Origin of the sequence: Thomasclavelia saccharogumia DSM 17460, assembly GCF_000686665.1 — a bacterium.
Lineage (GTDB): Bacteria > Bacillota_I > Bacilli_A > Erysipelotrichales > Coprobacillaceae > Thomasclavelia > Thomasclavelia saccharogumia.
This window is the reverse complement of record NZ_JMLH01000017.1, coordinates 1-51,426: the sequence shown is the minus strand read 5'-3', so window position 1 is coordinate 51,426 and position 51,426 is coordinate 1. Positions and strand designations below refer to the sequence as shown.

General features: G+C 31.0%; 55 protein-coding genes, 1 rRNA gene, 1 other RNA gene and 1 pseudogene. 10 read left to right on the top strand and 48 right to left on the bottom strand.

Translation table 11 applies throughout. The features are described from left to right. Nucleotides 1–83: ribosomal RNA gene (locus tag BR82_RS0105575) — 16S ribosomal RNA — on the bottom strand; the annotation flags it as partial. Nucleotides 84–373: 290 nt separating this feature from the next. Further along, nucleotides 374–823 carry a D-aminoacyl-tRNA deacylase gene (gene dtd / locus BR82_RS0105570; protein ID WP_027089391.1) on the bottom strand — a complete coding sequence of 150 codons (450 nt, stop codon included), beginning with the start codon at nt 821–823 and terminating at the stop codon, nt 374–376. 75 nt (nt 824–898) lie between these two features. On the opposite strand from dtd, the gene BR82_RS0105565 reads away from it, so the two are divergent. Beyond that, the gene (locus tag BR82_RS0105565; protein ID WP_027089390.1) at nt 899–2,167 is read left to right on the top strand and encodes a replication-associated recombination protein A; all 1,269 of its coding nucleotides are present in this window, start codon (nt 899–901) and stop codon (nt 2,165–2,167) included. Between the two features lie 183 nt (nt 2,168–2,350). On the opposite strand, the gene miaA is transcribed toward BR82_RS0105565, so the two are convergent. The 10 genes from miaA to rny all read right to left on the bottom strand — a co-directional run bounded on the left by miaA (nt 2,351) and on the right by rny (nt 14,482). Then, complete coding sequence (gene miaA, locus BR82_RS0105560) at nt 2,351–3,265, bottom strand: tRNA (adenosine(37)-N6)-dimethylallyltransferase MiaA (RefSeq protein WP_027089389.1); 915 nt, start codon at nt 3,263–3,265, stop codon at nt 2,351–2,353. Continuing rightward, nucleotides 3,265–5,091, bottom strand: coding sequence for a DNA mismatch repair endonuclease MutL (gene mutL, locus BR82_RS0105555; protein ID WP_027089388.1), 1,827 nt, complete (start codon nt 5,089–5,091; stop codon nt 3,265–3,267). The genes miaA and mutL overlap by 1 nt, the downstream gene beginning before the upstream one ends. 5 nt (nt 5,092–5,096) lie before the next feature. Next, entirely contained in the window at nt 5,097–7,610 is a 2,514-nt protein-coding gene (mutS, locus tag BR82_RS0105550) for a DNA mismatch repair protein MutS (protein ID WP_027089387.1), read from the bottom strand. 75 nt (nt 7,611–7,685) lie between these two features. Beyond that, a complete protein-coding gene (gene cotE / locus BR82_RS0105545; protein WP_027089386.1) occupies nt 7,686–8,180 on the bottom strand; it encodes an outer spore coat protein CotE in 495 nt (164 codons plus the stop codon). Nucleotides 8,181–8,264: 84 nt separating this feature from the next. Then, a complete protein-coding gene (locus BR82_RS0105540; protein WP_027089385.1) occupies nt 8,265–9,779 on the bottom strand; it encodes an IMP dehydrogenase in 1,515 nt (504 codons plus the stop codon). Between the two features lie 75 nt (nt 9,780–9,854). Next, a complete protein-coding gene (locus tag BR82_RS0105535; protein ID WP_027089384.1) occupies nt 9,855–10,190 on the bottom strand; it encodes a YlbF/YmcA family competence regulator in 336 nt (111 codons plus the stop codon). Next, entirely contained in the window at nt 10,174–11,616 is a 1,443-nt protein-coding gene (miaB, locus tag BR82_RS0105530) for a tRNA (N6-isopentenyl adenosine(37)-C2)-methylthiotransferase MiaB (RefSeq protein ID WP_027089383.1), read from the bottom strand. The genes BR82_RS0105535 and miaB overlap by 17 nt, the downstream gene beginning before the upstream one ends. A gap of 178 nt (nt 11,617–11,794) precedes the next feature. Then, nucleotides 11,795–12,055 carry a stage V sporulation protein S gene (locus BR82_RS0105525; protein WP_024721439.1) on the bottom strand — a complete coding sequence of 87 codons (261 nt, stop codon included), beginning with the start codon at nt 12,053–12,055 and terminating at the stop codon, nt 11,795–11,797. A gap of 46 nt (nt 12,056–12,101) precedes the next feature. After that, the gene (locus BR82_RS0105520; RefSeq protein ID WP_027089382.1) at nt 12,102–12,881 is read right to left on the bottom strand and encodes a TIGR00282 family metallophosphoesterase; all 780 of its coding nucleotides are present in this window, start codon (nt 12,879–12,881) and stop codon (nt 12,102–12,104) included. Between the two features lie 44 nt (nt 12,882–12,925). Next, nucleotides 12,926–14,482, bottom strand: coding sequence for a ribonuclease Y (gene rny / locus BR82_RS0105515; RefSeq protein WP_027089381.1), 1,557 nt, complete (start codon nt 14,480–14,482; stop codon nt 12,926–12,928). A 297-nt stretch (nt 14,483–14,779) separates the two neighbouring features. On the opposite strand from rny, the gene BR82_RS0105510 reads away from it, so the two are divergent. Continuing rightward, a complete protein-coding gene (locus BR82_RS0105510) occupies nt 14,780–16,960 on the top strand; it encodes a DNA topoisomerase III (RefSeq protein WP_027089380.1) in 2,181 nt (726 codons plus the stop codon). A gap of 82 nt (nt 16,961–17,042) precedes the next feature. Here BR82_RS0105510 and recA read toward each other — a convergent pair whose 3' ends face one another. The 5 genes from recA to fucO all read right to left on the bottom strand — a co-directional run bounded on the left by recA (nt 17,043) and on the right by fucO (nt 21,550). After that, nucleotides 17,043–18,062: a recombinase RecA gene (recA, locus tag BR82_RS0105505; RefSeq protein WP_027089379.1), complete on the bottom strand. Its 1,020-nt coding sequence runs from the start codon at nt 18,060–18,062 to the stop codon at nt 17,043–17,045. 37 nt (nt 18,063–18,099) lie between these two features. Continuing rightward, nucleotides 18,100–18,558, bottom strand: coding sequence for a CinA family protein (locus BR82_RS0105500; RefSeq protein WP_027089378.1), 459 nt, complete (start codon nt 18,556–18,558; stop codon nt 18,100–18,102). Continuing rightward, a complete protein-coding gene (gene pgsA, locus BR82_RS0105495; RefSeq protein ID WP_027089377.1) occupies nt 18,558–19,151 on the bottom strand; it encodes a CDP-diacylglycerol--glycerol-3-phosphate 3-phosphatidyltransferase in 594 nt (197 codons plus the stop codon). The genes BR82_RS0105500 and pgsA overlap by 1 nt, the downstream gene beginning before the upstream one ends. Continuing rightward, a complete protein-coding gene (locus BR82_RS0105490) occupies nt 19,151–20,155 on the bottom strand; it encodes a helix-turn-helix domain-containing protein (protein WP_027089376.1) in 1,005 nt (334 codons plus the stop codon). The genes pgsA and BR82_RS0105490 overlap by 1 nt, the downstream gene beginning before the upstream one ends. A gap of 249 nt (nt 20,156–20,404) precedes the next feature. Further along, the gene (fucO, locus tag BR82_RS0105485) at nt 20,405–21,550 is read right to left on the bottom strand and encodes a lactaldehyde reductase (protein WP_027089375.1); all 1,146 of its coding nucleotides are present in this window, start codon (nt 21,548–21,550) and stop codon (nt 20,405–20,407) included. Between the two features lie 434 nt (nt 21,551–21,984). On the opposite strand from fucO, the gene BR82_RS0105480 reads away from it, so the two are divergent. From BR82_RS0105480 to BR82_RS0105470, 3 genes are all read left to right on the top strand, one after another. Beyond that, nucleotides 21,985–22,620, top strand: a complete 636-nt coding sequence (locus BR82_RS0105480; RefSeq protein WP_034864211.1) for a TetR/AcrR family transcriptional regulator — start codon at nt 21,985–21,987, stop codon at nt 22,618–22,620. 75 nt (nt 22,621–22,695) lie between these two features. Further along, nucleotides 22,696–24,456, top strand: a complete 1,761-nt coding sequence (locus BR82_RS0105475) for an ABC transporter ATP-binding protein (RefSeq protein WP_034864208.1) — start codon at nt 22,696–22,698, stop codon at nt 24,454–24,456. Next, complete coding sequence (locus tag BR82_RS0105470; protein ID WP_027089372.1) at nt 24,449–26,182, top strand: ABC transporter ATP-binding protein; 1,734 nt, start codon at nt 24,449–24,451, stop codon at nt 26,180–26,182. Before BR82_RS0105475 ends, BR82_RS0105470 begins: the two co-directional genes overlap by 8 nt. A gap of 725 nt (nt 26,183–26,907) precedes the next feature. Here the strand turns inward: BR82_RS0105470 and BR82_RS0105465 are convergent. The 17 genes from BR82_RS0105465 to BR82_RS0105390 all read right to left on the bottom strand — a co-directional run bounded on the left by BR82_RS0105465 (nt 26,908) and on the right by BR82_RS0105390 (nt 37,398). Then, nucleotides 26,908–27,525 (bottom strand): flavodoxin family protein, encoded by a 618-nt coding sequence (locus tag BR82_RS0105465; RefSeq protein WP_027089371.1) that lies wholly within the window; start codon nt 27,523–27,525, stop codon nt 26,908–26,910. Continuing rightward, nucleotides 27,525–28,196 (bottom strand): DUF4405 domain-containing protein, encoded by a 672-nt coding sequence (locus BR82_RS0105460; RefSeq protein ID WP_027089370.1) that lies wholly within the window; start codon nt 28,194–28,196, stop codon nt 27,525–27,527. The genes BR82_RS0105465 and BR82_RS0105460 overlap by 1 nt, the downstream gene beginning before the upstream one ends. 56 nt (nt 28,197–28,252) lie before the next feature. Then, on the bottom strand, nt 28,253–28,936 hold the full coding sequence (locus tag BR82_RS0105455) for a flavodoxin (protein ID WP_034864221.1): 684 nt from the start codon (nt 28,934–28,936) through the stop codon (nt 28,253–28,255). Between the two features lie 274 nt (nt 28,937–29,210). Next, nucleotides 29,211–29,786: a flavodoxin gene (locus BR82_RS15200; protein WP_051592752.1), complete on the bottom strand. Its 576-nt coding sequence runs from the start codon at nt 29,784–29,786 to the stop codon at nt 29,211–29,213. Between the two features lie 299 nt (nt 29,787–30,085). Continuing rightward, a complete protein-coding gene (locus tag BR82_RS17000) occupies nt 30,086–30,262 on the bottom strand; it encodes a hypothetical protein (RefSeq protein WP_154659606.1) in 177 nt (58 codons plus the stop codon). After that, nucleotides 30,255–30,395 (bottom strand): hypothetical protein, encoded by a 141-nt coding sequence (locus BR82_RS16995; protein WP_154659605.1) that lies wholly within the window; start codon nt 30,393–30,395, stop codon nt 30,255–30,257. Before BR82_RS16995 ends, BR82_RS17000 begins: the two co-directional genes overlap by 8 nt. A 30-nt stretch (nt 30,396–30,425) precedes the next feature. After that, the gene (locus BR82_RS0105435; protein WP_027089367.1) at nt 30,426–30,644 is read right to left on the bottom strand and encodes a hypothetical protein; all 219 of its coding nucleotides are present in this window, start codon (nt 30,642–30,644) and stop codon (nt 30,426–30,428) included. Beyond that, nucleotides 30,619–31,779 carry an iron-containing alcohol dehydrogenase gene (locus BR82_RS0105430; protein WP_027089366.1) on the bottom strand — a complete coding sequence of 387 codons (1,161 nt, stop codon included), beginning with the start codon at nt 31,777–31,779 and terminating at the stop codon, nt 30,619–30,621. The genes BR82_RS0105435 and BR82_RS0105430 overlap by 26 nt, the downstream gene beginning before the upstream one ends. 4 nt (nt 31,780–31,783) lie before the next feature. After that, on the bottom strand, nt 31,784–32,443 hold the full coding sequence (locus BR82_RS0105425) for a flavodoxin (RefSeq protein ID WP_051592751.1): 660 nt from the start codon (nt 32,441–32,443) through the stop codon (nt 31,784–31,786). Between the two features lie 37 nt (nt 32,444–32,480). Continuing rightward, nucleotides 32,481–33,209, bottom strand: coding sequence for a carboxymuconolactone decarboxylase family protein (locus BR82_RS0105420; protein WP_240474512.1), 729 nt, complete (start codon nt 33,207–33,209; stop codon nt 32,481–32,483). A 309-nt stretch (nt 33,210–33,518) separates the two neighbouring features. Beyond that, the gene (locus tag BR82_RS0105415; protein WP_027089363.1) at nt 33,519–34,112 is read right to left on the bottom strand and encodes a flavodoxin family protein; all 594 of its coding nucleotides are present in this window, start codon (nt 34,110–34,112) and stop codon (nt 33,519–33,521) included. A 34-nt stretch (nt 34,113–34,146) separates the two neighbouring features. Continuing rightward, entirely contained in the window at nt 34,147–34,830 is a 684-nt protein-coding gene (locus BR82_RS0105410) for a flavodoxin (RefSeq protein ID WP_027089362.1), read from the bottom strand. 11 nt (nt 34,831–34,841) lie between these two features. Next, the gene (locus tag BR82_RS17415; RefSeq protein WP_205618729.1) at nt 34,842–35,117 is read right to left on the bottom strand and encodes a cyclophilin-like fold protein; all 276 of its coding nucleotides are present in this window, start codon (nt 35,115–35,117) and stop codon (nt 34,842–34,844) included. 12 nt (nt 35,118–35,129) lie between these two features. Continuing rightward, nucleotides 35,130–35,516: a flavodoxin gene (locus BR82_RS17410; protein WP_205618730.1), complete on the bottom strand. Its 387-nt coding sequence runs from the start codon at nt 35,514–35,516 to the stop codon at nt 35,130–35,132. A gap of 24 nt (nt 35,517–35,540) precedes the next feature. Beyond that, entirely contained in the window at nt 35,541–35,876 is a 336-nt protein-coding gene (locus tag BR82_RS16290) for an NADPH-dependent FMN reductase family protein (RefSeq protein ID WP_051592750.1), read from the bottom strand. Next, a complete protein-coding gene (locus tag BR82_RS0105395; protein WP_027089361.1) occupies nt 35,873–36,214 on the bottom strand; it encodes a hypothetical protein in 342 nt (113 codons plus the stop codon). The genes BR82_RS16290 and BR82_RS0105395 overlap by 4 nt, the downstream gene beginning before the upstream one ends. Before the next feature lie 206 nt (nt 36,215–36,420). Then, nucleotides 36,421–37,398 (bottom strand): FAD:protein FMN transferase, encoded by a 978-nt coding sequence (locus tag BR82_RS0105390; protein WP_027089360.1) that lies wholly within the window; start codon nt 37,396–37,398, stop codon nt 36,421–36,423. Nucleotides 37,399–37,438: 40 nt separating this feature from the next. On the opposite strand from BR82_RS0105390, the gene BR82_RS0105385 reads away from it, so the two are divergent. Beyond that, entirely contained in the window at nt 37,439–37,798 is a 360-nt protein-coding gene (locus BR82_RS0105385) for a NusG domain II-containing protein (RefSeq protein ID WP_027089359.1), read from the top strand. Beyond that, nucleotides 37,782–38,297 carry a Gx transporter family protein gene (locus tag BR82_RS0105380; RefSeq protein WP_051592749.1) on the top strand — a complete coding sequence of 172 codons (516 nt, stop codon included), beginning with the start codon at nt 37,782–37,784 and terminating at the stop codon, nt 38,295–38,297. Before BR82_RS0105385 ends, BR82_RS0105380 begins: the two co-directional genes overlap by 17 nt. Before the next feature lie 43 nt (nt 38,298–38,340). Here the strand turns inward: BR82_RS0105380 and BR82_RS0105375 are convergent, their stop codons facing one another. The 8 genes from BR82_RS0105375 to BR82_RS0105340 form a co-directional block, all read right to left on the bottom strand. Further along, nucleotides 38,341–39,228 (bottom strand): LysR family transcriptional regulator, encoded by an 888-nt coding sequence (locus BR82_RS0105375; protein ID WP_027089357.1) that lies wholly within the window; start codon nt 39,226–39,228, stop codon nt 38,341–38,343. 101 nt (nt 39,229–39,329) lie between these two features. Next, a complete protein-coding gene (locus BR82_RS16980) occupies nt 39,330–39,497 on the bottom strand; it encodes an iron-containing alcohol dehydrogenase (protein ID WP_147590216.1) in 168 nt (55 codons plus the stop codon). A gap of 14 nt (nt 39,498–39,511) precedes the next feature. Then, nucleotides 39,512–39,988, bottom strand: a complete 477-nt coding sequence (locus tag BR82_RS0105365) for a flavodoxin (RefSeq protein WP_205618728.1) — start codon at nt 39,986–39,988, stop codon at nt 39,512–39,514. A gap of 478 nt (nt 39,989–40,466) precedes the next feature. After that, nucleotides 40,467–40,646 carry a hypothetical protein gene (locus BR82_RS0105360; RefSeq protein WP_027089355.1) on the bottom strand — a complete coding sequence of 60 codons (180 nt, stop codon included), beginning with the start codon at nt 40,644–40,646 and terminating at the stop codon, nt 40,467–40,469. 224 nt (nt 40,647–40,870) lie between these two features. Then, the gene (locus BR82_RS0105350; protein WP_027089354.1) at nt 40,871–41,053 is read right to left on the bottom strand and encodes a hypothetical protein; all 183 of its coding nucleotides are present in this window, start codon (nt 41,051–41,053) and stop codon (nt 40,871–40,873) included. Between the two features lie 173 nt (nt 41,054–41,226). After that, the gene (locus BR82_RS0105345) at nt 41,227–41,775 is read right to left on the bottom strand and encodes a TetR/AcrR family transcriptional regulator C-terminal domain-containing protein (RefSeq protein WP_027089353.1); all 549 of its coding nucleotides are present in this window, start codon (nt 41,773–41,775) and stop codon (nt 41,227–41,229) included. 86 nt (nt 41,776–41,861) lie between these two features. Next, an RNA gene (gene rnpB, locus BR82_RS16660) (RNase P RNA component class B) lies at nt 41,862–42,181 on the bottom strand. Nucleotides 42,182–42,236: 55 nt separating this feature from the next. Continuing rightward, entirely contained in the window at nt 42,237–42,557 is a 321-nt protein-coding gene (locus BR82_RS0105340; protein WP_027089352.1) for a DivIVA domain-containing protein, read from the bottom strand. A gap of 195 nt (nt 42,558–42,752) precedes the next feature. Here BR82_RS0105340 and recU point away from each other — a divergent pair, with 195 nt between their 5' ends. From recU to BR82_RS17915, 3 genes are all read left to right on the top strand, one after another. Further along, on the top strand, nt 42,753–43,352 hold the full coding sequence (recU, locus tag BR82_RS0105335; protein WP_027089351.1) for a Holliday junction resolvase RecU: 600 nt from the start codon (nt 42,753–42,755) through the stop codon (nt 43,350–43,352). Beyond that, nucleotides 43,342–46,032, top strand: coding sequence for a transglycosylase domain-containing protein (locus BR82_RS0105330; RefSeq protein WP_027089350.1), 2,691 nt, complete (start codon nt 43,342–43,344; stop codon nt 46,030–46,032). The genes recU and BR82_RS0105330 overlap by 11 nt, the downstream gene beginning before the upstream one ends. A 267-nt stretch (nt 46,033–46,299) precedes the next feature. Further along, a complete protein-coding gene (locus tag BR82_RS17915; RefSeq protein ID WP_084300704.1) occupies nt 46,300–46,650 on the top strand; it encodes a transposase zinc-binding domain-containing protein in 351 nt (116 codons plus the stop codon). 26 nt (nt 46,651–46,676) lie between these two features. Here the strand turns inward: BR82_RS17915 and BR82_RS17405 are convergent, their stop codons facing one another. The 6 genes and pseudogenes from BR82_RS17405 to BR82_RS0105295 all read right to left on the bottom strand — a co-directional run bounded on the left by BR82_RS17405 (nt 46,677) and on the right by BR82_RS0105295 (nt 50,634). After that, nucleotides 46,677–46,916 (bottom strand): hypothetical protein, encoded by a 240-nt coding sequence (locus tag BR82_RS17405; protein ID WP_205618727.1) that lies wholly within the window; start codon nt 46,914–46,916, stop codon nt 46,677–46,679. Between the two features lie 225 nt (nt 46,917–47,141). Continuing rightward, nucleotides 47,142–47,771 carry a hypothetical protein gene (locus BR82_RS0105310; RefSeq protein WP_027089347.1) on the bottom strand — a complete coding sequence of 210 codons (630 nt, stop codon included), beginning with the start codon at nt 47,769–47,771 and terminating at the stop codon, nt 47,142–47,144. Nucleotides 47,772–47,804: 33 nt separating this feature from the next. After that, nucleotides 47,805–48,212, bottom strand: a complete 408-nt coding sequence (locus tag BR82_RS16285) for a hypothetical protein (protein WP_027089346.1) — start codon at nt 48,210–48,212, stop codon at nt 47,805–47,807. A 12-nt stretch (nt 48,213–48,224) separates the two neighbouring features. Next, nucleotides 48,225–48,449: pseudogene (locus tag BR82_RS17910) on the bottom strand (DUF4062 domain-containing protein); the annotation flags it as partial. A 431-nt stretch (nt 48,450–48,880) separates the two neighbouring features. Next, on the bottom strand, nt 48,881–50,080 hold the full coding sequence (locus tag BR82_RS0105300) for an ATP-binding protein (protein ID WP_027089345.1): 1,200 nt from the start codon (nt 50,078–50,080) through the stop codon (nt 48,881–48,883). A gap of 170 nt (nt 50,081–50,250) precedes the next feature. Next, nucleotides 50,251–50,634 (bottom strand): antirestriction protein ArdA, encoded by a 384-nt coding sequence (locus tag BR82_RS0105295; RefSeq protein ID WP_027089344.1) that lies wholly within the window; start codon nt 50,632–50,634, stop codon nt 50,251–50,253. Nucleotides 50,635–51,426: the final 792 nt, after the last annotated feature.

The following is a 51,426-nucleotide window of genomic DNA, read 5'->3' as shown; positions in this document are numbered from 1 at the left end:
GGACATTACTGCCCGCGTTCGACTTGCATGTATTAGGCACGCCGCCAGCGTTCATCCTGAGCCAGGATCAAACTCTCCATTGTCTCTTTATCTTTACAATCTTTCGTTTGTTTAGCTCTTCTTTTTCTCTTCTTTGACGTGTGTTTCTTAATTCTGTTTAGTTTTCAATGATCTCTCCGGCTCCTTTCGCCGACTTACTCATCTTACACTCTTTTCTCTTTTTAGTCAATCTTTTTTTTGACTTTTTTTCTCCTCTTTCGGGCTTCTCTCACCCTTCTCTTGAGTGCTTCCTTAATTTACCATATCTCTCCCTCTTTGTAAATACCTTTTTCGCCTTTTTTTTACTTTTTTTAACGATGAACTAGGTTCATCATTAAAAAATCTCTTTACTATCTAAAATAATCGTGACCGGACCATCATTTATTAGCGATACTTCCATCATTGCTCCAAAAACTCCTCGTTCTACATTAACTCCTTTTTTTTCTAGCACTTCATTAAAATAATCATATAAAGGACTTGATACATTTGGCTTAGCTGCATCTATAAAACTTGGTCTTCGTCCTTTTTTACAATTTGCATATAAAGTAAATTGTGAAATCGACAAAATGCTGCCATTTACATCTAATAATGATAAATTCAATTTATCGTTTTCATCTTCAAAAATTCTTAAATTCACCAATTTATCAACCATTTTTTCAACTAGCATCTTATCATCACCATTTGTAATTCCTACTAAAACCATGTAGCCTTTTCCAATTTTTCCAACTATCTTACCATCGATTTTAACACTACTTTGACTAACTTTTTGAATAACTAATCTCATTTAAATCACCTATCTTTCAATATCTAAAAATGTTATAATTATTATAACTGATTTTAAAAACGAAAGGAAGTTAATATGTTATCTACACTTGCAAATAAAATGCGACCTAAGAAATTATCTGATATCATTGGTCAACAACACTTAATTGGTCCCAAAGCTATTTTAACTAAATTTGTAACTAAAAATCATCCTTTTTCAATTATTTTATATGGTAATCCCGGCTGTGGTAAGACAACTATTGCTATGGCTTTAGCTAATGATCTTAACATACCATATCGAATCTTTAATGCTTCAACGGGAAATAAAAAGGAAATGGATGCCATTATTGAAGAAGCTAAGTTAAGTAATGGCCTTTTTGTTATTATTGATGAGGTTCATCGTTTAAACAAAGCTCGCCAAGATGACCTTCTTTCTCATATGGAAAGTGGTTTATTAATAATAGCTGGATGTACGACCGCTAACCCTTTTCACTCAATTAATCCAGCAATTCGCTCACGTTGTCATATTCTTGAAGTCAAACCATTGACAACTGCAGAAATTATCGATGGTTTAAATAAAGCTATGACATCACCTGATGGATTAAATAACGAATATACAATTGAAGATGAAGCTTTATATAGTATCGCTAAATTGAGCAGCGGGGATATTAGATATGGTTATAACTGTTTAGAAATTTGTACTATTGTCTGTGAGAATCATCATATCACCTTAGGTGATTTAAAAACTGCTGTTATTAAAACTAATGTCATCTATGATAAAGACGAAGATAATTATTATGATACTTTAAGCGGTCTACAAAAATCAATTCGTGGCAGTGATCCCAATGGAGCAATGTATTATTTTGCAAAACTAATCGAATCTAATGACATTGAATCATTAGAAAGGCGTTTGATTACAACTGCCTATGAAGATATTGGTTTAGCTAATCCTAATGCCTGTATGCGAACTGTTATTGCGTTACAAGCTGCTAAAACGATTGGCTTTCCTGAAGCAAGAATTCCAATTGCCAGTGCAATTATTGATCTTTGTTTATCACCTAAATCTAAATCAAGTGAAAATGCCATCGATAGAGCTATGGCATCTTTAAATGAACACTCATTTAAAACACCTGATTACTTACGCTTAACTCCTGTCGGTTTAGCAGATGATGAAAAATATGATTATGATCGTCCTGAGTTATGGGAATATATTCAATATCTTCCTCAAGAACTAGGTAATATGCAATTTTATATTCCCTGGATGACAAGTAATTATGAAAAAGCATTAGCAGAAAATTATCGACGAATCTTAAAACATGGACGCACTAGTAATATAAAAAAATTAAACCAGAAAAAAAATAAATAATTTTTTATTAATTCTTAATAAAATCATCAACATAAACAAACTCATATCATATCAGTTTTCAATCCTTCTATTATCTTTTAAAAACATAGAAAACGCTAGAATTATATTTAAATAAATAGATTATTAAATAAAAAACATCAAAGATACAAATTAGATTTCTCTTGATGTTTTTTCTATTTATTATTAACTAGTTTTCAAATCATCAATTACCATATTAATTGTTTCATCAAAATCATTTAAATTAACATTAAACCATTTTACAGGTAATTGATTATTAAACCATGTATATTGTCTTTTAGCATAATTTCGAGAATTCTTTTTAATCAACTCTAGAGTTTCTTCAAGACTTTGATTTCCTTGAAAATATGCAAACCATTCTTTATAACCAATCGCTTTCATACTCTGAAGAGAAGAAGAATAATTTTTTTTCATCAATTTTTCAATTTCTTGATATAAACCTTGTTCCATCATCAAATCCACCCTTTGATTGATTCGCTCATATAATACATCTCGTTCTAAAGTAAGACCAATAAATCTAGCATCATAAATCAATTCATGATTTTGTTTAGCTAAAGTCTCGCTTTTTTTCACTCCGGTACTTTCATATATTGCAATTGCCCGAAGTACCCGCTGGCGATTATTAGGATGTAATTCTTTAGCACTAACTTCATCAATTTTAAGTAATAAATCATATAATTGCTCATTAGTATGATCCTGATATTTATTTATATACTCTTGATGATCCATTTGGCTTTCACCAAATTCATAATCATAAAGAGCTGCTTTTATATACAGTCCTGTTCCTCCAACAATAATCGGCAATTTGCCACGACTGCTGATTTCTTTGATCTTTAGCCTAACTTCATCTTGAAAATCCTTAACGCTATAACTTTCCGTAGGCTCTTTAATATCAATCAAATGATGTTTAATGCCTTCCATTTCATCAACGGTTACTTTTGCCGTTCCAATATCCATCGTTTTATAAATCTGCATTGAATCACCACTAATCACTTCACCATTAAAATATTTAGCAAGCGCTACCCCCATTTTTGTTTTACCAACCCCTGTTGGTCCAACTATTACGATTACTTTTTCCATTATCCTACCCGCTTAAATAATTTTTCAATTTCATATGTAGAATAGTAAATGATCGTTGGTCTGCCATGGGGACAAACATAGGGATTATCACAACGCATTAAATTATCAATTATATTTTGCATTCCTTCGTTTGATAAATGGGTATTGGCTTTTAATGATGCTTTACAACTTAATGTTGCAATTGCATGATCTTGTAATTTAACTACGTCAACTTTATTATCATTTAATAATTGCGTTACCATATCTTCGATAAATACATGCTCATCAATATTTTGCATCCATAACGGTAACTGTTTGATCACATAACTGCCACTACCAAAAACCTCTAAATTAATTCCTAACTGTGCTAACATTTCTTTTCTTTCTTCAATAATCAAAAATTCACTTAAAGGATATTCTAAAGTAATCGGTACTAACAAATCACGCATCGATAAATCAAGATTTTGATATTTTTCTAAATAATATTCATAATTGATCCGTTCTTGAGCTGCATGTTGATCAACAATATACATTCCCGTTTCATCTTCACAAATAATATAAGTTCCATGAATCTGACCTTTGACAAACAATTTCTTTTTCATCAGTTTCTCTCTTGGTTCGACTTTGGTTTCAATTATTTGTTGATCAGGGATAATATAGTCATCTTTATTTTCGGCAACTATTTTTAAATCTTCTTTACTGTCGTTAAAAACTTGTTCTTGATAAACTGTTTTTTTTGAACTTTCAACATTAGTTCTTTCAGTATTTATAGATGGATCATTTTCATAGCTTAGATCAAGTTCTACCTGTGTTAAATCAGGAACAAATTTTGGTTTGTTTAACACTGGAGCTTCATATGTCAAATTTATTTTAGCTAGCGCATCACTAATTCCCTGGTATACTAACTCTTTAAGTTTCATCTCTTTAGAAAAACGGACTTCCAATTTAGATGGGTGAACATTGACATCGACTAAAAAAGGATCAATTTCAATATTAACGATTGCAATAGGAAAACGTTTATCAGCAAGATAGCGTCGATAAGCATTATTAATACTGTCTACTGTGATTTTATTTTTAACGATTCGGGAATTGACCATTGTCACGATATGATTTTTACTGGCACGATTAATATCTATCTTTGATATATAACCGGTAACATGAAATTCATCATCTTCAAAATCAACTGCAATCATATTTTTCGCCACATTTAGTCCATATACATTAGAAATAACTTCTAATAAATTACCATTACCATTAGTTTTATAAATCATTCTTCCATTATGCACTAATGAAAAGGCAATTTGGGGATGCGAAAGTGATAAGCGCTCTAAATATGTTTGAATATTAGCAAATTCAGCATTGATCGACTTAACATACTTTAACCGAGCGGGAACATTTTGAAATAATTTTTTTACTTTAATATTAGTTCCTTTTTTACAATCACTATCCTCACATTTAATATATTTACCATATTGATAATTTACTGTCGTTCCTTTTTCACCAATACTAGTTTTTAATTCAAAGTTACTAATTGACGCAATTGAAGGAATTGCTTCACCACGAAAGCCTAAAGTTTGAATACAAAACAAATCCTGATCATCTTTGATTTTACTTGTCGCATGACGACTAAAACATAATAAAGCATCTTCTTTGATCATTCCCTCACCATTATCAATGACCTGAATCAAATTCAGACCGCCTTCTTCAATAATAACATCTATTTTACTACTATTTGCATCAATGCTATTTTCAACTAATTCTTTTACAACATTGGCAGGTCGTTCAATTACCTCACCCGCTGCAATCTTATTGGCTAAAACATCATCAAGCTGTCTAATTTTTTGCAAACATATCACCTGCTTTCATTTAATTTCTTTAATTCTATCAATGTTGATAAAGCATCCAAAGGCGACAATGTCATTGGATCAATACCATCAAGATATTTTTCTACAACACTTGTTGAAACCACTGGTACTTCTTTTAAGGTTTCATCACTTAAATGATGTTCAATATTATTTTCTTCCAATGCTTCTAATAAAACATTGGCACGATTTAAGATAACATCTGGTAATTTTGCTAGTTTTGCAACATTGATTCCATATGATTTATTTGAGCGTCCTGGCTTGATGCGATATAAAAATACTAAATCATCATTTTTTATCGAAGCACTTGCATGAACATTTTTGATTCCGAGATCTTTTTCTTCTAAAAATGTTAATTCATGATAATGAGTCGAAAATAAAGTAATACATTTGATTGAACTAGCAATATATTCAATCATTGCCTGGGCAATAGCCATACCATCAAAAGTTGCTGTCCCACGTCCAATTTCATCGAAAATAATCAATGAATTTTCCGTTGCATAGCGTAAAGCATTATTAGCTTCGAGCATTTCTACCATAAATGTCGACTGACCCGAAATCAAATCATCACTAGCTCCGATACGCGTAAAAATTTGATCAAAAATCGGGATATTAGCCTCGCTGCATGGTACAAAACAACCAATCTGTGCCATTAAAGCAATTAATGCAATTTGGCGCATATAAGTTGATTTACCACCCATATTAGGACCTGTAATCAATAAAACCGGATGATCATGATCGATTTCAACATCATTAGATACATAAGTTCCTTGAGCCATTACTCTTTCAATAACGCCATGACGCCCATCAACGACTTTGAAAATCTTCTCTTGATTAAATATTGGCCGAACATAGCTATTTTCACTTGAAATCACAGCCATTGATTGGTAAACATCGACTTTAGCAACGACTTTTGCCACATCTTGAAGTATATGAACATCTTTTTTGATGTAATCTCTGATTTGTGTAAACAAGACATATTCAAGCTTGACCATTTTATCTTGGGCGCTTAATAGTTTTGATTCCATTTCTTTTAATTCAGGGGTCACAAATCGCTCTGCATTGGCTAAACTTTGTTTACGAGTATAGTTAAACTCATCTTTTATTAATGATAAATAACTTTTTGTTACTTCAATATAGTAGCCAAAAACCCGGTTATACCCAATTTTTAATCCCTTGATTCCCGTTTTATCACGCTCTTTTTGTTCAAAGTTTGCTAGCCACTGCTTCCCATGATCACGAATATATCTTAATTCATCTAATTCTTCATTAAAACCATCTTTAATGATCCCACCTTCTTTTACTGTTAAAGGTGGATTGTCAACGATAGCATTATCAATTAGTTCTGTTATATGCTTTAAATCAACTAGTTTGTTAGCTAATTCATCAAGTAATGGTTCATCTAAAGAAACTAATTGGGCTTTTAATTCCGGTAAAACCTTTAAAGAACTGCTGATCCATTTTAAATCTCGAGCATTTATATTGCCAAAAGCAATTCGTGAAGACAGCCTTTCAAGATCATAAATATCTTTCAAAATTTCTTTAACACTTTCTCTTTGAATAAAGTATTTAGTAAAAATTTCGACTATATCTAAACGTTCTTCGATTTGTGCTTGATTAATTAGGGGTCGTTCGATCCACTGTTTCAACAATCTTGAACCCATTGCTGTTTTTGTCTGATCTAACAGCCAATATAAACTTCCATATTTATCATTATTTTTAGTATTGATCGTTAACTCTAAAGCTTTTTTGGTATACATATCCATTGTTAAAAAATCATCATTATTGATTTCTTCAATTACCTGAAGATGCTCTAATTCCCTTTTTTGGGTATCTAATAAATAATTTAATAATAAAGATGCTGTTTTTATCTGTTTTAAATCTTTGATCTTACTAAATATCTTATCGTATTTTTCGTTATACTTATCATTATCAAATGGCGATAATAAAATATCATCAAATTCATAACTTTGATTAGACAAACAAACTATCTCTTTAACCGCCATTGACTGCAGTTGATTTAATAAAAGTTTTTCTTTTTTATCAATATTAACAACACTAAATTCGCCGGTAGAGATATCACAAAAAGCTAATGTATAATTAAAATCAAATTCTTCTAATGCTGCAATATAATTATTTCTATTATTTGTCAATGATTCATCAAATATTGTCCCTGGTGTAATAATTTGAACTACACCACGTTCAACGATTCCTTTTTTACCTGGTTCCGTTAATTGTTCAACGATTGCAACTCGGTGACCATTATCAACTAACTTTTGAATATAACTGGCAGCTGAATGATATGGTACGCCACACATTGGCACTCTTTCCGCCACACCGGCATTCTTGCCCGTCAATGCTATTTCCAGCTCTTTAGAAACAAGAATAGCATCATCAAAAAACATTTCATAAAAATCGCCTAGTCTAAACATTACGATTGAATCTTGATTTTCTTCTTTTATCGATAAATACTGCATCATCATTGGACTATATTTAGGTTTCATATACTAACTCCACTTCTAAAAAATTACTATCACATTATAACACAACTCTTTACAAAAGAAAAAAGGCTTACGCCTTCATTTAATAAAATTTTCATCAACAGTAATATTATCAATTTCATCCCATGACTCTTTTTCATTCTTTGTTTCTACTTTCATTGTTGTTTTACCAATCACACTTAAAGAAATTTCTTTTTCAATTTCAATCAAAACCGATTCATCAGTTTTATTTACACTGATACATTTTGGTTCGCGATTGCAAACAACCATTAATTCATCATTCTCATTAAAGTCTCGACTCTCTTTTTTAACTAGATCCAATTCATTCATATAACTTACTGTCTGTTTTAAAACGTTGCTGTCATCATTATAACTATACCATAAATGGACATCGAAAGTTCCTAAAACGATCGGCTGTCCTTTTTTAAAGGTAGCATTATAGCGATGATTTGCAATCCAGCACCCAAGAATTTTGTCATAATTTTCAATTACAAATGGATATTTATTAAGAGTTCTTTTTTTCCCTTTAGCAATAACTGCCTGGGTAATAATTTCACGAATATTATTTGCCATGTTCTCACCTATTTTAATATATGCAAGAATCTAAAAAAATGTCCAAAAAACTCAATAATAAAAGAAGATACTTGACTGTATCTTCTAATTTTGATGTCCATTTCCTGATGATGAGTCTTTCAAAACAACATCATGTGCACCACCTTCAACAATACTAGTTGAAGATACAAGTGTAATTTTAGCCTTTTTCTGTAACTCAGAAATAGTTAAAGCCCCACAATTACACATTGTTGATTTGATTTTACTTAAGGTTAATCCCACATTATCTTTTAAGCTACCAGCATATGGTACATATGAATCAACACCTTCTTCAAATGAAAGTTTTGCATCACCACCCATATCATAACGCTGCCAGTTACGAGCTCGAGCCGAACCTTCACCCCAGTATTCTTTCATATACTGACCATTGATACTTACCTTATTAGTTGGTGATTCATCGAATCTTGAAAAATATCTACCTAACATAATAAAATCTGATCCCATTGCTAATGCTAGTGTCATATGATAATCGTGAACGATTCCACCATCAGAACAAATTGGCACATAAACTCCAGTTTCTTCAAAATATTCATCACGAGCTTTAGCTACTTCAATCGTTGCTGTTGCCTGACCACGTCCAATTCCTTTTTGTTCACGAGTGATACAGATAGATCCACCACCAATACCAACTTTAACAAAATCAGCCCCAGCTTCAGCTAAGAATCTAAATCCTTCAGCATCAACGACATTTCCAGCACCGACTTTAACATTATCACCATAATGTTCTCTGATCCAGTCAATTGTAATTTTTTGCCATTCTGTAAATCCCTCAGATGAATCAATACATAATACGTCTACACCCGCTTCTATTAAAGCAGGTACTCGTTCAGCATAGTCACGAGTATTGATTCCCGCTCCAACAACATAGCGTTTTGAATCATCTAATAACTCATTTGGATTAGATTTTCTTGTTTCATAGTCTTTTCTAAAAACAAAATATGCTAATTTTTGATCGTCATCAATAATTGGTAAAGCATTAAGCTTGTTATCCCAAATAAGATCATTTGCTTCTTTTAAAGTAATTCCCGTATGACCACAGATCAATTTATCAAACGGTGTCATAAATTCAGTAACTTTTGTATTTAATCCAGTTCTTGAAACACGGTAATCTCTACCCGTTACGATTCCTAATAATTTACCATTAGCACTACCATCTTCTGTTACCGCCATCGTTGAATGCCCAGTTTTTTCTTTTAAAGCAATAACATCAGCCAATGTATCACTAATACTTAGATTAGAATCACTTGGTACAAAACCTGCTTTATAAGTTTTTGCGCGCTTAACCATAGCTGCTTGATCTTCGATCGTTTGTGATCCATAAATAAATGATACCCCACCTTCTCTTGCAAGGGCTACTGCCATTTTATCATCAGATACTGCCTGCATTACTGCTGAAACTAAAGGAATATTTAATGATAATGCTGGTTCTTCACCTTTTTTAAATTTAACTAAAGGGGTTTTTAAACTAACGTTTTTAGTTTGACACTCTGTAGATGAATATCCTGGTACTAAAAGATATTCGTTAAATGTATGCGATGGTTCATCAAAAAAATATGCCATTTTGCGTCTCCTTTTCTTCATTTTTTCTGTTTGATTTTCATAAATTATAAATAGGATCAACAGTTAAGTCAACCCTTATTTTAATAATTGTCCATTTATGTAACTATTTATAAATTGTAAAATCTCATTTACTTCTTCTTTTAAATAAAGATAATTAACAACTATCGGATTATTTTCAAACTCAGCCTTTAACTTTTGATATTCATCAATCGTTTTTACAACTGTTTCATCCTGATCAGCTTTTTGATTAACGATTTTTTTTTGATAAGCTTTTATTTTTAATTCTAATTCTTTGATTTCATTATCTTGATCGATCAACCGTTCATATTTTTGATATTCTTTGATCACTTCAAGATTTAGTAAATAATCATTTAACTCTTTAGCATAGTCAAAACTATTCAATTGCTTCACCCTTTAATGCCCATGTTTTAGCTTCAGTAATCCTTACTTTAATGATCTTTCCAATATCTTTTGAATTACCCTTAAAATTAACCAGCTTTTGATGTCTTGTATACCCAGTCAACATTGAATCATCCTTTTTTGAAGTCCCTTCAACTAACACTTCAACAACTTCATTTAAAAACCGCTGATTTTGTTTATACGCTTTTTCATTGACGATCTCATTTAATTTATACAAACGCTGATCTTTTTCTTCACTCGATACATTATCAACCATTTTAGCTGCTGGTGTTCCAGCTCGCGGAGAATAAACAAACGTATAAGCTAAATCATATTCACATTCTTGATATAGTGATAAAGTATCTAAATATTGTTCATGAGTTTCATTTGGAAATCCCACAATAATATCCGTTGTAACTGTGCAATCTGGAATGTATTCTTTAATTTTGTGAAATAACTCAAGATATTGCTCACGACTATAACGACGTCCCATTAATTTTAGCACCTCATTGTTACCTGATTGTACCGGTAAATGAATTGCTGGCATAATATTATCATATTTAGCAATGATTTTGATCATCTCTTCACTAAAATCCCAAGGATGACTTGTCGTAAAACGAATTCTCGGAATTCCTGTTTTAGCTACATCTTCAAGTAAATTTGAAAAGCTATAATCATCACCTAGATCTTTACCATAGCTATTAACATTTTGTCCTAAAAGAGTAATTTCCTGATAACCATCAGCAACTAACCCTTCTACCTCTTTGATAATATCTTTCGCCAAACGTGAACGCTCTTTACCCCGAGTATAAGGGACAATACAGTATGTACAAAACTTATTGCAGCCATACATAATATTTACCCATGCTTTGTATTTTTTTTCACGACGAACTGGAGCATTTTCAATTACATCGCCTTCTTTAGACCAGACTTCAACAACCATTTCCTTACTATAAAGCGCCTCTTTTAGTAATTCTGGTAAACGATGGATATTATGTGTTCCAAAAATCAAATCTACATGAGGATGTTTTTCTAAGATTCGATTGACAACAACTTCTTCTTGCGCCATACAGCCGCACATTGCAAAAATTAAATCCGGATTAGTTTTTTTCAAATTCTTCACATATCCAACTTTACCAAACACTTTTTCTTCAGCATTTTCTCTAATTGCACATGTATTTAAAATAATTACATCAGCCTCTTTGATTTCTGTTGTTGGCTGATATGACATACTTTCTAAAATACCCGATAATGTTTCACTATCTCTTTCATTGGCTTGACAACCATATGTTTGAATATAATATTTTTTTCCAATACCAGCTTTAACCATATCTAAAGGAACATGATAAGCATCATCATATCGCCTTACTTGATCACGACTTCTTCTCTTTGCTTCATTTAATGAAGGTTTTTTAAAATAATTACTATAATCTTTCATTTGTTCACCACTTTTCTAACATATTATATACATAAATCATCAATATTTCCACAAAAAAATAAGGACTGAATGTCCTTATATCTAAAAATCCATTCAGCTAAACTTAAAACCATCTTATAAATATAAAATTTAGGCCTTAATTTAAGCATTATCTCTTATTTTTATCACAGCTAATAAATCACTTTAATTCCAATAACAATCTAATCGCTGTAATTTCCTTATCCTCAACGATCAAATCATGAAATGAAGGAATACAAACAATTTCATTTCCCGTAGGAATAATATATCCCCTAGCAATAGCTACCGCTTTTATCGCTTGATTCAAAGCTGCCGCACCAATAACTTGAATCTGTAATTTAGATTCATTTCTAATCATACTAGCAATAGCCCCAGCAACACTATTAGGGCTAGACGATGATGATACTTTGATTGTTTCCATATTTTTGCCTCCTAATCAACTATATGAAAACACAAAGAAATTATACCTAAATATAAGGATGATCTTGATTAATTAATATTCTTTCGATTTTTACTGGCACATTTCCCTCAAAAGTTAAAATTACCCCTGATAATTGTCCCGTACTTTTCGCTACCACAAAAGGTGATCCAAAACCTCTTAATCTTGTTACAATAGCATCTAAGTCACAGCCAATCGCACTCATATATGGCCCTGTCATCCCTACATCACTAATAAAAGCTAATTTCCCATCAATTATTTTTTCATCAGCTGTCTGCACATGGGTATGAGTACCTAGAACAGCACCATTAACTCGATCTTTAACATAATGAGCAAAAGCTATCTTCTCGCTTGTTGTTTCTCCATGAAAATCAATAATATGAATATCTTGAGATAACCCTAAATAATCATCAATAACTTCAAAAGGATTACCATTCCGATTATCCATAAAAGCTGATCCTAAAACATTGGTCACTCGTACCTTTTTATTTAAAACATTAAATACTCGTGATTTAACTCCCGGTAACACTTTAGGCTGATTGACTGGAACAATCAATTTATCTGCTTCATCAATATAATCATATAATTCTTTTTTATCAAAAGTATGATTTCCCATCGTCATTGCCTGAATTCCTAGAAATTGTAACTCATCATAATGCCTTTTTAACAAGCCTTTTCCATGACTGGTATTTTCAACATTAGCAATAACAAAATCAATCTGATGATCTTTAACTAGCCGATGCAAATAATCAGCTGCCATCTCGCGACCGATTTCACCAAATATATCTCCAATAAATAATATTTTCATTTTCATTCCCTTTCATATAAAAGGATAGGCTTAGCCTATCCTATTTATTTAGCTATTTCACTAGCCCGCACTTCACGAATCACTGTAACTTTGATATGCCCTGGATATGTAAGTTCTTCTTCAATCTTCGTTTTAATATCTCGAGCAATTTTATGTGACATTAAATCATCAACTTTATCCGGTTTGACGACAATTCGAATTTCACGTCCAGCTTGAATTGCAAACACACGATCAACACCATCAAAACTTTTTGCCATCTCTTCAAGTTTTTCTAAACGTTGAATATAATTTTCAATCGTTTCACTGCGACTTCCTGGGCGAGCCGCACTTAAAGTATCAGCAGCAGCTACCAAAATTGAAATAACGCTAGTTGCTGGAACATCACCATGATGTGACTCGATTGCATTTACGACCACTGGATGTTCACCATGTTTTTTAGCATATTTAGCACCTAATTCAACATGGCTTCCCTGCATTTCATGATCAATTGCTTTTCCTAAATCATGCAATAATCCGGCCCGTCGTGCTAATTGCTGGTTCAACCCTAATTCAGCTGCCATGATTCCAGCCAAATGCGCTACTTCTAAAGAATGCTGTAAGGCGTTTTGACCGTAACTAGTACGATATTTAAGTTTTCCTAACATCATCACGATATCTTTATCAATTCTAGAAATACCTAATTCAAATATTGCATCCTCACCAGTTTTTCTAATTACTTCATTTAATTCATTTTTTGTTTTTTGAACAACTTCTTCAATTCTTCCTGGCTGAATTCGTCCATCACGAATCAACGTTTCTAATGATAATCTTGCAATTTCACGACGAACAGGGTCAAAACATGAAATTGTAATCGCTTCCGGAGTATCATCAATAATTAAATCTACTCCCGTAGTTTGTTCGATTGCTTTAATATTCCGGCCTTCGCGTCCAATGATTCTTCCCTTCATCTCTTCACTTGGTAAAGCAACTACCGAAACTGTTCTTTCTACTGTTTCTTCTTGAGCATAACGATTAATTGCATTTGCAATTATATCACGAGAAAGCATACTGGCTTTTGATTTTGCTTCCTCTTCCTGTTCTTTAATATAAGCCGTCATTTCTGTAGCAGTTTGTTGTTCAACTTGTTTGAACAATTCTTGCTTAGCTTCATTTGCTGACATAGCAGCAATTTTCTCTAATTCGCCAACTTTGGCATCAATTTTTTCTTTTAATTCAGCTTCTAGTTTCCCTATTCTGGCTTCTCTTTCGTCTAATTGTACTACTTTTTGCGCTAAAACATATTCTCTTCCCTGAACAGCAATATCTCTTCGATCAATTGTCTGTTCCCTTTGTAAAAGTTTATTTTCAAGTTCATTAATCTCTTGTCTTTGCTGTTTTGCTTCCTTTTCAGCAAGTAGTTTTAACTCATAAGCTTCTGTTTTAGCATCTAAAATTGCTTCTTTAACAAGATTATCTGCTTTAACAGTTGCTTCATCTATAATTTTTGCAGCACTTACGTTTGCTTTAGATATTTTTAGTTTATTAATGAAATAGTCAATAAAAAAACCTAAAGCTACAGCTAGAACATAGGTTAAAATAGAAACGGCATTAATTCCTGACATTATTTGCCCTCCATTTTCTTCTATGTAGTTTATTTTTATGAATATATGCATTCATTGTGCCAAAAAGCACAATAGTATTGTATAATATTTTCACTTTATTTACAATGAAAACTATTTTTACTTAATTTTTTTCTTTAAGTATCCTGAGCAATTTTTTGTTGATTATACGCAGAAATTTTATTAGAATTAAAATATCTTTGATTTTATCAAGCAAAAAAGATAGCGGTATCATTTTAAAATAGTAATGTACATAATACTAGATGATATGATAAAATAATTAAGAAATGAGGTAATAACATGGCAAAAACATTAATTTTGGCCGAAAAACCATCAGTAGGGCGTGATATTGCACGTGTTTTTAATTGCAATAAAAACGTCAACGGCGGTTTGGAAGGTAATAAATATATTGTAACATGGGCTTTAGGACACCTTGTCACTTTAGCCGATCCTGAAAAATATGACAAACATTATCAAAAATGGGATATTAACGATCTACCGATAATTCCTTCAAAAATGCAGCTTGTTGTCATTAAACAAACAACAAAACAGTATAATGCAGTTAAAAATCTAATGAATCGTAATGATGTCAATAGCATCGTTATTGCAACTGATGCTGGAAGAGAAGGAGAATTAGTAGCTCGCTGGATCATCAATAAAGCTCATATAAAAAAACCAATGCAGCGGTTATGGATTTCTTCAGTAACTGATAAAGCTATTAAAGAAGGTTTTAAAAATCTTAAAAATGCTCATGATTATGATGCTTTATATCATAGTGCATATAGTCGCAGCATTGCTGACTGGTTAGTCGGCATCAATGCTACTCGAGCTTTAACTTGCAAATATAATGCCCAATTAGCCTGTGGTCGTGTTCAAACTCCAACCTTGGCTATGATTGCTAAAAGAGAAGAAGAAATCAAGAATTTCGTTCCTCGTAATTTTTACGGCATAAAAGCAGCAACTGGTGATATTAACTGGTCCTGGCACTCAAACAAAAACGAAACATATCTTTTTAATGAAAAAAAGATTGATCAAATAATTAATGATCTTTCTAAACAACCTTTAAAAATCAATGAAATCAATAAAACAACAAAAAAGAAATATGCTCCCCAATTATATGATTTAACCGAATTACAAAGAGACGCTAACAAACTTTATGGCTTTTCAGCTAAAGAAACATTATCGATCATGCAGGATCTCTATGAATACCATAAAGTTTTAACTTACCCTCGAACTGATTCACGTTATTTAACAGATGATATTGTTCCAACTTTAAAAGAGCGTCTTGAAGCTAGTCGGGGTGGGTATTATGATCAAATAATCAACAAAATTTTAGCTAACCCAATAAAAAAGCAAGCTCATTTTGTAAATAACAGCAAAGTTAGTGATCATCACGCTATTATTCCTACAGAACAGCCAGCTATGCTAGGTTCATTTACCGATAAAGAACTAAAAATTTATGAACTAGTTTTAAAACGTTTTTTAGCTGTTTTACTTCCCCCATATCTTTATGAACAAACAGTTATTAAAGCTTCTATCAATCAAGAAAAATTTATTGCTCGAGGGAAAATCGAAAAACAGATCGGCTGGAAAGAAGTTTATGGTCAAATCGAAGATGAAGATAATGACGAACAATCATTACCATCATTAAAACCAAATCAAATTTTAACCGTAAATGAGCTTACTAAAACTACTGGTCAAACAACACCACCAGCATATTTTAATGAAGCGACATTATTATCAGCAATGGAAAATCCAACTCAATATACAAACAGCTCCTCAAAACAAATTAATACGACATTAAAAAATACGGGTGGTTTAGGGACTGTTGCAACAAGAGCTGATATCATTGAAAAACTTTTCAATACTTTTTTAATTGAAAAACATGGCAATGATATTAGAGTCACCGGAAAAGGTAAACAGCTATTACAATTAGTACCGCAAGATTTAAAAGAACCTGAGTTAACTGCTAAATGGGAAATGGAACTAGCAAAAATCGCTAAAAACAAGCAGAAATCAAATGTATTTATTAATGAAATCAAAACATATACTCAAGATTTAATTACAGAAATCAGTACTAGTGAAGCTAAGTTCAAACATGACAATCTAACTTCTAAAAAATGCCCTGAATGCGGCGAACTAATGCTTGAAGTAAATGGTAAAAAAGGTAAAATGTTAGTATGTTCAAACCCTGATTGTAAACATCGTGAAACACTTTCAATTATTACTAACGCTAGATGCCCAAACTGTCATAAAAAACTTGAACTAGTTGGTAAAGGTGATAAACAGCTGTTTGTTTGTAAAACATGTGGTTATCGTCAACATATGAACGCCTTTAAAAAAGAACGCGAAAACAAGCAGCAGTCAGCACGTAGAAATGATGTAAAAAAATATTTACAACAACAACAAAAAAGGCAACAAACAAATGTTGAAGATTCACCATTTGCTGCCCTATTAAATCTTAAAAATGAATTAAAATAGTTCTTATCATTTGATAAGAACTATTTTATTAAAGATCATATCTTATAATTTAATAAAAAATTAAGAATTTGATTTTAATCTTTTATGCCTGTTCTAAAGAATCAATAATAGTTTGCGTAATTTCTTCCATGATTTCTGGATGTGTGTTTAAGAAATTTTTAGCATTTTCACGTCCTTGACCGATCTTATCGCCCTTATATGCATACCAGGCACCGCTTTTTTCAACAATATCTTTTTCTACCGCTAAATCTAGTACTTCGCCATCACGTGAAATTCCTTTACCATAGATAATATCTACCTGTGTCGTTTTAAAAGGTGGAGCCACTTTATTTTTCACAACTTTGATATTAGTTTTATTTCCAACGATATCTGTACCCTGTTTGATTGCTTCACCACGACGAATTTCTATTCTAACCGAAGAATAAAATTTCAAAGCTCTACCACCTGTTGTCGTCTCAGGATTACCAAACATAACACCAATTTTTTCTCTTAACTGATTAATAAAAATTATTGTACATTCAGACTTATTTAATTCAGCTGCAATTTTTCTCAATGCTTTAGACATCAAACGTGCCTGTAATCCCATTTGAGCATCACCCATTTCGCCATCTAATTCAACTTGAGGAACTAATGCTGCTACAGAATCTACCACAACTAAATCAATTGCACCAGAACGAACCAATGTTTCCGCAATTTCTAAGCCCTGTTCACCAGAATCCGGCTGTGATAAAATTAATTCATCAATATTAACACCTAAACTTTGTGCATAAACAGGATCGATAGCATGTTCAGCATCAATAAATGCTGCCCGACCTCCTTGTTTTTGACATTCAGCTATAGCATGAAGAGTTAAAGTTGTTTTTCCACTTGATTCAGGCCCATATATTTCGATTATACGCCCTTTAGGATATCCACCGATTCCAAGTGCCAAATCAAGAGTTAAAGATCCTGTAGGAATCACATCAACACTAACAGCAGCACGATCACCTAGTTTCATTACAGAACCTTTTCCATACTTTTTTTCAATTTGTTTAATAGCATCATCTAATGCCTGAGCTTTTTTAGCTTCTTCTTTATTTTCTTTTGTCTTTGCTTCTGCCATTTACTTACCCTCCTACTATTATATACTTTCAAAATTGCTAATTTACTTTAATTTTTTCAATTAATTTTCTAATTACAAAATCAATTGCCTGTTGTTGAATTTCTTCACGGGTCCCTTTTAACTTTAATTCATAAATATTTACACCTTCGTATAAAATACCAATATATACCAGACCAACCGGTTTTTCTTCCATCGCATCTGGTCCAGCATTACCAGTAAAAGACACACATATATCACTATCTAATATTTGTTTTCCATTAATACACATTAAAGAAGCTATTTCTTTACTTACTACACCATATTTTTCGATTACTTCGTGAGATATTCCTAGTAACCTTTCTTTTGTTTTACTTTGATAAGTTACTAAACTTCCTTTATAAACCTTAGAAATGCCAGGAATACTTCCTAGCATTGCAGCAAAATTACCTACTGTAAAACTTTCTACACTAGATATACTAATATTATATTTTATTAACGCTTTAGCTAATTCATCCATCACATTGTCTCCGTAAGCATTTCTTGATTTTTAATAAAATAATCGATTCCACTGATAACTGATATAATTGTCGCTACCCATGCTAAAATTGTAGCAACGTCAATGTTCAATGCAGAAAAAGGAAAATTATTTATTAATAAAAAACTTAAAGCAATCATTTGACTAACTGTTTTTAATTTTCCTAATTTACTAGCTGCAACTACTACTTGTTTACTAGCTGCAGACATTTTAATAGCATCAACTATCGTATCCCGAGATATCATGATTATTGGAATAATAATGTTGATCGTACCATCACTTGCTAATAGTAAAAAAATTGTATTGATTAATAACTTATCAGCAATTGGATCAGCAAATTTACCAAAAGTAGTAATTAATTTATTTTTTCTGGCTATTTGTCCATCAAAATAATCAGTGATTGAAGCAATTATAAAAATAATCAATATAATAATATTTGTTAGGGCAATATCTGTTTGTAAGACATGATAGACAGGAACATTAATTCCTGCCGTATCATAAGGAAACATATATATTAAAATCAATAATGGTACTAACAGCACTCTTGTAATTGTCAATTTATTAGGTAAATTCATTATTTCACCTGCGTTATCTTAAGGGTTTCACTACCCCCGTTATATTCACTTGGATCAATTTCTAATAATTCATCATTGATATAAAAACGATGTCCCATGAAATATCCAATTCTTAAATCTAAATTTTCAAAAGTTCCTGCATCGAATTCTAATTCGACAGTTTGAGGAGCTGCATCTAATGAATTACTTTTATTAGCATCATTATAAATTCCACTCTTGAATCCCTCATACTCTGCCCCATTTACTTTTAATTGACACCATGTACGCCCTACAAATTCAGCCTTAAATTTAATTTTTTCTTCTCCATCAGCTAATTTAAAACTATAATCCAGCTTTCCATTTTTAGTTATTTCCACACCATTAGCTGCAGTTTGTCCATCATCTTTATTATCATCCTTGTTATCTTTGTTATCATTTGTATCATTAGAATCATCTGTATCCTGAGTGCCGCTTTCATTATTTCCCTCAACAGTTGGCGTATTATTCTCTTTAAAGCCATTATCGTCACTTGGTGATTTACTTGCAACGATTGAATACCAAACCACAAAAATAATCGCTACACAAACCAAAACAACCAAAGCATATTTAAAATATCTCATCAAATAGCGATCTTCATAAACTCTTTTATTGGGAACTGGTTTCTTGGGTTTAGCACCCTTCAAATCTTTAAATGTATCACTAACTTTCCCAGAAATAGTTACATTTTTTTTATTTTCTTCATCAGATCGTTTTTTCCTTTTACTTTGATTTATTTGTTCTAATTGTATCTCTTGAGTCAATGCTTCAAACTCAGCATCTAATTCTTTTTCTTCCATTCCTAAATACTTGGCAATTTTTCTCAAATACATCTTTAAATACAATTCATCGCCTTTATATTTATCAAATGCTCCTGATTCTATATCCTTCAAGACAGCTACAGAAATAAATGTTCCTTTAGCTAATTCCTCTAACGTAATTCCTCTAGCTTCACGCTCTCTTTTTACATGTTCGCTAATACTTTCCATGAGCTATCCTCCTTTTTCTATTTAATTAAAAAACCCATAATAAACATCTAAATTATATCATAATTATTATTAATGACAATAACCTAATCACATTTATTTTATGAAAGATTTTTAAAATTTATACATCATCTCTTTAATTCTATTATTCCCTATAAATAATAATATTTTTTTATTAACTTTAAGTTAACAAAAAATATTTTATAAAAAAAAACTGAATAGATTTAAATCTATTCAGCAATATTTTAATTATTATAACAAAGATTCATACAATTTTTTGATTTCTTCTACACTTGTATCTCTTGGATTACCTGGACAGCAGGCATCTGCTAATGCAGATTCACTTAAGAAATCTAAATCTTCAGCTTTTACGATTTCTTTTAAGTCTGCCGGAATTCCAACATCTTGAGATAATTGTTTAACTGCATCTACAGCTGCTTTTCTGTATTCAACTTGAGTCATACCTGTTGTATCTACACCCATTGCTTCAGCAATATCTTTATATTTTTCTCCAGTATATTCTGCGTTATATTCCATAACTGTTGGTAAGATAATTGCATTTGCAACACCATGAGGAGTGTCATATAAAGCTCCAAGTGGGTGAGCCATTGAGTGAACTAATCCTAAACCTACGTTAGAGAATCCCATACCTGCAACATATTGACCTAAAGCCATACCTTCTCTACCTTCTGGAGTATTGTCAACTGCTCCTCTTAATGATTTTGCAATAATTTCAATTGCTTTGATATGGAACATATCTGATAATTCCCAAGCACCTTTAGTAATATAACCTTCAATTGCATGAGTTAATGCGTCCATACCAGTTGCAGCAGTTAAACCTTTAGGCATCGTTGACATCATATCTGGATCAACAAATGCAACAACAGGAATATCATGTACATCTACACATACCATTTTTCTGTTCTTTTCAGCGTCAGTAATAACATAATTTATAGTAACTTCAGCTGCAGTTCCAGCAGTTGAAGGTACTGCAAAGATCGGTGTACAAGGGTTTTTAGTATCTGCAACACCTTCAAGACTTCTTACATCAGCAAAGTCAGGATTTTTATCAATAATACCTACTGCTTTTGCAGTATCCATTGATGATCCTCCACCAATCGCAATAATATAATCAGCATCAGCATCATGTAATGCTTTGACACCATGTTGAACATTTTCAATCGTTGGATTTGGTTTAATATCTGAATAAACTTCATATGCCAATCCTTCTTTATCCAATAAATCTGTTACTTTTTTAGTAACTCCAAATTTAAGTAAATCTGGATCAGAGCAAACTAAAGCTTTTTTAAATCCTCTTGCTTTTGCTTCAGTAGGGATAGCTTCAATTGCACCTTTTCCATGATAACTTGTTTCGTTTAATACAAATCTGTTTGCCATTTTTTATTACATCTCCTTTGTTTTATTATCTATATTTTATCATTCTTGTGAAATAAAAAACAAGTTACAGATATAAGCAAATGTCACATTTTATAAAATGGTTATGTATAACTGTCGCATAGTTCTCATGCAGCTGTTATCAATGGCTATTATTCAGTTATCAATATATTCTTATTCAAGTGTCTTTTTGACCTTTACAATATCCACCCATTTGAATCACTGATTTTTTCATAACTTTATTTCATAATCAAATTCAAGAATAAATCAACGGAGAACTCTTCAAATATCATTTATATTTATTTTTTTTGAATTTGAAAAATCAAACCGTTATAACTACTTTTCATATTATTAACAAAAAGTATTGACAATAATTTTTATCAGTCATAAAATAACAGTGTTAGCTAACACTGTTATTTTTAAGGAGGATCTTTCTAATGGATGAACTGTCAACTCAAGATAAGATTTTAAATTGTGCTTTACAAGAGTTTATGGAAAAAGGCTTTCTTAATGCTTCATTACGTCAAATCGTAAAAAATGCTGGTGTCACAACAGGAGCAATGTATCGCTATTACAATAGTAAAGAAGCCTTGTTTCAAGCACTTGTTGATAAACACGCTGAATATATCTTGAATTTATTTAATACGACGATTGATCAGTTTGAAAAAATGCCAGCTGATCATCAAACCGATATGATGTATGAAACGTCTTCAGATTGTATTCAAAAAATGCTTGATTATATTTATGAGCATCTTGATGCTTTTCATTTGATCTTAGAACATTCTGAAGGAACTCCCTATGCCAATTTTATTCATCAATTGGTAGAAAGAGAAGTTGATTCAACGTACAAATATTTAGAAACACTTCAAAAGGCTGGCTATCATGTCAAACACATCAATAAAAATCTTATTCATATTATCGCAAGTGGATTATTTTCAGCGATGTTTGAAACTGTTATTCATGATATGCCTAAAGAGGAAGCCAATGAATATGTCATACAGTTAAGACGATTTTATTCGGCAGGATGGTCTGAATTATTTGATTTAGATTTTTTAAAAACAAAGCAAAAATAGTATTGATGAGAAACTTTTATAGTTTCTCAAAAAAATGGTTATGGGTTAGCTTTAGCTAACTACAGGAGGGATAATATGCAAAAAGAAAAATCTATACTTAGTTATTTGGCTGAATTTGCCAATCCATATAAAAAACTTTATATAACAAGTGTTATTTTGGCAATATGTGGTGTTGCCTGTAGCCTCGTGCCTTATTTCATTATGGGAGATGTTGTCAGTAAGCTCATTGCTGGAGTGAAAGAATTTCATGTTTATTTAAAAGATGGTTTAATAATGAGTATTTTTTGGTTAGGGAAAGTTGTTTTTCATAGTCTTTCTACATCATCATCTCATAAAGCAACTTTTCAGGTTTTAGGAAATATGAGAAAACTTGTTTGTCAAAAATTATCACAAGTTCCTTTAGGAAAAGTCAAAGATATGCCAACTGGTTCATTAAAAAATATTATCGTGGAAAGAATTGATAGTATTGAAACGACGTTAGCACATGTCCTACCAGAATTTACTGCCAATTTATTAGCACCATTCATTGTTTTTATTTATTTGTTGTTTATTGATTGGCGTATGGCTCTTGTTTCTTTAATCAGTCTGCCTCTTGGTTTGATTTGTTATATGGGAATGATGATTGGATATGAAAAAAGTTTTAAAAATACTGTAGAAAAAACAAAGATCTTAAATAATACTGCTGTTGAATATATTAATGGTATCGAAGTAATCAAAGCTTTTGGAAAAGCTCAAAATTCTTATGAAAAATTTAAGATTGCTGCTAAAGAAGGAGCGGATTGTTATATTGAATGGATGCGTCGCTGTAATGTATTTTTCAGTATAGCAATGGTATTAGCTCCATGTACAACAATTTCTGTTCTACCTATAGGTGCTTATTTCATGATGAATGGTTCTTTATCTTTACCTCATTTTATCTTATGTCTTATTTTATCATTAGGTTTGATTGCTCCATTGATTACTGTAATGTCTTATTCAGATGATATTGGAAAAATGAAAACGATCGTTGGAGAAGTGGTTGATGTTTTAAAATGGCAGGATATTGATAGACCCCTTAAACAAACACAAAAAATTCAAAATTATGATATTGAATTAAAAAATGTATATTTTGCTTATCATGAACAAGAAGTTCTTCATGGTATCAATATGTCTATTAAAGAAGGCAGTGTCACTGCTCTTGTTGGTCCTAGCGGTTCTGGAAAAAGTACGATTGCTAAGTTGATTGCTTCCTTATGGGATGTCAAATCAGGAAGTATATCTGTAGGAAACATCAATATTAATGAAATACCTTTAGATTATTATAATCAACAGATTGCTTACGTATCACAAGATAATTATTTATTTGATACAACGATTCGTGAAAATATACGTATGGGTAAAGCTAATGCCAGTGATTTGGAAGTTGAAGAAGTTGCTAAAAAAAGCGGCTGTCATGATTTTATTATGCAGTTAGAAAATGGTTATGAAACGATTGTTGGGGGAGCTGGCGGACATCTTTCTGGTGGTGAACGTCAACGTATTGCAATTGCTAGAGCAATGTTGAAAAATGCGCCTATCGTTATTCTTGATGAAGCAACAGCCTATACTGATCCTGAAAATGAAGCACTTATTCAAGCATCGGTCGCTCGACTTGTTGCTGGAAAAACTTTGATCGTTATTGCCCATCGTCTTTCAACGATTGCTGATGCTGATCAGATTTATGTTATAGATGATGGTCAAGTGATTGAAACTGGCACACATCAAGCACTTTTAAATAAACAAGGTCTTTATGCAAAAATGTGGGCATCACATATTTCTGTTAAAGATGTCAAGAAAGGAGAAATAGTTCATGCTTAAAATTTTTCAAAAGTTCTTTGCATTTTGCGGGACAGTCAATAAGCATAAATTTTATCGTTCGTTAGTTAATGGTATTATTCTAGCCTTTATGGAAGCTTTAAAAATTCCTGCTATTATGCTTGTTTTACAAGCGGCTCTCAATCATACATTAACAATGGATGTTATCTTACAAAGCTTCATTATACTCCTTTGTAGTATTATTATTGGTTCTATTGTTAAATATCGTTCAACAATTTTACAATGCGAAGCTGGTTATGGGACTGCTGCTAATAAAAGAATAGAGATTGCTGAACATTTGCGTTATTTACCAATGGGATATTTTAATAAAAACAGTTTAGGTTATATTACTTCTGTAACAACTAATACAATGGAAAATTTAGCTGATGTCGCAACTCGTGTGATTATGCTGACAACACAGGGGATTATTACAACTTTTATGATTACATTTATGGTTTTGTTTTATGATTATCGTATTGGTTTACTTTGTTTGCTGGGAATTTTTTTATTCTTTTTGATTAATAAAATGATGCAAAAAAGCAGTCAAAAAATTTCTCCTCAAAAATTGAAAACAGATACAGCAGTTGTTGAAAAAGTTATTGAATATATTCAAGGAATCAGTGAAGTTAAAAGTTATAATTTGACTGGTCAAATGTCTAAAGCCTTAAATCAAGCTATTGATGAAAATTCTAAGTGTAATACTGATTTAGAAATGACCTTTATTCCTTATTTAACTATACAAAATTTAATTATTAAATTAACTGGGGTGGCTATTGCTTTATTTTCTATTTATTTTTATCTTCAAGGAAGTATGGACCTTCTTATTTGTATAGGTATGATGATTTGTTCATTTATGATTTTTTCAAGTCTTGAACAAGCAGGCAGCTATTCTTCATTATTACGTACAGTTGATTTAAGTGTTGATAAAGCACAAAAGATTCTTGATCTTCCTGCAATGGATATTGATGGCGAAGACATTATTCCTGATAATTATAATGTAGATATAGAAAATATTGTTTTTTCCTATGATAATAAAAAAATCATCAATCATATCACTGCTCATATTCCTCAAAAAACAACAACAGCTATTGTAGGACCTAGCGGCAGCGGAAAAACAACTTTATGTCATTTGATTGCAAGATTTTGGGATGTTGATCAAGGAAGTATCAGTGTTGGACAAAGAAATGTGAAAGATTACAGTATGGACAGTTTAATGAAAAATTTTAGTTTTGTTTTTCAAAATGTTTATTTGTTTCAAGATACGATTGCTAATAATATCCGCTTTGGTCAAGTTGATGCTTCTATAGAACGTGTCAAGGAAGCTGCTAAAAAAGCATGTTGTCATGATTTTATTATGGCATTACCAGATGGATATGATACTATTATTGGTGAAGGCGGAGCTAGTTTATCTGGTGGTGAAAAGCAAAGAATCTCTATTGCTAGAGCAATTATGAAAGACTCTCCTATCATTATCTTAGATGAGGCAACAGCAAATATTGATCCAGAAAATGAAAAAGAATTGATGACAGCTATTGAAGCCCTTACTCAAGAAAAAACAATCTTTATGATTGCTCATAGATTAAAGACTGTACAAAATGCTGATCAAATCATAGTTATAGATAATGGACAAATCGTTCAATACGGAACACATCAGGAGTTAATTGCACAACCAGGTATTTATCAAAAATTTATAAATTCAAGAGAAATAGCTTCGGGATGGAAATTATAAATTGAATAAAATAAAACTGGATAATACAAGCTATATCTTGTAATTAACCAGTTTTTTTATGATAAAAGTATAAATAATATATCTTAAACTTGTTATAATTTGCATTCATCAATTTACTTATTTCAATCATAATATAAATCAACATGCCATCCAATCTATCTACAATTTTATTATCAATCAATCCTCTAATAATACCAATAACCCTATATTACAAAATCTCGTTTTGATAAGATAGATACTATTTTAAGTAAAAGCGACACTATCAAAAAACAGTTTCTAGCCAATAAGATCATGAATTTATTAATAATATTGTAAATTCACTAAATTAATAAAAATTCATAACAAAAAAAGTCTCATCAGGAATCTACACATTACTTCCAGTAGTTCTTGAAAGACTTTTCTATTTTCATCTAAAACAGTTAAATTCATTTATTAAATATCTAAAATTTTATTTCATATTCAAAAACATATTTATAATTTAATGAGTAACTCTTTGCTCTTAATTCATCATTACCAATTGTATAGACTCTACTTTCTACAATCCGGCATGATCTAGCATTTTCAATCGAAAAAGATAATATTTCCTGAATTATCAGCTTTCTAAAATACACCACAACTTAAAATAATTGTGCAAAGGAAACATTTGGGTATGATGTCTTTTTAGGTTAAATAAGTTATAAACTTATTAATAAATTACGAAACATTATCATTTTATTCTTTTAAAACTATCTTATAAAATGAGTATGCACACTTTTTTCTTTTTCAGGAAGTCCATACTTTTCTTTCCCTAGCTGGATACTTTTTATTAAAAATGCCATATTCTTCCCCAGTACCCGCATCGTTTGTAGTCCTTCTGCATCTTTTCTTACATCCTCAGGAGTATATCCATGAACACTATTCCAATATTGACTAGAAACAACCGGCATCGAAGAAATTGTAAAATATTTGTTTAATTCATCAAATGTTGCTGAACAGCCTCCTCGTCTTGCTGAAACTACAGCTGCGCCAACTTTCATTGTTTTATCACACTGACTACTATAAAACAAACGATCAATAAAAGAAACAAGGGTTCCATTGGCAGAAGCAAAATAAACAGGTGATCCTATCACGATACCGTCACATTCTGTAAATTTTGCTGCTACATCATTAACATAATCATCAAAAATGCACTTTCCTATTTTTTTACATTGACGACATCCAATACAGCCGCGAATATCTTTATTTCCTACCTGAATAATTTCTGTATTGATATTTTCAGCATTTAAAACCTTTTCAACTTCCTGCAGTGCTGTATATGTACAGCCTCTTGCATTGGGACTGCCATTTATTAAAATAACTTTCATTATTCTTTACTCCTTCTATCCCTTATTTTTTTTAGTATTATATATCCTATTCCTATATATAAAAAACTAATGAAAAGATATTCTTTAATAAAATTTAAAAAATTCATTTGATAATCAAAAAATACAAAATTTTCTATCGAAAACATATACATATAGATTCTATTTTTTATAAAAAAGAACAACCCTATCAAACATATAACAACTGGTAAAAATTTATAAAAAATTAACTGTGTATAATAAGATAGATTATCAAACTTCTTTTTTATTGGTATGAGGATCATATGCCAATGGAATCCCAAATGAACAGACATCATAACAAATCCCCAATATGAAGCAATCATATGAATTCTTCTAGCCAATGAAATCGATCCAAATGAAGGAATAAAACGAAAAACATAATTAGACATCAACATTCCACTTATTCCTAAACACATTACATCTATAAAAAGAATAACATTTACAAAAGTCATTAATTTTCTTGGCAATTGATAACGTCTTTTTAAGATGCTTTGATGCCACTTCCAATTCAATATATGATGAACAATAAAACAAAGAAGAGTAATTGTTCCTAACAATTCATGTAATTGTTGACCCGTCAAATGAAAAGCCATCAATAATAATACTAAAACAAACATCATAATATCCAAGCTTCTCATCAATTTCCTTTTCATCTATATCACCACCTATAATATACGAAAGCTGCTCTTTTAATAAGTAATTTCTTTATTTATTTTATTTGAAGTTCATCTAACCATTCCTTAATTTCATTATCACAAGACGCCACATCATTTCTTGAAATCGATAAACCATTTGAGATAACTGTTGCATTTGGCTGTAAGTCAGCAATTACTCCAATCGTTCCTGAAAAACCACTACCACCATGTGTAGTAAATGGAATAATTGTTTTATCAGTAAAATCATATTGTTCTAAAAAAGTATACAATGGCATTGGTAGATCAGCATTCCAGTTAGGATAACCAATAAATACTGTATCATATTCATCAAAATTATCTATCTCATTTTTTAATTCTGGTCTTGCATCTTCACTACGTTCTTCATAAGCAAATTCCAATAACGAATCATGTGTTTCGGGGTAGGTCTGGACTGTTTCAATTCTATATAAATCATCACCCATTTCCTGTGAAATGATATTTGCAACATATTGGGTATTCCCTACAACACCATCTTCAGTCGCAACTCTACTTGCTGAAGATGATGTATCTACACCATCCATTTCCGGTACTGAAAAATAAACAACTAAGATTTTATCTGCTGTGATCTGTGTATCATTTGAATTCTGATTTATCTGCTCAGTTGTGTCAACTGTATTTGATCGCTCATTATCTGATGAACATCCAACCAATGATACAGTAAACATTGTCACTAACAATAGTTTAATTATTTTTTTCATCATATAGTTTCTCCTTACACATTTTTGCTACATTCATAAACTTTTTTTAAAGCAGAATCTCTTTATCACTAAATCGATTTCATTTCTTACTTTTCAATCGGTTAAACAACCACTATATCCATTGCTAAATTGATAAAATAGAAATAAATACATAAAGATAAAATGACTGCTCTTTTGTAATATCATCAGCAATCAACTTTCTTGCAATCATGATAAAGTTAATCGCTAGATGATTTGTCAAAATTAATATGTTTTTTATACATATTTGATTACTTTATTCTAATACTCTATCTAACCAGCTAGATATTTCATCATAATCATTAATTCGTAAGCCCTCTTTCACATTTGCTTGATCTTGAAGATCATCAAATACATCTAAACTTTCTTCTATACCATCACTACTGCTTGTACAAAAAGGAATAACAGTTTTATCAGTAAAATCAAACTGATGAACAAATGTGTTGATCATTGCCGGAGCTTTTTGCCACCAGATAGGATAACCAATAAAAATAATATCATATTGATCAATACTATTAATAGATAAAGTGATTTCAGGCTGTTCCCCATTGATTATCTCATTTTCAGCTATATCATAAAAATCATTTGGATATGCTTCTTTTCTAGTAATTTCTACCAATTGCCCACCTGTCTGTTTTTGAATTTCTTGAGCTGCTTTTTCAGTATTGCCACTATACGAGAAATAAGCAATAAGAATATCTTGATCTGTAGCTGTTACAGTTTGTTTTGAATCCTCTGAGGTTTGATTTTGTTCTTTTTGATTTGTTTGACTACATCCCGCTAGAGTCAGCGTAACAAACACAGCTAATAAAAACGATAATACTTTTTTCATTTTCAATTCCTCCTAAAAATTTATTTCTTGATTCAACAAAAGCCATCTTGTATATTCCAAATATGATCTAAGATTATTTCAATAATAATCTGAATTACATTAATTAAGATAAACCTATTTGAAAATATCTAACAATAATTACCTATTCAATATTTATAGTTATCTTCAGCATATATATTTTCAACTAAATAATTTTCTATATAACTCATTGCTTCTTTAAAATTATAATCATAAAACCCATGGTCTGCTCCTTCAATCACTTTTAATTGAGCAGATAAATAAACATTCTCTGCTTTTTTTTAATAAGATAGCAATACAACACTATCAGCATCACTATGAATGATAAGAACATCATTGTCATAAGAAGATATTTCATCATAAATATCATAATTCAACAATTTTTCAAAATAGACTTTTCCTACCCTCATCCATAGATGATAATAATTATCTGGAATATCATCAGTACTCTTAAACAAAGTCTGCGCATAATCCACCACCACAAAAATCAAAACAATAAACCCCATAGCCTAATTTTACAAGTTCCTTAGCATACTGAACACCACTTTCATGATAACCACTAAGACCATGACAATAAATAATTATTGGCACCTTCTTATCAATATACAGAGGTCTATATAATTAACCATATATTTGTTGACTATCCCTACTTATGTTTAATTCCTGCATAATATATGATTGATCTGCAAGAATGGTCAGATCATCATCCTTTTCATCTACTGATTCATTATTTTGAATATTACACCCTAAAAATAAGCATATTAATAAAACAAATAGAAATCTTAGATATTTCTTTTTCTTTATTTTACTGTCATTATAAGCATTCTTTAAGAATTTCAAAGATTTCATCTCTTTCAAATTTCTTTGCACATCCAGCTGTTAAATTACAAGTATCAGCTACTTTTCTTAGCATCTCAACATCATCAATATTAATTTCTTTTAATGTTGCAGGAAGTCCCATCTCTTTAATAAAATTAGTTAAAGCATCGATCCCTGCTAATGCTATTTCTTCAGCTGTTTTATCAGCTGGATCAACATGCCAAACTTCTTTGGCTAGTCTTACAAATTGTTCCAATCCTTCTTTGTACATATGGCGATATAATACTGGATGAATGATTGCAAGCCCCTGTCCATGATTACAATCTGTATATGCTCCTAACTGATGTTCTATTTGATGTGCTTGAAAATCAGTAACCTTTCCAATTTTTAAAATACCATTTTCTGCCATCGCAGAAGCCCACATCAATTCACTTCTTGCTTCCATATCATATTCATCAACTAACAACTTTCGCATATTTTCAATAACTAACTGCATAATTGATTCGTTGATTCGATCTGATAAATTAGGAATTCTAGGAGTTCCTAAATATGTCTCCATACAATGACTTAATGTATCGAATGCCCCTGAGATAACCTGCTTCATTGGTAATGATTTGGTATACCAGGGATCTAATATTGCAAAATCGGCCTGTGTTCCAACGATCGGTCCTTTCCACATTTTTTCTTCATGTGTAATGACTGCTCCGGCATTCATTTCAGCACCAGTTCCACTCGCTGTAACGATTGCTCCCATTAAGATACCAGTAGTAGGAAATTTTTTATCAACATACTCATAATCAAAAATATCCTGATCCAATTTTGCTTGAGCTGAAATAATTTTACAGCAGTCAATTACAGAGCCTCCGCCAACTGCTAAAATAAAATCAACTTTTTTATCTTTAGCCAATTTAGCCCCTTCCTGCACTTTTGCATATGTAGGATTAGGCATAATACCTGAAAAATCGACAACTTCTTTTCCCGCATTTTCTAAGATTTCTTTTATTTCATCATAAATTCCATTCTTTTTTATTGATCCGCCACCATAAGCAAGCATCACAGTATGTCCTGCTTTTGCTAATTCAGCTGGTAAATTTTGTTTTGCTGCACCTTTTCCAAAATAAGTTTTTGTTTTTAATTCATAATTAAATGTATTCATCGTTTTATCCTCCAATATTTATTTTTTTTAACCATTCATCTATTTCTTTTTCATTTGCCTGTTCCATTCTTACCCCTTCAAGTATATGAGAATGAGGGCATATTTTTTGTATTGATTGAACACTTTCATCAATCGATGAACTTGTGCTTGTACAAAATGGAATAATTGTTTTTCCCCTTAAATCATAGTTTTCTAAAAATGTATCAACTGCCATAGGTTCTTTGTACCACCAAATAGGATATCCTAAATAAATAACATCATAATCATCTAAATTTTCTGGCATGTTTGATAAATCTGGTTTAATATTTAAATATTTTTCTAACCAGGCTCTTAAAGAGGTAGCAAGAAATGGGGATCTATAGCTTTTTGAAACTTGAATTGAATATAAATCATCGCCAGTCTTCTCTTGAATCATCTTAGCAGCTATTTCTGTATTACCTTCTATGTGATCATTTTTTAAATTTAAACTTGCATGGGTACTAACATCGATCTCATCATCATAATCTAAAGCATTTGATCTTGAAAAATAGATAATGATCGATCTTGAATCTTTCTCACCTTTAACAATGTTTTGTGTTTCATAATGCAAAGAACTTCCTGTCATACAATAAATAACGATACCAGCAAGAACCAAAATAATGACACCTAATATAACTAATATCATTTTCCTTCCTCTTTGATACTTCATTACACTATCCCCATTATTTTAATTTTGAAGCTACTTCATCAATAATAGCCAATGCATTTAATGATTGAGGATAGCCAATATAAGGCATACATTGTTCAACAACCTGATACAGTTTTTCTTTATCATTTCCTACCCCAAAGTTTCCCGCAGTATGTCCTCTTAACTGATTTTCACAACCACCCTGTGCTAAAATAAAACAAAAAGTTATCATTTCTCTTTCTCGGTCATTAAGTCCATTTCTCGTATAGTAATCTCCAAAACAATTAGAAGCTAGCCAACGATTAATATTTTGCCTTGGTCCTGTATCTTTTTGTCTATCAGCCATTTGCAAACCAAATAATTCCACTTGTTTTGCAAGCCCTTTTTCAAATCTTGATTCTCTATTTGTTGTACTCTGAGCTGGTAATGGTAAAGAAATTCCATATTCTTTCATAATTTCATTCGTCTTTAATAAATAATCAGATATTCTCCCAATGCCTAAATAAGCAGCTGCTTGGTAAACAGTTTCCTTAATAGCAACAGGATCAATATTTGAATCTAATGCTACATGAAGCATATGACAATATTCTTCCATTCCTTGACAGCCTAATAGGACTGATAAAATACATAGCATTCTCTCTTTCTCTGATAAATTACCAGCATTCAAGACATCTTCTTGTAAAAAGTTTTTAATAATATCTACAAATTCTGGATCAGTAGTTATAAATTTATTATTAAATAATTGTGCTTTTTGTTTTTTCACCTTTATATTTACCTCCTTGCTTTCTTTTACTACAATGTAATTGTATCAACCGATTGTAAGAATCGGTCAAGTACTATTTTCAATTTTTTTAAAATTTTATTTACACAACTTATAAAACACATAAATTTTTAATCTGCTATAAGATTAGCAATATATTTTTCTAAATTTATTGATTTATAAAAAATTTTTGATCATAAAATCAACAACAAAATCTTTACAAAAAGTTTTACATAGTTAAATCAGATACTAAAACTATCTTTAATGTAACAAAAGATGAAGATCAATTATAAATTCTTCATCTTTTACTATTTATGTAGTTGTATATACTGTTGTTAACCACCCATCAATAAAATAACCGATTTCCTCAGTTTCAGAAATTTCATCACCATTAAAACCTAAACCAGGTAAAATATCTGCTCCTTGTAGATATGATCGCATCGTACTTTCAAATAAATCATGATCCATTCCTCCTACCCAATAAGGTGCTATATCTAATCCAGAGAAATCATATTGCTCCAAAAAATTTATCATTGATTCACTAGGTTGATTATCTATCACTACATTTCCTAATAATATCAAATCATAATCTTCTATTTGACAGCTTTCAATACGATCGATTTCACAAATATCACATACTATTTTTTCTTGTATCATAGAATTAAAAGTCTCAAGAGAACCACAAGCACCATCGTACAAAATCAAAATATTTCTTTCATTTTCAAATATGATATTAGATTCTATTTTTGGTATTTCATGAATATTCAAGATATAAGCTGACTCATCCTGTTCATTATTTTGAAAAGAAGTTACATTATATTTTAATAATACAGATCCTTGAATAATAACTGTAATAAAAACAATTAACCTAAATATCACATCTCTTTTTAGAAATTTCTTTTTCATCAACGTTCCCCCATATTAAATAACATTTATAAAATTACTGACTAACTTCATTGATCCATTCGATGATTTCTTCTCGATCATTTTGAACACTGCTGCCACTTGTTGTATATCCATCTAAAACTGTAGCATTTGGACATAAAGCCTCTATCTCACTTATTGCATCAGAAAATCCTGAACCACCTGATGTATTAAAAGGAATTATTATTTTGCCTGAAAAATCATATTCTTCTAAAAATGTATAAAGAGGCATTGGCATACCATACCACCAGTTAGGGAAACCTAAATAGATAACATCATAACTATCAAAATCTTCAACATGTGATGCTAAAACTGGACGTGCATTCTTATTTCTTTCACCTTGCTGTTGATCAACCAGCTCATCATAATCAGCTGAATATTTTGTTTGTGTCTCAATAAGAAATTTATCTCCACCTGTTTGTTCTACAATAACATTAGCAATATATTCGGTACTTCCAACAAGTATATCTCCATCTACAATTACGCTTGCTGATGAAGAAGTATCAACATCACTAGGAAAATCTGTATTACCTACTCTTGAAAAATAAGCCACAAGAATTTTTTGATCTTTTTCTGTTTGGTTACTTGTAGTTTCTTCAGTTTGCTTAGTATCACCCTGTAATGATGAAGGTTCTTCATTTTGGGTATTTTGACATCCGACCAACATCAATACCATAAGAATCATTAAAATCTTTTTCATTATTTATCCTTCTATTTTGTATTAAATGTTATATCTTCTTTTGAAGAGAGTTCATGAAATATTTTTAAATCTGATGTTACTTTTCCTATAACATAGACTTTCATCGTTAAATTAGGATTATCTGATTGATTATAGAAAATAGCAAGTGAGTTATTTGTGGGACAATAAGTAATGTCACCATTTTCAAAAGAAAGTTGTCCTCTACCTTGTACCGCTATTGTTTTATCAATCGTGCCATAAAATTCTCTATTGCCATAATGAACCATTGAAACAGTAAGTGGTAACATCGTTTTTAATTGTTATGCCATTTGACTATCATTTAATTGTCCATCTAATTGATAATCACCAATTTGTATACTTATTTGACTACTATCATTGATATTTAAATCAAGATCATCAAGCCATTGTTCTATTTGACTTTCAGATTCAAGGATTTCTTGAGAATCAATTGCAATTCCTTCTAATACATTTTTGCTTTTTGAATATTCCTGAATTTCGTCATAACTGTTCCCGCTTCCATATCCATTATGGCTGCAAAATGGAATCACTGTTTTTTCACTTAGATCATATTTTTCCATAAACAAGCGAATTACTTGCGGGATTCCTGTCGCCCATACAGGATAACCAATAAAGATAATATTGTATTCGTCAATTTGTATATCCTGTCCACTTATTTGAGGTAAGATATCTTGATTTTGCTCACGATGATTTTAATCAATAACTTCTTGAAAATCATCAGAATATTTTTCATCTACCTCAATCAAGTACTTATCGCCACCAGTTTTTTCTTGAATCAAATTAGCAGCATATTCTGTTATCCCTAGACGTTGATTTTTATCAATGACAATGCTTGCTGAAGTTAAAGCATCTGTATTTTCATTATAATCAGCATTTCCATATAAACTAAAATAAGCTATAAGTACTTTTGTCTTATTTTCTGCAGCATCGATCTGATGATTATCTAATGTGTCTTCTTGAACTTGACAGGCTGTTATGGTAAATACAAAACAAACAGCTAAAATAATTTTTATAATCTTTTGTATCATATCTTCTCCTTTTGCCATAATTTTTCTTTTTCATAAATCATATAATCTATATCATCTAGTTTCTTTTGATACGAATGTAATTGTTCGAGGATCAAAACTCGAACTTTTTTTAAAATGTCTGTTTGTATATCTTTATTGGTGTAATATTTCACCAGTTCTTGATCATCCAAACCCAATTTCATTAAATTGACCATTTCTATTACTTGACGAACGTCATCGTCATCAAACTCCATCTGACCATTAATAGTAGATACATTATCCAATAATCCTAATTTTTTAAATTTAAATATATCCTCCTGCAAAATGTAATAACATTTTGTTAAATCTTGAATATTCATTACAAATAAGCACCCCTTTTTTATCTACTTTTATTTTAAATACTAATATTAATTATGTCTAATACTTAAAATAAATGCATTTAATGCTTTTTAAGCATAAAATTTTAACCCATTATTGAAATAAAAAAGGAAGCATTGAAATCATTGTATTAATCAATAAAATCAATTCTTCCATATTCTTTCTAAATCTAAAACAAGAAATCTCTTTATTTTATATATTCTTCAAAACCATTTGAATAGCTGATTTGATTATTTTCATCAATAAAACAACCATAAACATCATCCATTGAATTTAATAATTCTATCCCCTTTTCTTTTCCTAATGAAAAACATACAGTACTTAAAGTATCTGCTTGTAATGATGTTTTAGATATGATCGTTACTGATGATAATCCATTTTCATAACTATAACCAGTTTGGGGATTTAAGATATGATGATATTTTTGACCATTCAATTCAAAATATCTTTGATATACGCCACTAGTAACAACAGATAAATCATCTATTGATAAAGTTAAAATAGATTGATCTATTTCTTGCGGATCTGTCAATCCAACCATAAACTGCTCATTGTTTTTATTTCCCACACACAATACATTGCCACCTAAATTAATAATGGCATTATTGATATTCTCTTTTAATAAATAATCCTTGATCTTATCAGCAATATATCCTTTTGCAATTGCTCCTAAATCAATCATAGTATTTTCATTGAGATATGTAATCTTATTTGTGGTCAATATAATATTTTGATAAGAAACATTTTGTAAGTTTTCTTGAATCATATCTTGTTGAGGGAGTTCAGGTATCTCCTTTTTAAAATCCCATAATGCTGAAATAGATCCAATCGTTATATCAAATTGTCCTTTTGATAGTTCACTATATTTTAACCCCTCTTTGATTACCGCATATAAATCATCTGAAATCGTTTGTTCTTGTAATTTATTAACGTTATGATTGATTTTATATAATTCACTCTTTTCATTTGTTGATGAAAAAACTAACTCTAGATCATTGCAAATATCGAAGCAGTGATTTAAAATATCAGTAGATTTTGAATCGTATAAAGTGATTTCAACGATTGTATCTAAGCAAAATTGTTTATCTGATAGGGGCGTAAACTGACTCTGACAGCCACAAAGAGTCAATGTAAAAAGTAATAATAAACTGATTATTTTTTTCATGATAAGCCTCCTGCAAACTATTATAACATGGAGTAAGACAATGAAGAATAAAACTTTTAAATATGATATGATTATTATATTCGTTATTAGTATTATAATTATTGGATTTTTTTTATTAAACAGATCTGATAATGGTCATTTAGTTAAAATCACAGTTAATAAAGAAGATTATGGTATTTATGATTTAAATGAAGATCAAACAATCAATATCAATGATGAAAATATTTTAATTATTAAAAATAATGAAATATATATGGATAAGGCGACATGTCCAGATCATACCTGTATAAGACAAGGGCATATTTCTAAAACTGGTGCTAGTATTATTTGTTTACCACATCAGTTGATCGTTGAAATCATTGATGGCAAGGATGGTGATCAAGATGTCAAAGTCTATTAATGTAAAAAGGATGTGTTATTTAGCCTTATTCTGTGCTATTGCAATTATTTTAAGCTATATCGAAACATTGATTCCTTTTCATCTTAGTATTCCGGGAACAAAAATTGGTCTTGCAAATATTACCACTATAATCATGTTATTCTGTTTTGGTTATAAAGAAGCTTTTTTTGTTATGCTGCTTAGGGTATTTATTGTTGGGATAACTTTTACTAATCTTTATATGATGTTATATAGTTTAGCTGGCGGGATATTATCTTTAACTATGATGGCATTATTTTATCAAACAAAATTATTTTCAAATTATACTATTTCTATTATCGGAGGTGTTTTTCATAATATAGGTCAATTATTAATAGCAATGTTTTTCTTTAACACATCAACATTTTTATATTATTTGCCTTATTTATTATTAATTGGAACTATAACAGGTACAGTAATCGGTATAATCTCGCAAATTATTTATATAAAAACAGGAAATTATATTATAAAACAAAAATAACAATGTTTTTTACGAAAAATTACATTGTTATTTTTTATTTAAACTAGCTATTCTCTTTGATTTCTTTTGCTAAAAAATCAATGAATTTAGATACTGTAAAGCTAAATGATTGATATTTTTTCCAGACAATGAGCGATGTTGTTATGAGTTCTGGATAAAAAGGTCTAAAACATAATTCCTGATTAGCCGCATAATTAATTGAACCTTCTACAACAACAGCATGTCCTATGTTATTTGAAACTAAAATAGATGCCGTCGTTGTTAATTCTGATACAGCTGCAAAATGAAGCTGATCATAGCCGCTACCCATCCATTTTTTTAATTCATTTTGGGTTTCACTTCTTGCTGTATTAATAAGTGAAATGCCTTTTAGATCTTCAGGCATGATATATTCTTTTTGCGCCAAAAAAGAATTTTTCTTTGTGAGAATTCCATATCTTTCAACCTTATGCATTTTTAAAAAATTAAGTTTTTCTAAATTAACTGGTTCTAAAACAAAACCTATATCAACAAGTCCTTTATCGATATTTTCAATAATAAAATCGCTATTACCATTTCGCACATGAAAAATCACTTCAGGATAAATATTCTTAAATTTTTGAATATATTGCCCCATTGTTTTTGTTGCTTCGGTAATTCCACAAGCTAAAACGATTTCACCTGAAACCTCATTATCTTGATGACTAATTTCTAATTCAGTTTTTTCAGATAGACTAACTATTTCTTCAGCACGTCTTTTTAAAAGCATCCCTGCTTCGGTTAATATGATTTTCCTCTTTCCCCTAACAAATAAAGCAGCACCTAATTCATCTTCTAACTGCATCAGCTGTCTGCTTAACGTTGGTTGTGTAATATGCAGAATTTCAGCAGCTTTGGTGATATTTCCTTCTCGAGCCACTGCTAAGAAATATTTTAAAACCCGTATTTCCATCATGATCACTCCTCATTTCTATTATTCTATCATTCAAAAGAATGTTAAGCAACGGAAAAAAAGATTGAAAAATATATCTTATTTTCAATCTTTTCATACATTTATTGATATGCTTTTTCAAATATTATTCTGCAATTTTCATGATCTAATTCGATTGGAGCAACATAGAACAAACCCCATCGTCTCTCTGGCATTTTTTGTTGATGTAATTCGTTCAATTTTCCAGTCCCAAATAAAATACGGGTAGGAATACACATTTGAAAACTCATAAAAACCTTCTCCTTTATAAATTTAAATCATCGATCCATTTTGTTAATTTAGCCAATGAACATCCATTTAGTATCGTTGTTGGATACCAATTAACACCATTCGAACAACTAACTTGTAAATATTTATTTGTTTCACCAGCACTACTTCCGCCAGAAGTTGCAAAAGGAACAATTGTTTTACCTTTAAAATCATAACTTTCTAAAAAAGTATTAATAACCGTTGGAGCAAGATACCACCAAATTGGAAATCCTATAAAGATTACATCATATAGCTCCATATTTTCAATATCTGTAGCTATTGCAGGTCGTGATGTTTTGTTTTTCATTTCTAGACTACTGCGTGAGTTAGGATCATTCCAATTCAAATCAGCAGAACTATAAGGAACCTTTGGCTTGATTTCATAAAGATCTCCTGATAATATCTCTGCAATTGATTGCGCAACTTTTTTTGTTACACCACTACATGAAAAATAAGCAACTAAAGTTTTCATACTTTCCTCCATTTCTGTCTTCATCACTTAGACACAACACTTATTCAAATTTTATTTTGTAGTATTTCTATAAAAAGGATATATACTACAAAGTACTTAAAAAATAATATAAGCTTTACACTTAAAATCACTTTATCAGATCTTAATAATAATTCATCAATCAATAAATAATAAATCTTTCAATTGATTAGTACGAATACTGTTGAAACTGATAAAAAGTAGATATTACTCGAACCAACTATTACAATTAAAACTAGATAATTTTTTAATTGACTCAAAAATAACATTTACTATTCTTCTCTTTTGACACCTATATTATATTATAATAAATAACAAATATCTAATACCTATATTAAATTATTATAATGCTTTTAAAGCATATAGAAATTAATTTTATTTTATTAGATTACTTAAATGTTTTTATTTGCAAAAATAAAAGGCGAATCATCGCCTTTTAATCGATATTTTATAACAATAATTATTTTGTAATTTGGAATGTTCTTGTTATTGGTGCAGCTAGATAATTACCACCTAAAGTCACAACAGTAACAACATATCTTCCTGATTCAGTTGGAAGTGTAGTAGTACTTGAATAAAGACGAAATTTACTTGTCACACCAGTATATAAATAATGAATGTTACTTTGATCTTTTAGCACTTCTCCCTCCACTATAAGTAAGTGTTGCATTAAAATCAAAGTTTGTTGCCTGCTTGGCTATCATCTTGTCATTTTCAATTGTTTCATTCCACATCAATTTAATACCAGAAGCACGCATTTATATTATATTTGAGGATTTTTCATTATCACTTTGCTAAAGCTTTTTATTGTAGACAATAAAGAGCTTGATTTTATCATCAAAATCAAGCTCTTTATCGATTTATTTAATTTCTTATAATTTTAATAGCATTTCTATAAACATCATATCTTAACCCATGATAGATCAAGATATAAAAATCTTCATTTAAATCCATAAGTGTATCTTGAGGTTCCTTAATTTCTAAATGTTCACCAATATCATATACCTTATTACCAATCTTAACCGCTTTTAAAAATTCTATCTCCATGATAAGCTCTCTCCTTTTACGTGAAAATATTAAATTCATAATGAATTATATCACAAAAATGCTAAGATACCATTATTTTTAATTATCTCTTTCTTTGCTTAAAACAACTATCTCTTGTAATAACTCTATATACTTACTTTTATTATCAAAAAATATTCCTATCTTTTATGATTTTATGTATTCAAAATAAAAGGTTCTAATTTCTTTGGTAAAGCCTCAATCAATAAAATAACGATTTCTTTAATACTTATAGGCATATCATTTAATATCCAGTCTACTGTCATATCAATCGATCCTTTACAATACATTTGCAATAAAAAATCAATATCTTTATCTACTTGATGCCCTAAGTTTCGTTCAATAATTTTTTTATAAAAACTATAAATACAACTAAAATCATAATTAATCAAATTATTGCAATCATTTGACTTAAACGCTTCTTTAAAAAAAGAGTGCTCATTTTGAATAAACTCAAATTTCAAACATAGTGCTTCATATAACGAACATCCATTCCCCATTTGTCGAAAAGATTTCAATACCAGTTTTTCAAAATACCAGTTCACCAAATCGTATTTATCCATAAAATAACGATAAAACGTTTGTCTAGTCATTCCAGCTTTAATAACAATATCTGTCACTGTAATCTTATCTAATGGTCTATTTTTAATTAATTCTTTTATTGCCTGAGCAAATATATATTTCGTTTCATCATGTTTATCCATAAATATACCTCTTTTAATTCATTATAAACAAATATAAACATCTATACAAACAAAAAAGCTGATAAAATCAGCTAATGTGACTCGCTTCGTAAGCCAAGTTCTGTTTTTCAAACGATTATTTATCTATGCATATGCATTCGTCTTTTAGTTCAATTTCCTTGAGACGATTCCCCTACCAAATTTGGGTTTCTTCCTTGCAGAGTTTACCTCTTTTCAGCTAATCTTTCGATTAGAATAGTTTCTGTGGCACTTTATGGCTTATCGACCATACTGATGGTTAGGTCTTAGGCCTGTCGTTAGCTCACGCTACCATGACTTATTGATTCGTCATGTACAAACACTACAAGCATCGCAGCTTGTGGAAGCCTGGACTTTCCTCTACTTTCGTAGCAATCGTTTTCTACGAGTCTTCTTTATTTTACTTATTTTTTTTTAGAAAGCAAGTATAAAGTTATTTGGTACTATTTATTTTGATTAAATACTACTTTTTCTAATAAAGAAAGTCTTTTTAAAATATCCACATTAGTTGAAAGATTTTCTTCCATTGCATGGATATTGTCATCTTGAAGTGCTTTTTCACGCTCAAGTTTAGCAATTTTGATCTTTTGTTCATTTAAACGAGCTTCCAATTGATCTATTTTATCATACGATGCATTTAACATAGCAGCAAATGATTCATAATCTTTAACGATCATATCTAAAAAATGATCAACTTCTTCTGCATTATATCCTTTAAAATCAACTTTAAATTCTTTCGCAACTATTTTTTTTGGACTTAACATAATTTTTGGTTCCAAAGTAATCAACTCCTATCTATATAATATATTGAAACAAAATTCTTGATTAAATGCAAGGATTTAATATATTTGTCATGAATTTTAACAAAATATACAATGTTTAGGAAACTCGCAAGATATTATGATATTTTATTTTAGTTATGGTATAATACCTACGTAAAGTAATAAAAAGGAGCAACTATGGTTAATTATCCAAATATGAAAAAAACTACTATCCATCAAACCAAATTAATTGATGGAAAATTAAATACCCGCCATCGCGGGATGAATCTTGAAGAAGATTTAAATTTAACAAATAAATATTATCTTACTAATGGCATCGCCAATATTCACAAAAAACCCACACCAATTCAAATCGTGAAAGTTGATTATCCCAAAAGATCAGCAGCTAGAATTGTTGAAGCTTACTTCAAGACTCCTTCTACAACTGACTATAACGGGATTTATAAAGGTAGATACTTAGATTTTGAAGCAAAGGAAACCAAAAGACAAAACTTTCCTTTTACTAATATTGGCGTTCACCAGATCAAGCATTTACAAAGTATTATTAATCACCATGGAATTGCCTTTGTTATTATTGCTTTTACCCACCTAAATGAGGTATACTTAATTGATGCCTCATATATGATTGAAGCATATTATCAGCCCAATCAAAAATCTATTTCTTATGAGGAAATTAAAGAAAAAGGACATTTGATTGAGCAGGGATTTAATCCGCGCTTAAATTATTTAAAAATAATTGATCAATATTATTTAGGAGGTCTTAAAAATGACAGATAACCCTACTACAAGAAGCAAAAAAAGAAGATTGAACTGGAAAAAAATTTTTACTAGTTTTATTGTAATAATTATTGTCATTTGTCTTTCTGGAGGATGTTTTTTCGCCTGGTCAGTATACAAAGAAACTGAAGACTTTTCTGCACAGCGTCTCCTTTCTGGTGAAGCCAGTAAAATTTATGATGCTAATGGAGAACTAATGTATACATATGGCAGTGATATCAATGGTAAGCGAGAAAATATTACTTATAAAGATTTACCACAAGTATTAATTGATGCTGTAGTTGCTGCAGAAGATTCCCGCTTCTTTGAACACGATGGTTTCGATTTACCTCGTATTGCTAAAACATTGATTACTAATCTAGCACATTTTAGTATTCGTGGCGGTGGTTCTACGATCACGCAGCAAGTAATCAAAAAATCTTATTTCCCAGAAGAACAAAAAACTTATACTCGTAAAATCAGTGAAATCATTTTAGCTATTCAGGCAACAAAAGAAGTAAGCAAAGAAGAAATCATTACTTTATATTTAAATAAAATTTATTTTGGTCGCAGTACTAGTTCGATCGGTATTGCTGCAGCCAGCAAATATTATTTTAATAAAGAAGTATCTCAGCTTACTTTACCAGAAGCAGCCTTATTGGCAGGCACTTTGAATTCTCCTAGCGCTTATGATCCATATTACAATCTTGATTTAGCAACTAAACGGCGCGATATCATTTTAAACTTAATGGTCGATCATGGCTATATTTCTCAAGAAGAATGCGATCTAGCAAAAAAAGTAAAGATTGAAAATATGTTATCACAATCAAGTACTACTTCAGATAGTGCATTAGCAGCATACGTTGATTTAGTCACTGCTGAAGTAAAAGAGAAAACAGGTTTAGATCCTGCTGAGACCCAAATGAATATCTACACATACTGTAATCAAGATGTTCAAAAAGAAGCTGCAAAAATGGCAAATGGTGAAACATATGACTATACTGATGAAGATATGCAAATGTCTGGCAGTATCCAGTCTACTCAAGATGGTCGAATCGTTGCAGTAATTGGGGGACGTAATTATAAACTTGGTGATAAAAATAAGGCAACATTAAAAAGACAACCTGGTTCTTCAATGAAACCAATTCTTGATTATGGTTTAGCTTACAAATATCTAGACTGGTCAACAGTGCATACAGTTGTTGATGAGCCAACAAGTTTTGGTGACTATACTCCTAAAAACTGGGATAATAGTTATCATGGTTCAATGCCAATTAAAGAAGCTTTAGTTAAATCATGGAATATCCCTGCAGTATCAACTTTTCAGGAAGTTTTAGAAGCTTCGTCTTCTAAAAAAATAATTGCTGACATGGAATCTTTAGGTATTGATATGTCTACTGAGGATAAAGAATTAAGTTTACCATATGCTATTGGTGGTTGGGCTAATGGTACTAGTCCAATTGAATTAGCTGGCGCTTATGCAACTATTGCAAATAATGGTGTTTATATTGAATCACACACAGTTAACTATGTAGAAGTTCCAACTAAAAATAAAACTTATAATATCGATAAAGACATTCAAGATGATGCTAAACAAAGTATTGGTGAAGATGTTTCTTTCATGATCAGAGAAACGATGTTAAGTTATTCTGACAGCGGCTATAGTAATTATGCTTATCTAAGTGGAATTGATAACGTTGGAGCTAAAACAGGTACTTCTAATACTAATAGCGGTGCTAGTAAAGATTTATGGATGACTGCTTATACACCGGACTATACCTGCTCAGTTTGGATGGGATTTGAAGAAAAAGCCTTAGCTGATGGAAAAAACACTTCTAAATATAAGGCTTATCCTGGAAAAGTAGTTGGTGAATTATTAGAGTATTTACAAGATAATACTACAGATAAAAAGTCATATCCTGATAAACCTGATAGCGTTGAAGAAATAAGTATTATTGCTGGAGTATATCCTTATGAAAGTCCAACTGCAAGCACCCCATCTGACAAAATATATACTGGTTGGGCTAAAAAAGGCACTGGCCCTAGCAAATCGTCAACTGAATATAGTATTAATAATTTATCATCTTTTGATGCTTCTCTTTCTAGTAATGGAAAGATTTCTGTCAAATTCAGTGAATATAATCCTGCAAGTGCAGCAACCGATGAAAATGCAACTGAAGCAACCAAAATGTATGGTGTAATCGAATATGTTGTTGAAGTTAGCAATCCAAATAGCAATGAAATTTTATACACGACGACATTAAATCAGTCTGATGGTATTATTGATTATACACCTAACGAAAAAGTCAATGTAACAGGCTATTATCGCTTCCATAAAGCTCCAAGAAAAGTGTCTAATAAAATAACTAAATCTGTAGGTTCTAATAGTTCTGAAAACAAAATTAATTATTCAATTACTTCCGATGGAGTAACTATTACAAACGGAAGTACTACTTCTTCTAATACGGTTACGATCAAAGTAACTGCTCAAAATAGTTCTAACAACATCAGTATTCAATTTTTCACTCTAGACGGCAGTGAAATTAATGATGCATATACTTTCACTGGTACTGGTAGTAAAGACTTTGAACTAACACCTGGTGTTCAGTATCGCGTTAAAATTAGTGAGTCTGATGGTACTAAAACAATTAGTGATACAGTTACATTTACGATTGGTAATTCTAATTCATCAACAGAATAAAAAAGGGACAAAATAAATTTTGTCCACCTGGATGATAGTGCATTTTAAATGCCTATCATCCTTTTTGGTATTATAATGATTTTAGGAGATGAGTTTATGATCAATTTATCTATTCCTTCTGATACATTAGGTCTTTTTAATTTTAAACAGTATGTAAAAAAACAGTAAAATACTTTTAAATATACCTTCTTTGATAATTACGACTGTATCGTTAATTTACATGATAAAGGTAAACTTAGAGATGTTTCTTTTGATAACATTTAAAAGATTATCCTTTGTTCTTCTATCCATCTTGGTTATGATTTCTTTGTCTGTCCTAACTGTGGCAAAGAAACTATTGTTGCTCATACCTGCAGTTCCAAATACTGTACCAAATGTGGTTCTAAATCCAGTCAAAGACATGCTGCTTATGTCAGCTCTATGGCTTTTAAATCCAAACATCACCATATCATCTTTACCATCCCTGCTCAGCTGCGCTTCTATTTTATCAAGAAGCGAACACTGCTTGATGGCCTTTTTGTCGTTGCCAGAAATACTCTGGCCTCCTTTTTCAACGATAGCAAATATCGCAGACAAAAGCATCTTAAAAAAATATCTTCTATCATAAAAAAGCAATAAATCTCAATATCTTTACAAAGATCCAACTAATATATGATCTTTGGTGTCATTACCTCATCGTACACTTTTGGTAGAACACTTGACTGAAATCCACATATCCATGTTCTGGTTGTTGGCAATAGTAAAACTTTCGGTGCGAAAGTATAGGTTGACGACGATACATCAACATTTCTCATAATCGTTTCAACTGCCTGAATAAAGTGCATTTCTTTGACCTTGATTAGATAGTCCAGTGCAAAATAACGCCGATTCCACGAGAAAGCCAACACCATTTGTCGTTTGAAAAGTTTCTGCAGCTCATAGCTTTTTGGATAGATCAGCAAATCCATTTCACGGCTTTCTCTACCACCGCGAAGGGATATATGGCATACTTTTTCACCTCCATTTTGAAATAGAAAAAGCCTAGGAACTTTCAAAATGAAAATTTCTCGGCTATGTAAAATATTACTTACTTTAAATTACATGGGGAAAACCATATTTACTAAACTGTTTTATAAATTATTTTTTATTTGGCATTCTTGTAACTGTGCATTTAAAAAATCAATTAGTTTCATAATTTTGGAAAGATTGAAAACAGGATCAAAAGCACCCATCTCTGCTCTTTCACTTTCAGATGCTTCATTTAGAATATCTTCGATTTCATTTTGCGCAATTTCTACCTGCTCTTTATCCCATTCAGGATGGTTACCTAAAAACACTCTTAAACTAAGCAAAGTTTGTCCAATATAATTTATTGCTTCTGGATTTGAATTGAAATCCGACAACAGTCTTATATACTTGGAGATTTCTTCATGTGATTTTTGAGGCATATTATTAAACACCTCCATTACTTTTGCATGAATTGAATTAAGTTCGTCATCAACAGAAACCCTTATTGTATGCAAACCTTGCTTTCCAAGTTTGGTTAAAGTAATTTTATCTTGAGCAATATCTATTATTCCATACTCAAAAAATTCTGCAACTATTCGCTGAAACTCCACATCAGGAACACAAAAATAAGGAGCATGATCTAAAAACAATGCATGATTGAATGCATAATGAATTAGGCTAATGTTGCTTTCAACCAATAAAATTGGACCAAAGATTGAAAATATTTGTGACCATGTCAAAGAAACAGGCAAAGAAACTGGTATGGAAATATTCTTGTAATCATCTCACTTTGAATAACCCATAAAAGTACGAATTTCATTCCATGGAAACTGCATAATGAATTGCTCATATTTCTCTGATTGCTTTTCGTCCTCAAGCAGAGCTTTTAATCTATCATTTTCAATCCTTAAATCGTTTATTTGATTCAGTAAATCTGAATTTTCGTAGGACGCAACTCTCTCCCAACCAAGTCTTGGATAATAATTAATACAATTTACTAAAGCGATAACAACATTTTCAGAAAGAGCTGATGGACTATCCCAGCTAAAATGACTCACCATTCTATGATGCATCACCTTATTTCTAAATTTATTAAGTTTCTGTTTGGCATCTAGTTCTATATCGGATCTGTTAACCGGAAGAGAATCAGGATTGCTATGAATGAACGCAATTACTGGAATCTCTAAATCCACAGCATAATCAAACTCTTTTTCAGTATAACTAATACCATCATCAGCTTGTGAACCATATCTATTCCCTATAATGATAATATAGTAATCCGTTTCATCAAGAAACCGCTTAATATAATTAAACTATTCCTCGTTTGTTGAAACAAAATGTTCCATACCAACAGGAATATGACGAAGTTTAAGAATACTCTCTAAAACTGCTTGTCTCTCTAATTGTAAATCTGTATATGTGGAACTAATAAATACTTGATATCATTTCATAGTTACTCCTCTAAACCTCGATTTTTAATCTTTATTGTTGATATGCAAATTATTTTAACTCAAAAAACTACTGTTTTTGCATTCGTAAATTAGCTAAAATTAAATATAACTAATTTAATTTGACAATATTTTATTCAAATTATTTTATGCCGAGAAAACTTATTTATAGTGGATATTCCTAAGTTATACTTTTTCATAAGCAAAATCTTCTTGATTTTGCTTGGTTTTAACAGTTCTTAGGAATTTGGCTCCACTGTAAATAAGGAAATTGGTATAAATTAATTTGATTGTTTGTATCATTATATTTTGCTATTTTTAACTAATTAGCTCATGTCTATTACTACTGTTATCTAATTTAATTTGCTAAAAATTTGTTAAAATAATATGCTAATCTACACTTTATGATAATTTTAATATCCATCAGCCAATAGAAAATCTGCTAAATGTACGATCTTTACACCGTTGATATTACCTGCGGCGAGCTCGTCAAGCGTTACGACATACTTGGGATAGTGGTCTTTGATTTCAAGCAGATTGGCAATCTCGCGGTCAGATTCTTCTGGTAGATTGCGGCACACCTGCACATAGATACGCTCATCGCGCCGTACCGCCACAAAGTCAATTTCTTTCGTTTCGTTCTTGCCAATATAGACCTCGTAACCTTTTCTACGAAGCTCAAAGTATATGATATTTTCAAGCATTGCGGCAACAGACTTCGGATTGAAACCCATCATGCAGTATTTCAAAGAAGCGTCAGCAAGATAGAATTTCTCTTGCGTTTTCAGCACGGATTTACCTTGCAGATCGTATCGCTGGCAGCGATAAATCACAAAGGCTTTTTCCAGCCATTCCAAATAATTATAGACCGATTCCACCGAGAGAGAACGTCTCTCACTTTTCAAGAATTTTACAATAGCATTTGCAGAAAAGGTCTTACCGACATTTTCAACAATATACTTTACAACACGGTTGAACAGGTCAAATTTCGTAATATTATGCCGTTTCGTTATATCGCTGGTGATAACGGAATTATAAATGCCCTCAACAATCTGATATGCTGCGCTCTCGTCAAAATTGCTCAGCGCAATGATTGGAAAACCACCCATGCGAATATACTCTGCAAGCAATTCTTTCGGCGTGCGTCCGCTTGCCTTTTTGAACTCCATATATTCGGCAAAGGACAGCGTAAATACAGGGATAGAGATATACCGTCCTGAAAGATAGGTGGATATTTCACTTGACATCAGCTTAGAATTAGAACCAGTCACATAAATATCCGTATCAGCGTTTTCAAGCAGACTGTTTACAGCCTTTTCCCAACCTGTGATTTCCTGTACCTCGTCAAGCAGAAGATAGTAACGTTTACCGTCTGTCATTTTTTCCTTGATTCCATTGTACATATCTTTATCGGTCATACCGTCATCAAAATCTTCCGAAGTGTAGCGCATACTGATAATGTGGTCGGCAAGAACGCCACTTTTTATCAAATCATCCTGTAACATGTCTAAAATTGTGGACTTACCACAGCGACGAATACCCGCAAGGATTTTCACCAGTGGCACATCACGATAAGTTTTCAGTAAATCTAAATAATGGGGTCTAACAATCATACTAATGCCTCCTTTACTATTAGTATACCAAAAAACATATAAATAATTAATAGTTTTTACTTGAATTAAATAAAAACTTTTATATTTTAATTTGTTTTTTGGTCTTATCATAAACTTTAATCATGTAAAAAGCAATTCTGGAAAACTCTGTACCGCTTATGTCGAAATATTCAATTTAATGCCCCGAGCTTTTTCAGATATGAAATACAGTTGGCATGTCCTCTAAAATATATCCGTTGGCGTTCCATAACTTTTTCTGTTTTTCCAAGAGTGCGAACATAGAGATTAGGACTTTGAATACGGTATTCTTCAGGAATATTCTCAATATTGCCGTCGTAAATATCAACAAAACGGTCGCCATTTGAGCGTACATAACCGTTGTTGGTAAATACTTTGCTTTCATCAAAACAAATATCCCACCTAAAATTTTCATAGTCGATATAATTTGAAAGAGCACCTAGTTTGCTTGTACCATAGCAGTTGCTTTGTTCAATCCAATAATAGCCAAGGTCGGAAGCATCGATAACACCTGGAAGATAGTCAAAACAGTCCATATTTTCGGTAAGGTTAATTAAGTTTCTAACACTGCCCTATTCTCCCAAGTCTAAAACCGCCTGCCAGAAATCCTCGCTTTCGTCAAGTTCTATAATCTTTCCTACAAGGTAATTGAGCTCGTTTAAACTCTCATATTCTCCAAGCAGGTCATAAATATGAAAATTATAGCACTCATAAATGGTTAATAGACATATTAGCAATGACAAAAGATTTCAAAGGCTCAAAAGATGGTTCTACCGAAGATACGAGAAAGTGTTCTATGTCTATGCCCCAAAATCAAAGATGAACAAACTAAAGACGCTATTGAAAAATGTGTTCAATATATAACCAGATCAATAATATATGAAAGCAAGATAGTAAACTATGATGATGACAAAAAAATGATTCGCTAGTTCTATCACCGTCATTAAGATAATTTGCATATTACTTTCTCGAATTATTTTAACTGTTTTATTATATTTATTAATTTAATTTGATTCGTTCCTGTCTTTTTTATTTATATAATGTGCTAATCAACATCGTGATTGAAAAATTCTCAAAGCAAAATACAGCTATAAGCATATAAAGAAGGTAAACAAGTGATTAATCTGACCAATGAAGAACTAGCAGAATTATTGAGGAAACCAGAGATAATGATACCGATGAAATGCAATGAAACTATGATTAGGAAAAAATAATATTTCTAACACTTTTTTAGCCGATAAAAATATCCAGCCATTTCATATACCCCTATGATTGATATTTTTATTTTATACCTAAACGAATCGAAATTCCTATTAGATTATGGAAAG

Coding starts and splice junctions, on each gene's coding strand:
- dtd (WP_027089391.1), bottom strand. CDS start 823: ATGAGATTAGTTATTCAAAAAGTTAGTCAAAGTAGTGTTAAAATCGAT.
- BR82_RS0105565 (WP_027089390.1), top strand. CDS start 899: ATGTTATCTACACTTGCAAATAAAATGCGACCTAAGAAATTATCTGAT.
- miaA (WP_027089389.1), bottom strand. CDS start 3,265: ATGGAAAAAGTAATCGTAATAGTTGGACCAACAGGGGTTGGTAAAACA.
- mutS (WP_027089387.1), bottom strand. CDS start 7,610: ATGAAACCTAAATATAGTCCAATGATGATGCAGTATTTATCGATAAAA.
- cotE (WP_027089386.1), bottom strand. CDS start 8,180: ATGGCAAATAATATTCGTGAAATTATTACCCAGGCAGTTATTGCTAAA.
- BR82_RS0105540 (WP_027089385.1), bottom strand. CDS start 9,779: ATGGCATATTTTTTTGATGAACCATCGCATACATTTAACGAATATCTT.
- miaB (WP_027089383.1), bottom strand. CDS start 11,616: ATGAAAGATTATAGTAATTATTTTAAAAAACCTTCATTAAATGAAGCA.
- BR82_RS0105525 (WP_024721439.1), bottom strand. CDS start 12,055: ATGGAAACAATCAAAGTATCATCATCGTCTAGCCCTAATAGTGTTGCT.
- BR82_RS0105520 (WP_027089382.1), bottom strand. CDS start 12,881: ATGAAAATATTATTTATTGGAGATATATTTGGTGAAATCGGTCGCGAG.
- rny (WP_027089381.1), bottom strand. CDS start 14,482: ATGTCAGGAATTAATGCCGTTTCTATTTTAACCTATGTTCTAGCTGTA.
- BR82_RS0105510 (WP_027089380.1), top strand. CDS start 14,780: ATGGCAAAAACATTAATTTTGGCCGAAAAACCATCAGTAGGGCGTGAT.
- recA (WP_027089379.1), bottom strand. CDS start 18,062: ATGGCAGAAGCAAAGACAAAAGAAAATAAAGAAGAAGCTAAAAAAGCT.
- BR82_RS0105500 (WP_027089378.1), bottom strand. CDS start 18,558: ATGGATGAATTAGCTAAAGCGTTAATAAAATATAATATTAGTATATCT.
- pgsA (WP_027089377.1), bottom strand. CDS start 19,151: ATGAATTTACCTAATAAATTGACAATTACAAGAGTGCTGTTAGTACCA.
- BR82_RS0105490 (WP_027089376.1), bottom strand. CDS start 20,155: ATGGAAAGTATTAGCGAACATGTAAAAAGAGAGCGTGAAGCTAGAGGA.
- fucO (WP_027089375.1), bottom strand. CDS start 21,550: ATGGCAAACAGATTTGTATTAAACGAAACAAGTTATCATGGAAAAGGT.
- BR82_RS0105480 (WP_034864211.1), top strand. CDS start 21,985: ATGGATGAACTGTCAACTCAAGATAAGATTTTAAATTGTGCTTTACAA.
- BR82_RS0105475 (WP_034864208.1), top strand. CDS start 22,696: ATGCAAAAAGAAAAATCTATACTTAGTTATTTGGCTGAATTTGCCAAT.
- BR82_RS0105470 (WP_027089372.1), top strand. CDS start 24,449: ATGCTTAAAATTTTTCAAAAGTTCTTTGCATTTTGCGGGACAGTCAAT.
- BR82_RS0105465 (WP_027089371.1), bottom strand. CDS start 27,525: ATGAAAGTTATTTTAATAAATGGCAGTCCCAATGCAAGAGGCTGTACA.
- BR82_RS0105460 (WP_027089370.1), bottom strand. CDS start 28,196: ATGAAAAGGAAATTGATGAGAAGCTTGGATATTATGATGTTTGTTTTA.
- BR82_RS0105455 (WP_034864221.1), bottom strand. CDS start 28,936: ATGAAAAAAATAATTAAACTATTGTTAGTGACAATGTTTACTGTATCA.
- BR82_RS15200 (WP_051592752.1), bottom strand. CDS start 29,786: ATGAAAAAAGTATTATCGTTTTTATTAGCTGTGTTTGTTACGCTGACT.
- BR82_RS0105430 (WP_027089366.1), bottom strand. CDS start 31,779: ATGAATACATTTAATTATGAATTAAAAACAAAAACTTATTTTGGAAAA.
- BR82_RS0105425 (WP_051592751.1), bottom strand. CDS start 32,443: ATGATATTAGTTATATTAGGTGTCATTATTTTGGTTCTTGCTGGTATC.
- BR82_RS0105415 (WP_027089363.1), bottom strand. CDS start 34,112: ATGAAAAAGAAATTTCTAAAAAGAGATGTGATATTTAGGTTAATTGTT.
- BR82_RS0105410 (WP_027089362.1), bottom strand. CDS start 34,830: ATGAAAAAGATTTTAATGATTCTTATGGTATTGATGTTGGTCGGATGT.
- BR82_RS17415 (WP_205618729.1), bottom strand. CDS start 35,117: ATGTTACCACTTACTGTTTCAATGGTTCATTATGGCAATAGAGAATTT.
- BR82_RS16290 (WP_051592750.1), bottom strand. CDS start 35,876: ATGATACAAAAGATTATAAAAATTATTTTAGCTGTTTGTTTTGTATTT.
- BR82_RS0105395 (WP_027089361.1), bottom strand. CDS start 36,214: ATGAATATTCAAGATTTAACAAAATGTTATTACATTTTGCAGGAGGAT.
- BR82_RS0105390 (WP_027089360.1), bottom strand. CDS start 37,398: ATGAAAAAAATAATCAGTTTATTATTACTTTTTACATTGACTCTTTGT.
- BR82_RS0105385 (WP_027089359.1), top strand. CDS start 37,439: ATGAAGAATAAAACTTTTAAATATGATATGATTATTATATTCGTTATT.
- BR82_RS0105380 (WP_051592749.1), top strand. CDS start 37,782: ATGTCAAAGTCTATTAATGTAAAAAGGATGTGTTATTTAGCCTTATTC.
- BR82_RS0105375 (WP_027089357.1), bottom strand. CDS start 39,228: ATGGAAATACGGGTTTTAAAATATTTCTTAGCAGTGGCTCGAGAAGGA.
- BR82_RS16980 (WP_147590216.1), bottom strand. CDS start 39,497: ATGAGTTTTCAAATGTGTATTCCTACCCGTATTTTATTTGGGACTGGA.
- BR82_RS0105365 (WP_205618728.1), bottom strand. CDS start 39,988: ATGAAAACTTTAGTTGCTTATTTTTCATGTAGTGGTGTAACAAAAAAA.
- BR82_RS0105350 (WP_027089354.1), bottom strand. CDS start 41,053: ATGGAGATAGAATTTTTAAAAGCGGTTAAGATTGGTAATAAGGTATAT.
- BR82_RS0105345 (WP_027089353.1), bottom strand. CDS start 41,775: ATGGATAAACATGATGAAACGAAATATATATTTGCTCAGGCAATAAAA.
- BR82_RS0105340 (WP_027089352.1), bottom strand. CDS start 42,557: ATGTTAAGTCCAAAAAAAATAGTTGCGAAAGAATTTAAAGTTGATTTT.
- recU (WP_027089351.1), top strand. CDS start 42,753: ATGGTTAATTATCCAAATATGAAAAAAACTACTATCCATCAAACCAAA.
- BR82_RS0105330 (WP_027089350.1), top strand. CDS start 43,342: ATGACAGATAACCCTACTACAAGAAGCAAAAAAAGAAGATTGAACTGG.
- BR82_RS0105300 (WP_027089345.1), bottom strand. CDS start 50,080: ATGATTGTTAGACCCCATTATTTAGATTTACTGAAAACTTATCGTGAT.
- BR82_RS0105295 (WP_027089344.1), bottom strand. CDS start 50,634: ATGGACTGTTTTGACTATCTTCCAGGTGTTATCGATGCTTCCGACCTT.